The sequence below is a fragment of the Streptomyces sp. CG 926 genome (genome assembly GCF_003148825.1).
Classification (GTDB): Bacteria; Actinomycetota; Actinomycetes; order Streptomycetales; family Streptomycetaceae; genus Streptomyces.
In genome coordinates, this window is the sequence record NZ_QGGZ01000004.1 from 223635 (window position 1) to 276692 (window position 53058).

Below are 53058 nucleotides of genomic sequence, written 5' to 3' on the forward strand. Positions count from 1 at the left end.
GTGAGCTGCGGGACGAGATCGAGGGCATCAGCCACAAGATGCTCACGCAGAACCTGCGCATGCTCGAGCGCAACGGCCTCGTCGAGCGGACCGTGCACCCCGTCGTGCCACCGCGGGTCGAGTACACCCTCACCGCACCGGGCCAGGCCTTGCGCGTGACGATCGACGGACTGTGCGACTGGACCCACCGGCACCTCGGTCACATCGAGGCCTCCCGCCATCGCTTCGACGGCTGACGCCACGAGAACAGGAAGCCTCGACGGACGGGGGAAGCCCGGGCGGCGGTGGCTCAGGAGAACAGTTCGCCGAGCAACTCAGGCCGCTCGGCCCCGGGCATGATGAGGAGTTCGAAGTCCTTGTAGGCGGCGATGAACCGGTCGGCCAGGCGCAGTGTGTCGTCGGGGTGCACCTGGTCGTCCATCGCGCCGTGGACGAGCAGCAGTTTGTCCGCGGCCGAGATGCGCGGTCCTGTCAGCCGAACAGGGGGAAGGATGCGGCGTCCGGTCCCAGTGCTCGTGCTTCGGCGGCCGTGAGGGGCAGACGGCCCGTGCCGGCGCGTGCGTAGTGCTCGTCGCTCCAGTCGAGCGGGACCGGGCGGCCCAGCAGGCCGTCCAGGGTGGTCCGTACGCATGCCAGTCCGGGCGTCGAGGCCACGGGAGCGTGTGGGAGTGCGGCGACGAGGTCGAGGTGGTGGACGGTCGCCTCGACGGTGAGGGTGCTCATCAGGTCGCCGGCGGTCAGGGTGTGGCCCTGGGTCGACACGAGGAGGCCGGGGTCGGTCGCGGATGCGGCGTGCAGGGTGGCTGCCGCGGTCTCCAGGTACAGCCCACGCAGTTGGTCGAAGTGCAGGAACATGCCGGCGCTGACCCGCGCCCAACGTCGACCGTTGGCCGCGCCTTCGGTATCGGGACGCCAGTCGCTCCAGTAGGTGACGGCGTCCCGGTCCACCGGTCCGGGCGCCGGAGTGTGCAGGGCCACGAGCCCGCGCCGGCAGTCCATGAGGCAGTGGAAGAGCAGGTCGCGAACGGCCCATCCCGTACAGCCGGTGGGCTGCCATGAGTCCTCGTCCTCCAGCGGGTCGACAACGGCCGCGAGGGCCTGGTAGGCCGCGTGCAGGGCGCGTACGGGTGCGGTTCGGACGGCTTCCGAGGGCGGGGCCTGGCCCTGGGGCGGCTCGGCTTCGATCATCCTCGGCGGATACCCGTCGGCCGGGACCGTATGCGTGCTGCGGGCACGGCCGAGGGCTCATCCGGCGCGGCCGTGGCCAACTGCCGCAGCGTGCGGGAAGACGAGGTCAGCACGCGCCGGAGCTCACGGGCCGACCCACGACGGGATGCACCACAGGTTCTCGACCAGGCGGTGGGCTGGTTGGGATGTCGCGGGGGCGGGAACTGATGGACAGCAGTAGCGGATCTTGGAATGGAGGAAGTACGTGGTTTGGACATGGCGATTCGAGAAGGCGGACGGCTCGGAGACCGCGCCGGCGGTCGAGCCGGAGGAGTTCGGCTTGCAGGCGGATGCCGAGTCGTGGATCGGCGAGGTCTGGAAAGAGCTTCTCGACGGTGGCGCTGAGCGAGTGACGCTGTTCGAGGACGACACCGAGATCTACAGGATGAGTCTGAGTGCGGCGGCCGAAGCGTAGGTGACACCCTGCGTCCCTCGCCGCCCCTGAATCCGGACCGCGTCATCCTGGCGGGCGGCGAGGGAGCCCACCCGACCACTCCGGTGCTGGAGGCACACGCACGCCGAAGAGGCCGCTGACCACCACCGGCGGACGACCGGTGTGTTCGTCCCTCTCCACCGCATGCTCTCGATCGGACACTTGGCTCGACGCGCCGTACGTCACGGCATCCAGGAACTCCCACGCGTCGTAGGGCTTGCCGCAGCATCCCCACTCACCGCAGCCGCCGTCCTCGAACTCGTTCCAGATAGTGCGGTACCGGTCCCGCACCAAGCTCCGCCAGGTCCTGACGGACTCGGCCGTGACGCCACGCCACAGATAGGTGCGGCTCCTCTCGACCCTGGCAACTCGGGCACGAGCGGGCGCGGACAGGCCCGCGTCAAGCGGGTGACAGGTGAGCCGATGCCGCGGCCACTGCTCGGCACGGACACGCCCGGGCCGTCTACGCGGCATGGGCCTTTCTGCAGATCGTCATGGGGTGATCCTGACAGAGACGATCGCGCCGCGGCACCTGACTTACGGCTCGGCCCGGGTCGCGCCCGGTCGGGACTGTCCGTCAGTCCCGGTCGGTCGCCGTGCGGGCCCGTACCTCCTCCGGGGTGAGGTAGTGGTCGGTGTACTCGAAGTCGCGCAGCGTTCCCGGCTTGTACGTCTGGAAGCCGGTCCGGACGAAATCGTCGCCGGCCACGGCGTTCAGGAGCCAGTTCGTCATCACCCGGGTCTTCGCGGCCCCGGTGCGCAGCGCCGCCCAGTGGTAGCCGCGGGCCACGGCCTGGGCGGGCATACCGCGCAGGTCGATGCCGAGCGGCCGGGAGACGCCGTCGCGGCCTCCGAGGTCCACGACGAGCCCGAGGTCCTTGTGGACGTAGGACCGCAGCGGTGTGCCCCGCAGCGTGGCGACGACGTTGTCGGCGGCGACCCTGCCCTGGCGGGCGGCGTGCTGCGCGGTGGGTGGGCACACCGCACCGTCTCCGCCGCCGGCGAGGTCGGGCACGGCGGCCGCGTCACCGAGCGCGAACGCGCCGTCCGCCCCCGGCACCCGTAGGTCCGGGGCGACGACGAGCCGGCCGCTCTTCGCGGTCTCGGCGCCCAGCGTCGCGATGAGCGGGCTCGCGGCGACGCCGGCCGTCCAGATCAGGGTGCGGCAGGGCAGCACGCGCCCGTCGGTGAGGGTGACGTCTTCGGGGCCCGCTTTCGCGACGGAGGCGCCGAGGGAGACCTCGATGCCTCGGCGGCGCAGCACGTCGAGGGCTGCCTGGCCCAACCGATCGCCGAGCTCGGGCATCAGCTTCGGGGCCACGTCCACGAGGTGCCAGCTGATCTCGCTCCGGTCCAGCCGGGGGTAACGGCTGACGGCGTTCGTGGTGAGTCGCTGCAGGGAGGCGGCCGTCTCGGTGCCCGCGTAGCCGCCGCCCACCACGACGAAGCCGAGCCGTGAGGCCCGTTCCGCCGAGCCCGGTGCGGCGGCGTCGGCCAGGTCGAGCTGGGCGATCACGTGGTCGCGCAGGTGTGCCGCCTCGGCCAGCGTCTTCATGCCGCGGCCGTGTTCGACCAGGCCCGGGATGTCGAAGGTGCGGGTCACGCTGCCCGGCGCGAGCACGAGGTGGTCGTAGGGCTGGTCCACCAGGTCGCCGGTGATCTTGCGGATGACGCAGACCTTGGCCCGGGTGTCGACCCCTACGGCCCCGCCGGGAACGATCCGGGTCCGGTGGCGGCGGCTGCGGCGCAGCGACACCGCCACGGATTGGGGGGTGAGTACGCCGGAGGCCACTTGGGGCAGCAGGGGCAGGTAGAGCTGGTAGGAGAACGGAGTGACCAGAAGGATCTCCGCCTCCCCGGGTGACAGCGTCCGCTCCAGGCGGCGTACGCAGGAGACGCCGGCGAAGCCCGCGCCGACGACCACGATCCTCGGTCGTGCCATGGTGTCCGTCCCTTCTCGGGTGTACGGGTCCTCGGTACGCCTTCCCCGGGAGGACGTTCCATGCACGCGAAAAGGCGATCGGGTGCACCCGGACATGGGTGGTGGCACCGCCGGTCGACGAGGTGACGAGGCGGTTCTGCCCACCCGCTCCCCCTCTGTGCGCTTCATGCACGGCGCCTGGTGGCAGCGGATCGGCGGCGCTCGCGACGGCCACCACGCGGTGGACGTCCGAGCTCGTCGCGCATCAGCGCCCGTTGCCCGGCCTCCGACTCTGGGTGGCCATCGTCGACCGCCTCGCCGGCGCCCCCTACCGGCCCACGACCTGCTTCATCGTCCGAGTGCGAACGATGCTCGTTCTCGCCACTTCACTCCGTCGTGCACCATCAGTTCAACCGACGCGACGTGAGACGTGAAGGGGAGTTTGTCTCCGAGGTCGGCCTCGATCTCCTCCATCACGGCATCTTCCTGACCTTGAGCGATGGTCAGGTGCGGCACGACCTCGGAGAATCGGCCGCCGTACGGAGGAGCCTCGGGCCAACGATCGGCGATCGCCTCCGTGAGCTGACGCAGCTGCGTGTCGGGCTCGGGGGCGAGGTACAGCACTTCCGGGAGTCGCCCACACCTCTCGAACCGCAGATCGAAGGGCTGGTGGCTGCCAGTACATCCGCGAGAGCGGAGTGGACATGCTCATCCATTCGGCTCTCGTCGAGGAACGGGAAGAGCACGGTGATGTGAGCCGGAACCCCGGCCTGGGCTGAGGGGTCGAGCCGTTCACGCCACCCACGGACGAACGGTTCCGCCTCCGGGATCCGAACGATGAGCCCCGTCCGGCCCGCTTGAAACGCACTCGTGCTGTCATCTGCCATGACACCGCATGGTGCCACCCCTCCCAGAGACGACAGGGCTCGATTTTCGCTGAACGATCGCGTCCCCCGTGAAGCAGGTCGACGGGCGGGGGGAACCAAGACGCTGTCGCCGTCTCCCGTGAAGCGAGTCCTTCGCCGACGCTCGCGTTCCGGGGCAGGGGCGGGCCGACGATGACGGCGTCACGGTCGCGTACGAGTCCGGTGGCGCCGTACGTGCTCTTCCCCAACCCGTGGCGCCGTCCTAACGTCGTGTCATGGACAGCGTGCGGATCGATGGTTCGGACCCCGACGTGGTCGACGTGGTGCTGCGCGAGGAGGTCGGGCCGCTCGCGTTCCTCGCCGGGCGTTGGCCCGGGGAGGTCATCGGGTCACTCGCGGCCGGCGCGCTCTACGGCACCCCGGTCTATGCGGTCATGGCGATGGTCTTCGAGCAGAGTCCCGGCCGGATCTGGGCCGCGGTCGGGATCGCCGCCGCGGTAGGACTCGTCGTCAACACCTTCGTGATCTTGTACTGGGCCTTCCGGAGCGTGACCCGGCTACGGTTCTCGCCCGCGGCCGCCCCGGACACCATGACCCTCGTCCGGGGGCCCCGCACGGACCGGCCGCGGTCGCTCAGCGGCGTACAGCAGATCTGGATCGACCACTCCATCGTCGAGTCGTACAAGGGGGACCGGAAGCCGGTGTCCGCCAAGATCACCCTGCACGTGCTCCTGAAGAACGGCCGCCCGATCCGGCCCATACCGATCCTCCCGTGGACGACCGACTCCACGCCCCTCCATCAGCAACTGGAACAAGCCCTCGCACCCACCACCGTCCAGGTGGACCTGGTCGTCGAACGCCGCGTGGAGTCCCCGCCGTGGATGGCCATCGGACACGGCGGCTCGACCGGCGGCGGGGGCTGACGAGGTCCTGCGCTCCCCTGCCGCACCCGGGGTACGTTCGCGGGTCGGTGCGAACACCTTGCGCACGACCCTCCCGGGCCGGCCCGGCGCAGGGCCTCCTCCCCGCCCCGTAGGACCCGGGAGGAGGCTGCGCCCGACGGGTCCTACGGGGCGGGGAGTTCCGCGAAGTCCGCCACCAGGCCGCGGTGGTGGCCCGCCGTGCCGAGGGCCAGGGAGTCGGCCTTGGCCCGCTTGAGGTAGAGGTGGGCCGGGTGTTCCCAGGTCATGCCGATACCGCCGTGCAGTTGTACGCACTCCTCGGCGGCCCGGACGGCCACGCCCGAGCAGTAGGCCTGGGCCACGGCGACCGTCAGCGGGGCGTCGGGGGCCGAAGTGGCGAGGGCGTCGGCCGCGGCCCGCGCCGCCGCGCGCGCGGAGGCCACGTCGAGCCAGAGCCGGGCGAGGCGGTGCTTGAGGGCCTGGAAGGAGCCGACGGGGCGGTTGAACTGGTGGCGGCCCCGGACGTGGCCGACGGTTTCCGTCAGGCACCATTCGGCGAGCCCGAGCTGTTCGGAGGCGAGGAGTCCGGCTCCGGAGAGCAGGGCTCCGGCGACGGCCGCCCGGGCCGTTCCGAGGTCGGCGAGGCGGGTGCCCGCGGCCGCTTCCAGCGTGACGGTGGCGAGCGGGCGGGTCAGGTCCAGGGCGACGCTCGGGGTCAGCCGGGCTGCGGCGACCTGGACGGCGTACAGCCCGCTGTCGGCCAGGACCAGCAGGACGTCGGCGGCCACCGCGTCCGCCACGGAGGTGATCGTGCCGGTCAGGATGCCGTCCCCGAGGTCCCGGACGGGGGCCGGGAGCGGCGCGCCGGGAGCCAGGGTCAGCGGCACCGCCGGGACGCAGACCGTGCTGCCCGAGGCCAGCTCCCGTAGCAGCGCGGTGGCTTCCGTGGTGTCGCAGCCGAGCAGGATCTCCGTGGCGAGCACGGCGCTCGTCAGGTAGGGCACGGGCGCCACGGCGCGGCCCAGCTCCTCCAGGACCACGGCCGCCTCGCGGTGGCTCGCGCCCTGCCCGCCGAGCTTCTCGGGTACGAGGAGCCCGGCCGCGCCGATCCCGGCGGCGAGCGTGTGCCAGAGCGCCGGGTCGTGCGGCCGGCCGGTCTCGGCCCGGTCGAGGACGCTCTTCGCGTCGCAGCGGTCGGCGAGGAGGGCGCGTACGGTGGAGCGGAGCTCCTCCTCGGCCTCGGAGTAGAGCAGGTCGGTCGGTGCCGCCGCGGTGGTCATCGGCTCAGGTCCTTCCAGGCGAGGTCCTTGTCGTCGCGCGGCTCGGGGGGCAGGCCGAGGACGCGTTCGGCGACGATATTGAGGAGGATTTCGCTGGTGCCGCCCTCGATGCTGTTGCCCTTGGCGCGCAGGTAGCGGTAGCCGGCCTCGCGGCCGGTGAAGTCGACGCCTTCGGGCCGGCGCATGGTCCAGTCGTCGTACAGGAGTCCTTCCTCCGCGAGGAGTTCGACCTCCAGTCCGCTGATCTCCTGGTTGAGTCGGGCGAAGGTGAGCTTCATGCCGGATCCCTCGGGGCCGGGCTGTCCGGCGACGAGCTGCTGGCGCAGCCGTTCTCCGGTGAGGCGGGCGACCTCGGCCTCGACCCACAGTTCCAGCAGCCGCTGGTGGAGGGCGTGGGTACGCAGTTCGGGGCGTTCGCGCCAGGCGGCGGCGACGGGGGCGATCATGCCGCCCTCGCGCGGGATGCGCATGCCGCCGATGGAGACCCGTTCGTTCATCAGGGTGGTGCGGGCGACCGCCCAGCCTTGGCCGACGGCGCCGAGGCGGTGGGAGTCGGGGATGCGGACGCCGGTGAGGAAGACCTCGTTGAACTCGGCCTCGCCGGTGATCTGGCGCAGCGGCCGGACCTCGACGCCCGGGGCGTGCATGTCGCAGAGGAAGTAGGTGATGCCCTGGTGCTTGGGCAGCGCGGGGTCGCTGCGGGCGATCAGGATGGCCCAGCGGGCGGTGTGCGCGCTGGAGGTCCATACCTTCTGTCCGTCGACGATCCAGTCGCCGGAGCCGTTCTCGCGGACCGCGCGGGTGCCGAGCGCGGCGAGGTCGGAGCCGGCGCCGGGCTCGCTGAAGAGCTGGCACCAGACCTCTTCGCCGGTCCACAGGGGGCGCAGGAAGCGCTGCTTCTGCTCGTCGGTGCCGTACGCGAGGATCGTGGGGGCGGCCATGCCGAGGCCGATGCCGATGCGGCGCGGGTCGTTGTCGGGGGCGCCGGCGGCCTCCAGTTCGGCGTCGACGACGACCTGCAGGGAGCGGGGCGCGCCGAGGCCACCGAGGCCCTCGGGGTAGTGGACCCAGGCGAGTCCGGCGTCGAAGCGGGCGCGCAGGAAGTCGCCGCGGTCGGTGTCGGCGGGCGGGTGCGCGGCGAGCAGGTCCCGGACGCGTGCGCGCAGGTGCTCGGCGGTGATCGCGGTCATCGGGGCCCACCCGACTGCCGGGGCATGGCCAGGACGACCCGGCCGGTGGTGGTGCCGTCGGCGAGGCGCTGTACGGCGTCGGCGACGGCGGGGAGTGCGACGACTTCGCTGATCAGGGGTTTGATCGCGCCTTCCGCGGCGAGGCGGGTGAGCTCGGTGTGGCAGGCGAGGATCGCGGCCGGGTCCTTGGCCGCGTACAGGCCCCAGTGGAGGCCGAGGATCGAGTAGTTCTTGACGAGGGCGTGGTTGAGGGCGGGGGTGGGGATGGCGCCGCTCGCGAAACCGACGACGACGATGCGGCCCTCGAAGGCCACGCACTTGGCGGAGGCGGTGTACGAATCTCCGCCGACGGGGTCGTAGACCACGTCGGCCCCGCGCCCGCCGGTGAACTCCTTCACGCGGGAGACGACGTCCTCGGTCGTCCGGTCGATCACCAGGTCGCAGCCGAGTTCCTCCGCTGTGGACACCTTGGCCTTGCCTCCGACGACCCCGATGACGGTGGCGCCCGCGGCCTTGCCGAGCTGGACGGCGGCGCTGCCGACCCCGCCGGCGGCGGCGTGCACGAGGAGGGTCTCGCCGGGCTGGAGGCGCGCCCTGCGGTGCAGGCCGAACCAGCCGGTCTGGTAGCCGATGTGCAGGGCGGCGGCCTCGGCGTCGTTCAGGCTCTCGGGGGCCGGCAGCAGGGCGCGCTCGGACGCGATCACGTACTCGGCGAAGCCGCCGTGGGGCAGGCTCGGGTTGGCGATGACGCGGCGGCCGTCGTCGGTGAGGCCGCAGATCTCGACGCCGGGGGTGAAGGGCAGCGGCGGGCGGATCTGGTACTGGCCGCGGACGAGCAGCGCGTCGGGGAAGTTGAGGTTCGCCGCGAGCACCCGCAGCCGTACCTCACCCTCGCCCGGGACCGGTTCGGGAATCTCTTCGAGGCGCAGGGCCTCTCGGGGTTCGCCGGGGGTATGTACTCGCCATGCCTGCATCCGGGGCCTCCAGCCGCCGTCGATGAACCACGCTCCGCGCGCATACTAAGCGGTCGCTTGCCCATCTGTGAACCGCTCGCCAGGGTGGAGAACCGTACGGTCCGGATCAACACGCGTCATTCAGGCCACATCCGCTTCAAGATCAGGCAACATGTGGCGTGCACGTGTCATGACTCAACGGGGAACAGCACCTGTCCAGGGGGGACCACCACATGAGAAGAAGCATGTCCGCGGCCGGAGCCGCCATCGTCGTGGCCGGCCTGATCACCGCGGCCGGCCCGGCCGCGGCGGCCGACGCGAAGTGCACACCGAAGATCCAGGTACTGGGCTCGATCGGCGACGAGTCGTACGCGCGCGACATGCCGCCCAGCCAAGGGGTCTTCGACCTCGGGACGGGCGACCTCGCCGTCGGCGTCTCGGGCTACAAGCCCGTCTACTGGACCGGCGCCACCGTGCACCGGGTCCCGCTGACCGACCCGAGCCGCACGGGGCAGGTGCTCGCCGTCAACGCGCACGGCCTGATGGTGGGCGTCCTGCACGCCTTCGGGGGCGCCTCGCCCCTGTTCACGTACCAGGCGGGTGCCGCGTCGATCACCCTGCTGCCGGACAGTGACGGCTCCTACCTGGAGGCCGACATCAACGACGCCGGATTCGTGGTCTCCCGCGCCGACGGCGGCACCGGCGCCGTCTGGAAGGACGGGCAGAAGGTCCGCGAGCTGCCCGTCCCGGCCGACGCCGGTCCGCAGACCTGGATCACGATGGTCACCGGCATCAACAACCAGGGCGACATCCTCGGCATGGCGACGCAGGACTACGAGGTCCCCGAGACCGGCGAGCACCTTGAGGGCACCCACCCGGTGCTGTGGCCGGGGGACGGCACGCCCGCCCGGCTGCTGGCTCCCGCCGGGAACGACAGCTACGTCCAGGACATCGACGAGAGCCGTCGGGTCGTCGGCTACGACTGGGCCGGACCGTGGCACGAGTACACCCCCGTGATCTGGGAGCCCCCGCTCACCGGCCCCGTCACCTCTCCCGGGGGCCTGAGCACGCACCCGTACGCCACGTTCGAGGCGATCAGCGCGCACACGAACCTCACCGTCGGCACGGCCAAGTTCCACCCGGAGCAGATGACCCTGCCGGACCAGGCGCTGCTGCGGTCCGGTTCCGGCCCGGTCAAGGCCCTGCCGCGGCTGGCCGCGGGCGGGGCGAGCACGGCGGACGCGGTCTCGGACACCGGCCGGGTCGGTGGGTCGGCCGTGAACGCGAAGGGCAAGCTCAAGCCGGTGATCTGGACCTGCGCGACCAAGCAGGCCTACAACCCGGGGAGCTGACCCCGTAGCGGCCGGGCACGCGCCGGGGATGGCGATCTGAGCGCCGACACGCTATCGATGCCCCATGACGGACGAGATCCGGCGCGGGCTGCCCGTGCCACCGGCGCTCGGCGCCGCCGCCCTGCCTCCCGGGACCTACGCGGGGCAGGTGGTCCTGGTGACCGGCGGCGGCACCGGGCTGGGCAAGGCCATCGCCACCGAGTTCGCCCGGCTCGGCGCCGATCTGGTGATCGCGAGCCGGCGCGCCGAGCAGCTCAAGGCGGCTCGGGAGGAGTTGGCGGCCGTCCCCGGCGCGGGCCGGGTGACGGCCGCCGTCTGCGACATCCGGGATCCGGAGCGGGTCGCCGATGTGTTCGACGCGGCGCAGGCGGCCTTCGGCCTGCCGGACGTGCTGATCAACAACGCGGCCGCGAACTTCCCCTCCCCCGCGGAGGACCTCTCGCCCAACGCCTGGCGGGCGGTGGTCGACATCACGCTGACGGGCACCTGGTTCATGACCCGTGAGTTCGGCCGCCGCCACCTTGCCGCGGGTACCGGCGGCTCGATCGTGAACATCGGCGCCTCGTACGCCTGGACGGGCGGACCGGGCTTCGCCCACAGCGCCGCGGCCAAGGCCGGGGTGAAGAGCCTGGTGGAGACGCTCGCCGTCGAGTGGGGCCCGTACGGCATCCAGATCAACGGGCTCGTCCCCGGACTGTTCCCGCACGCCGACATGACCGAGGACGTCCGGGGCGGCCTGGATCGTGCCGCGCCCGACGCGAAGGACGCCCGGCAGCCCGCCCTGCGGGTCGGCGCGCCGCGTGAACTGGGCTGGGCCGCCACCTTCCTGGCCTCGCCGTACGCCCGGTTCGTGACCGGGCACACCCTGGTGGTGGACGGGGCGAACTGGCAGCGACGGTCGGTGGTCAACCCTGAGGTGGTCCCGGTCCGCACCCAGCTGGGCCGCGGCCCGTTCGACCCGTCCCCCTGAACACCGGTTGTCGGTGGTCGGTGCGAGGATCGGGGCATGTCTCTCGCCGAACTGACTCTTGACCGCTGGCGTTCGCTCGACCTGGCCGCCGCCGGGGGCCTCGCCCACGAGGCCGCCGCGCAGGTGGGCGGTCGGGTGGTGCTGCTCGACGTCGTCGAGCACCTCGGCGGGCCGCTGCACCGCGTGCGCATCGAGCGCGAGGGGCGGGAGTTCGCCCTCGTACCCGGCGGGAGCGTGCGGCTGGGGTTCGACCTGGACGCCTGGGAGCCGACGGCCGCGCAGAGCGCCGACTACGCGCAGAGCGCCGAGGAGGAGTACGGGTACGGGCATCCCGACCTGAAGTCCTATCTCGCCGAGGTGCTCAGCCCGCCGCGCACCGCGACGCTCGCGACCGTGCTCATGGCCGTGGAGGACGAGGCCCTGACCGAGCCCGCGGCCGACATGCCGGCCGCCCTCGCGGCCCACGGGCTGCGGATACCCGGCGCCGACGAGTGGGAGCATGCGTGCGGGGCCGGGGCCGGCACCCTCTTCCGATGGGGGAACGACTGCCCCTTGGACGAGCCGTCCTACGGCAGCGGCGGCGTGCGCCACCGACCGAACGCCTTCGGCCTGCACATCGCCTACGACAGCTACAGCACGGAGTTGAGCGGCGACCCGAGCGCGGTGCACGGTGGTGACGGCGGCGAGGCCGTCTGCGGCGGATACGGGGACCTGCTCGGGTGGCTGCCGCTGGCCACCGCCAACCGCAACCCGTACGCGGCCGAGTTCACCTACGGCCCGACCGGCGAGGGCATGTACGCGGAGTTCTCGACCCGGCCCGTGCTCAGCCTCCGCTGAAGTTCGGGGGCCTGCGGGCCGCCTTGGCGGTGTAGCCCTCGCGGCAGTCCTCCGAGGTGAGGGTGAGGGCCGCGGTCATCGCCACGCGGTCGAGGGCCGCCGGAAGGGCGGCATCGGCGTAGCCGTCGATCGCGCGCTTGATGCCCTGGACGGCGAGCGGCGCGTTGGCGGCGATCTCCCGCGCCACGGCGCGGGAGGTGGCCTCCAGGTCCTCGCCGGGGACGAGCAGCTGGACCAGGTGGAGTCGGTGCGCCGTAGCGGCGTCGATGCGCCGGCCCGTCAAGGCCAGGTACTTGGCCCAGCCCGCACCCGCCTCGCGGGCGATGCGCAGGTCGCCGCCCGCGTCCACCGCCACGCCCAGCCCGGCTTCCGGCAGGGCGAAGACGGTGTCCTCGGCCGCCACCCGTATGTCGGCCATCAGCGCCAGCTCGAAGCCGAAGCCGAGGCAGTAGCCCTGGACGGCGGCCACCACCGGTTGCGGGAGCCGCGCGAACACCGCGAACCGCTCGTGCACCCAGCGGATGCCCTCGTAGTAGTTGCGGGTGCGCTCGGCCGGGGAGCCGCCCGTGACGGCGCCGCCCGGTGCGGTCACGTCGATGCCCGCGCAGAAGGCCCGGCCCTCGGCCCGCAGCAGCACCGCCCGGACGGACGCGTCGAAGCGGATCCGGTCCGCGAGCAGGCCGAGCTGGCGGGTGGACTCCCAGCTCCAGCCGTTGAGCTTGTCCGGGCGGCACAGGGTGAGGACGGCGAGGCCGTCCTCGACCTCCAGCCGGATCCGTTCCTCGTCCTCCGCGATCTCCGTGGAGATGGTGTCGATCACCGTGTCCCGCACCTCCGCCCCGATGCCTGACGACCCGTCGAACTGACGGATCGTCAGACTAGGGGCGGCCGGTCAGCGGGGGAAGACCTCGAACGCCACGGCGGGACGCCCGCCGAACCGGGCCGCGGCCTGCTGGGCGTTGCCGGTGAGGAAGGTACGCACGTACTCCTGCGGGTCCTGGTCCGTGAGCACCTCGATGTACGCCTTGTGCTCCAGCAGGGACTTGATCGAACGCTCCAGCCCGGGACCGGCGTCGACCGCGTGCGTCGGGGTCGCGGACCCGGCCACCGCGACCCAGCGCACGCCGTTCCAGGGCTCCAGGCCCTGCTCGATCAGCTCGGGGAAGATCCAGCGGTTGCCGGCGTCACCCGCCGCGTCCAGCACGGCCCGGCCGACGGCCTTGTGGTCGGGGGTGTTCCAGTAGCCGCCGCCCTGCGCGCCGCCCCACGTGTCACGGTGGTTGAGGGTGACGATCAGCTCGGGCCGGTGTCGCCTGATGGCGGCGGCGATGTCCCGGCGCAGGTCGAGGCCGTACTCGACGACGCCGTCGCGGTAGTCCAGGAACTCCACCTCGGACACCCCGACGACCGCGGCACTCGCCCGCTGCTCCGCTTCGCGCAGCGGGCCGCAGGTGGTGGGGGCGATGCTGTCGATGCCCGCCTCGCCGCGTGTGGCGAGGAGGTAGACGAACTCCCGGCCCCCGTCCGTCCAGTGCGCGATGGCCGCGGCGCACCCGTACTCCAGGTCGTCGGGGTGCGCGACGACCGCGAGGGCACGTGTCCAGTCGGTGGGCATGGGCTGCAAGGCGGGCTGCTGATCAGGCTGTTCGGTCATGTCTCGCACAATAGGCGAATGGACCGACGTGGACAGGTGGTGGCGCTGCTCGACGCCACGGGGATCTTCTTCGAGCCGGCCCGCACGGCCTTTCCGGGGGCGAGCGAGGCCGCCTGGGAGCGGGCCGGGCGGCTGGACCCCGGCGCGATCGGGCCCGACGGCACCTGGGCGCTCGACTTCCGGTGCTTCGCGATCGCCCGGCCCGGCGGGCGCTGGGTCCTGGTGGACGCGGGGGTCGGGCCGGCGCAGTCCCCCGCCGCCTCCTGGGCGCCGGTGCCGGGACGGCTGCCGGACGCCCTGGCGGAGGCCGGCATCGCCCCGGCCGATGTGGAGGCGGTGGTCCTGACCCACCTTCACGAGGACCACGCGGGTTGGTCGTCGGGGGCCGACGGGCGGCCGTACTTCCCGGCGGCCCGGTAGGTCGTACAGCGCGCGGAGGTGGCCGCGCTCGACCGGGCGGACCCGGTGTGGGACTGGACGGTGGCGCCGCTGCGGGCGAGCGGGCAGCTGCACGAGGTGGACGGGACCCACCTCCTGGCCCCCGGCATCACCCTGCTGCCGACCCCCGGCCACACCCCGGGGCACCAGTCGGTGCTGGTGGAGCAGGGCGCCGGGGCCCGGGACGTGATGGTCACCGGGGACGTGCTGGTGCACGCGATCCAGCTGGGCGATCCGGCGGTGCCGTACTCCCACGAGCGCGACCGGGAGACCGCCCGGGCCTCCCGGGAAGGCCTGCTGGCACGGGCGGGTCGGCGCGGCGCCCTGCTGGCGACCGCGCACCTGACCCGCGCGTTCGTGGAGCCGCCCGCGGAAACGACGCCGGGCCGACGCCCCTGAAGGGAGGCGCCGGCCCGGCGGAGGTGAACGTGCCCGGCGTAGGGGCCTTTCCGGGTCCCTGCGGGAACCCCGTTCGAGGCGTCGGGGAACTCGGGGGACGTGTGATCAACTCCGACGGGAGCGATGATTCGGTGCCCTGGTCACATCCCTGACCTGCACTGACACCGGTCAGGCCGCATCGCGGACCAGGGACAGCAGGCGGTCCAGGACGCGCGTGCCGCCGGCGCGGACGCCGTCGTGCTCGAACTCGTCCGTCACCCAGGTGCGCAGGCCCCGGACGGAGCGGGCCGTCTCCAGCGAGTGCGCGGTGTCCACGTACATGTCGTCGTGGTAGACGGCGGCGGCCACCGGCACCTCGTTGGCGGCCAGTCGTGCCGGATCGTAGAGCGGCTGCCAGCCGGTACGGGCGGCCAGGAGTTCCGCGGTCTCGCGCAGCGGGGCGAGGGCCGGGTCGGTGGTGAAGTGCCAGGGGTGGATGGTCTCGCCGCCGAAGAGCAACGGCTCGTCGCCTGCGAGGGCCTTGCCCGCGTCGAAGCGGGGGTGGTCCGCGCGTACCCGTTCGGCGGCCCAGGCGGTGGGCGCGGTGGGGTCCTGGGCGTAGATCGCCTCGTGGACCAGCGCGTAGAGGGGGTGTCCGGCGAAGGAGAGCTGGGAGCGGACGCCCTCCAGGAAGGCGTCCGAGAGGGCGGGTCCCGCAGGGGTCGGCACGAAGGCGTCCTCCAGCAGGTAGTGGAGCTGGTGGCTGCCGTCGCCCCCGCCGAGGAGGATGCCGAGGGACTGGAAGCCCTCGACGGTGAGGCGGTGGCCACCGGGGAGTTCGGTCGGGTGCTCCGCGAGGTGGGCGGCGATCCGGCGGGCGCGCTCGACGTCCATCGGGTACCGGGCGTAGTGGGCCCGGTTCTTGCGCTCGATGCGCGGGTACGCGGCCTGGTACACCTCGTCGGCGGTGGCGGTCAGCGACGGGAGGCCGCCGGTGATCAGGGCGGCGGTCAGGCCCTCGGGCGCGGTGCAGAGGTAGTGGGTCGTGCAGAAGCCGCCGAAGCTCTGGCCGAGCACGGTCCAGGGCGCGCCGCCGGTGAGCCCGGGGCGGATGGCTTCGGCGTCGCGCACGATGGAGTCGGCGCGGAAATGGGCGAGGTACTCCGCCTGCTGGTCGGGCGTGCCGCGCAGCGGCAGGGTCTGCCGGTTCACCGGGGTGGAGCGGCCGGTTCCGCGCTGGTCGAGGAGCAGCACCCGGTACTCGGTCAGCGCCCGCTCCAGCCAGGCCTGGCGGCCGACGAAACGGCGGGCTCCGAAGCCGGGACCGCCTTCCAGGTAGAGCAGCCAGGGCAGCGTCCCGGGGTCCTTGCCGGCGGCCACGACCTCGCGGGCGTACAGCTCGATCCGCTCCCCGTCCGGGCGTGCGTGGTCCAGGGGGACGGAGAACCGGTGGTCGGTGAGGACCGTGCCGGGCTGGCGGTAGCTGTGTGCGATGGTCACGGACGGCCCCCAGGGGTACGAGGAGATGAAGGACCGCGCCCCGGCCGGGTGGCGGCGGGGGCGCGGAGTGGTGGCCCCGAGTCTACGGAGGGCCGGGTCCGACCGGGGTGGGCCGGACCGGGTGGGCCGGACGGGGTGTCAGAATTCGACGACCGAGCGCAGGACCTCGCCGCGCTCCATCCGGGCGAAGGCGTCCTCGACGCCGTCGAGCGGGATGGTCTCGGAGACGAAGGCGTCCAGGTCGAGGCGGCCTTGCAGGTAGAGGTCGATGAGCAACGGGAAGTCACGCTCGGGCAGGCAGTCCCCGTACCAGGAGGACTTCAGGGCGCCACCGCGGCCGAAGACGTCGAGGAGCGGGAGTTCGAGCTTCATCTCCGGGGTCGGCACGCCCACGAGGACCACCGTCCCGGCGAGGTCGCGCGCATAGAAGGCCTGCTGGTACGTCTCGGGGCGGCCCACGGCGTCGATGACCACGTCCGCGCCGTTGCCACCGGTCAGCGCCTGGACGGCCTTGACCACGTCGTCCGTGCGCCCGTTGACGGTGTGGGTGGCGCCCAGGCCCCGGGCCCACTCCAGCTTCCGGTCGTCCAGGTCCACCGCGATGATCTTCGAAGCGCCCGCGAGGCAGGCTCCGGCCACGGCCGCGTTGCCCACTCCCCCGCAGCCGATGACGGCGACGGAGTCCCCGCGCCCGACGTTGCCGGTGTTCAGGGCGGCGCCGAGGCCGGCCATCACCCCGCAACCCAACAGGCCGGCGGCGGCCGGGGCGGCCGCCGGGTCCACCTTGGTGCACTGGCCGGCCGCGACCAGGGTCTTCTCGGCGAAGGCGCCGATGCCGAGGGCCGGGGAGAGCGGGGTGCCGTCCTCCAGGGTCATGGGCTGGGTGGCGTTGTGCGTGGCGAAGCAGTACCAGGGGCGTCCACGCTTGCAGGCGCGACAGGTGCCGCACACGGCACGCCAGTTCAGGATCACGAAGTCGCCGGGGGCCACGGACGTGACGTCCGGGCCGACGGACTCCACGACTCCGGCGGCCTCGTGGCCCAGCAGGAAGGGGAATTCGTCGTTGATCCCGCCCTCGCGGTAGTGCAGGTCGGTGTGGCAGACCCCGCAGGCCTGTACCCGGACGAGGGCTTCGCCCGGTCCCGGGTCGGGCACGAGGATCGTCGTCGTCTCCACCGGTGCGCCCTTGCTCCGGGCGATGACCCCTCGTACGCGATGTGTCACGTCGTACCCCGCTCTGATCGAATCCGTCTGGATCAACGAACGTACACGGACGGCACCCGGTACGGGAGTTGTGTCACGTTTCGGCGCGCGACCCGGCCAGATCCGGCGGTACGGCGGCCCGAAGTGCCGCGCCGAAGGCCGCCACGGCCGGATGCGTGCCGGCTCCGCTGCGGAAGGCTAGCTCGGTACGCCGTTCCATGAGCAGGCGGGTGAGTCGGACGGCCGGGTCGGCCGGGCCCGTGACCCCGAGCTGCGGTACGACAGCCACGCCCTGGCCCGCGGCGACGAGCGCGAGCACGGTGGCGAACTCGTCGACCTGGTGGCGGACCCGTGGGGTGAAACCGGCGGCCTGGCAGGCCCGGACGGTCATGGCGTGGCAGAGGGTGCCGGGCGTGGCGGTGATCCAGGGCGCCCGGGCGTACGTACGCAACACCGCGCCCTGGTCGGATCCGCCGGACGGGACGGGGGCCTCGGACCCGGCGGGGGCTGCCGACGGGGCGGGGGCCTCGGACGGGTCAGGGGCTTCGGCGGCGGGCGCGGCCAGGTACATCGCCTCGCCGAAGAGCGGTTCGGTGGCCAGTCCCGGCTCGGGCTCGGCGGGTACGAAGTCGTACTCGTGCACCAGGGCCACGTCCAGGTCCCCGGCCCGCAGGGCGTGCGCCACGGCCGCCGGGTCGATCTCCGAGACCATCGGCTCCAGCCCCGGGTGCAGCCGGGCGAGGGCGACCAGCGCCGCCGGGACGATGGCCCGGGTGGCGGTGGGGAAGGCGCCGATCCGCAGGGCGCCGGCCAGGCCCCCGCGCGCCTCGGCGAGGTCGGCGTCGGCCCGCTCCAGCCGTTCGAGGACGGCCTCGGCGTGTCGGACCAGGTTCTGGCCGGCCGGCGTGAGGCGGACCCCGCGGCCGGTGCGCTCCAGCAAGGGCAGGCCGGCCTCCCGTTCGAGGACCCCGAGCTGCTGGGAGACGGCCGAAGGGCTGAAGGTGAGGGCCTCGGCGACGGCGGCGATGGTGCCGCGGCGGGCGAGTTCGCGCAGCAGGCGTAGGCGTCGTACATCGAGCATCGGCTCAGCTTACGGGTCGGGTAAGAAAAGCGAACTGGATTTGATCCTTCGGGCGGGCGAGGCTCTTGGGCATGGCACAGGACATCGCGCAGCACACCGCACAGGACGCCGCACACGACATCGCGCAGGACATCGCGGGGACCCACCCGTGGCACGGGATCCACGTACCGCTCGTCACTCCCTTCACCCGCGGCGGGGAGGTAGCCGTCGAGGCGCTGGAGGCGCTGGCCCACGAGGTGCTCGACGCGGGCGCCACCGGCGTCGTCGCGCTCGGCACGACCGCGGAGACGGCCGGCCTCGACGAGGCGGAGCGTGACCTCGTCACCGAGGTGTGCGCCCGGGTCTGCGGGGAGCGGGGCGCACCGCTGGCCGTCGGCGCGGGAGCGGGCGGCACCCGGGCGGCCGAGGCCTCGCTGGCCCGGCTGACCCGGTGGCCCGAGGTGCGGGCGGCGCTGGTGACCGTGCCGCCGTTCGTCCGACCCGCGGCCGCCGGGGTACTGGCGCACTTCGCGCGGCTCGCCGAGGTGAGCCCGGTGCCGCTGATCGTCTATCACATCCCCTACCGCACCGGGCAGGCGCTGGACGCGGCCGACTTGCGGGCGATCGGGGCGCTGCCGGGGGTCGCCGGGATGAAGTACGCGGGCGGCGGCATCGGCGAGGAGACGGTGGCACTGCTCGGCGACCTGCCGTCCGGGTTCGAGGTACTGGCCGGCGACGACGTGTACCTGTCGCCGCTGCTGGCGCTGGGTGCGGTGGGCGGGATCCTGGCCTCGGCGCATCTGGCGACGGACCGCTTCGTGGAGCTCGCCGCGGCCTGGCGGGCGGGCGACGTGGCGCGGGCCCGGCCGCTGGGGCACGCGCTGGCCCGCATGTCGACGGCGGCCTTCGCCGAGCCCAATCCGGCGGTGCTCAAGGGCGTCCTGCACGCCCAGGGGCGGATCCCGACCCCCGACGTCCGACTGCCCCTGCTCCCGGCCTCACCGGGGGCGGTGACGGCCGCGACCGCCGCGCTGGGGCGGCTGGGGTGACTCCGGGGCGGCCGACGACGCCCCTGGGACGCACAGCGGCCGGCGATACGCCGGAAAGAGTCCCTGATGGGCGATTTACCACCTACGGGCCGGTCGCCCGAATGAAGGCCCCGGAGAGGGGACTTGTCCGTATTGGCCACCGGGCCGGCGACCCGTGATGTGAGCCACACCGAACACCTCAACATCATTTCCCCGGAACAGCCGATTCCCTTTCACCGGAAAGGGAATCGGCTTTTGCATCGATACCCCTTCAAGGTCATTTACCCGACCGATAGCGAGATGTCGATCTATCGGTGGAATTCGGGTCTTGTTCCCGCGCGGCGCGCTCGCCTACGGTCACCTCGTTCCTGGTGGTCAGCTGCCTCATACGGCCGCCGCCCGGGATCTCCCGTCCCCCCACGTGAGGAATTCCGCCATGCCTGCAAAGGGTAAGCACCGTCGTCCGAAGCACTACCGGATCACCCGCAAGCTGGCTCTCGCCGGCACCGGTGGCGCGGCCCTCACTCTCCCGCTGATCAGCGCCACCACCGCCGGGGCGGCGGAGACGGCCGCCGCCCCCACGACGTATTCCGTGGTCGCGGGCGACACCCTTTCGGAGATCGCGGCGAAGCATTCCGTGAGCGGCGGCTGGCAGCAGCTCTACGCGGCGAACCGGAGCGTCGTCGGTGCCGACCCGTCGATCATCCGGCCCGGCATCAAACTGCAGCTCGGAACCGCTCAGGCGGAGCCCGAGCGTGCGAGCAGATCCGCCGCCCGGACCACCCTCGCGCCCGCGGCCAAGCCCGCCGCCAAGCCCGCCGCCAAGCCCGCCGTCAAGGCCGCGGCCAAGGCCGTCACCGCCTACCCGAACAATCTCGACGGGTGGATCCGCGAGTCGCTCGCCGTCATGGCCCAGCACGGTATTCCCGGCTCCTACAACGGAATTCACCGCAATGTGATGCGCGAGTCCTCGGGCAACCCGCTGGCGATCAACAACTGGGACATCAACGCCATCAACGGAATCCCGTCGAAGGGCCTGCTCCAGGTCATCGATCCGACCTTCCGGGCCTACCACGTGCCCGGCACCTCGCAGAACTCCTACGACCCGGTCGCCAACATCACCGCCGCCTGCAATTACGCGGCAGCACGCTACGGCTCCATCGACAACGTCAACGGGGCCTACTAGAAATCTCCCCGCGCCGGTTCACACCGGACGACGCCGGGCGGCGCGGACGAGGATCCGCAGGGGCGCCGCCAGGCCGTATCCGATGTCCCGGCGCAGGGCGGCAACTCCCGCCCGCTCCACGGCGGTCAGCTGGTGCGCCATCAGCTCGGCCATGGTCGCGACGACCGGACGCAGTCCGGCTTCGGCGAGGTCGAGGATGCCGTGGGTGGCGTCCAGGGCGGTACGGGCGCGCCGGCACTCGGCGGCCAGCAGGGCGCGTACGGCCGGGGTCTCGCGGGCCTGTTCCAGGTCGGCCCGGGTCACGGAGTGCTCGTCGAGCCTGTCGCGCGGGATGCAGAGCCGGCCCTCCGCGAGGTCGCCGCAGAGGTCGGCGAGGAAGTCCACGCGCTGGGCGGCGTCGACGAACCGCCGCCATCCCGCGGCCTGTTCCGGGTCGGGGCCGCCCCGGTACTGCAGTCCGGTGAAGACCAGCACCCCGGGCCACGCGTAGGCGTCGAGGTAGGCCTGGAAGTCCTCCTCCGCGGCGAAGCCGTCGAAGGCGGCCTCGGCGGTGGCGGCGCCCTCCAGGAACCGGGAGATCCACTGCGCGGGCAGGCCGCGGGAGTCCACCGCGTGCGCGTAGGCCCGCAGGAGGGGGTCGGGGCTGTCCCCCGACTTCAGGGCCGCCTCCACCCGCTCGGACAACGCGGCGAGACCGGCGGCCCGTTGCCGCGGGGTACCGGTCTCGGCGACGTCGTCGACCAGGTTCATGAAGGCGAGGCCCGCGGCGAGGGCGGGCACCAGCGGCGGCGCGGCCAGCAGCCGCAGCGCCAGGTACGGGGCGGACTCCCGGCGGAGCACCCGGCGCGCGGCGTACGTGTAGTCCTCCCGCAGCCGGGTGCCGGGGATACCGGCCGCCGTGAGGGTGGTGCGCCAGCTGGGCATCGTGGTCGTGCTCCTGAACCTGTCGGACCCACGTGCGCCACCTGCGACACGTGCGCCACGCGTACGGACGAACGATGTCAGAACTTGGTGACCTTCTTGACCTTGCCGTCGATCCCGGCGAGAACGTAGCCGCCGCGACCGTATTCATCGGTGATGTAAGGCCGCATGCACGGGACCTGGTCCATCATCCAGGGTTCGACGATCACATAGGTCGAGGCCGGCTTCTCGATGCCCACCTCCTTCTTGGACTGCTCCAACAGGCCGGGCAGCGCGTCCCAGTTGACGGTCGCCATGTCGATGAGCGGCTCACCCTCCTCCACCGTGCCGTCCGGGCCCGTGCGCTTGGCGGCGCCGTCGCGGTACTGCCAGGCGTCCACGGTGTCGGCACCGGGTGCGGTGGGGATCGAGGCGAGGACGTAGCCCTCGTAGACCGTGAGGTCCACGAAGGTGGTGGTGCCGGTCTTCTCCTTGAGCGCGTCCAGGGCGGTCCGGATGTTCTGCGGGGTGAGCATGCTGCCGCGGGCCGCGACGTTCTTGGACGTACTCGCCTTCGCGCTCGGGGTGGAGGCCGGGGTGGCGACGGCGGGCCGGCTCGCGCGGGAATCGACCGTGCCGTCATCACCGGATTTCCCGTCCGGCATCCACTGCACGATCCCGACGACGGCGGCCGCCAGCACCACCGTGAGGGCCGCGCCGATCAGGGCCGGGCGCCTGCGCGGTGCGTTCCTCAGCGGGACGGGCCTGGTGGGGGCCCCGTACGGGGAGCCGCCCTGGCCGAACGGCGGCGGGGTCGGCGGGCCGTACGGGCCGCCGTACGGGCCGTACTGACCCGGGACGGCAGCCGCGGCCGGGGTGGCCGGTGCAGCGGGAGCGGAGACGGACGGCGTGGCGGCGACGGGCCCGGCGCCCGCCCCGGGGGCGGATCCGAGAGCGGCGCTCGCGTCCCGGAGCAGCTGTTCCAGCTGCGCCCCGTCGGGCCGCGCGGCCGGGTCCCGTACGAGCAGCCGTTCCAGTACGGGTGCCAGCGGGCCGGAACGCACGGGCGCCGGGATCGGCTCGTCGAGCACGGCGACGACCGTGGCCAGGCTGGTGGCCCGGCGCAGCGGATGGACGCCCTCCGCGGCCACGTAGAGCAGCATGCCCAGCGACCAGAGGTCGGAGGCGGCCAGCCCCTCCTCCCCCCGCACACGTTCGGGCGCGATGTACTCGGGTGATCCGATCAGCACACCGGTCGACGTGAGGGCGGTCGAGTCGCTCAGGGCCGCGATGCCGAAGTCGGTGAGCACCGCCGACCCGCTGGGCCGCAGCAGCACGTTGGCCGGCTTCACGTCACGGTGGAGCACGCCCTCGGCGTGCGCGGCGCGCAGCGCGGAGAGCACGTCGAGGCCGAGCCGCAGCACGTCGGCGGGCGCCATGGGTCCGGACGACAGCCGGTCGTGCAGGGAGCCGCCCTGGACCAGCTCCATGACGATCCACGGGTGGCCGTCCGCGCCCTCGGGGGGTTCGACGATGTGGTGGATCGTCACCACGTGCGGGTGGGCGAGGCGGGCGAGGGCGCGGGCCTCGCGGACGGCCCGTTCGCGCATCTGGTCGGCGAGGCCCGGTTGGGCCGCGGCGGTCGCCGGGTCCGGCGGGCGCACCTCCTTGAGCGCGACCTCGCGGTGCAGGGCGATGTCACGGGCGCGCCACACCGTACCCATACCCCCGCTGCCCAGGGGTGTGACCAGCTCGAAACGGCCGTCGATCAGCTGTCTGCCGGCCTCACTCGTATCCATGGCCGCTCATCGTAAGGGGCGGCCGGCTCAGCAGCGTCGGCGGTCCACCGTGAGCGTGCCCTGGGCGGTGGCCACCGTCCGGTCGTAACAGCCGCCAGGTGCCGCGGACCCGTACAACCGGTAGCGGGCGGAGGTGGTGGCGACCGCGTGCCGCTGGTCGCGCGGGACGTTCGCGGTGTAGGTGGCGTCGCCGGTGTACCGGTCGTCGAGCCGGGAGTTGTCGACGGTCCGGCCGCCGCGCCGGGTGACGCTGTCGGCGCGGTCGCCGAGCGACAGGACGGTGCGCAGCCGGTCGCCGGCGCCGAGGGTGGTCTCGCCGTCCATCGTGTAGGTGCGCGAGGTCCGGGTGGTGGTCGGTCCGTGCGTCACGCTCTCCTCGTCGGTCCAGGTGGCGGTGAGCGCGTCCTGGTTCTCGCCGTCGGTCCAGCGGTGCGCGGAGGTGTTCGCCACCGCGCGCGTGACGGTGGTGGCCACACGGCCGTGGGAGGTGTTCAGGTGGCCGGCGACGGTCAGCCGGTGGCTTCCCTCGGTGTCCAGGCGGTGTTGTCCGCCGGGGGCGGCGGGGGTCCACCGGGAGTGGCCGGTCGGTTCACCTGGCTCGTACCGGGTCAGGGCGCCGGTGACGACCTCGCGGGCCTCGTCCTGCCAGAGCAGCAGGTTGGTGGGGGTGCTCCAGCCGCTCTGTCCGGCGGGGACGCCGGCGACGGAGACCTCGATCCGGTGCGGACGGCCGTCGTTGAGGAGGGCGGCGTAGGGGGTGAGGTCGTAGCGGATCGGCTGGACGTCGAAGGCACGCGGGCCGGGGGTGACGTACCAGAGGAAGGGGTTGGACCAGCCCCCGGTCCAGACGGTGGGGAAGGGCGCGGCGATGCCGGCGAGTTGCCCGTCGACGGATACCCGGACCTCGCGGTACGGGCCGTCGGCGGCCTTGCAGGAGTACGGGGCCGCGTCCGGGGTGGTCATGTACCAGTACTCCTCGCAGCCGCCGCCCGAGCCGGTGGCGTACACCTCGGCGAGGAGGCGCTCCGTGTTGCGCGGGGTGGTGACCGACGGGGTGGTGAGGGGCAGGACGCGATCGGGGGTGTCCGGAACCGGATTGCGGCCGTCCGCGGCGTAGAAGGTCAGGGTCACCTTGACGTCGATGACACCGGTGTAGGTGTCGTCGACGACGTTGCCGATGAGCATCTCGACGGATTGTGGGCGGGCGAGGGTGTCGCGATAGCGGGTGACGTCCTTCTCGACCGACCAGGTGATGCCGTCGGGCGAGGGCTGCGGGGTGGAGGTGCGCAGGATCTCGACCCCGCCGAGGGAGAGGTGGCCGAGGCGGTCGTACTGGCGGCCCTTGACCTTGCCGTCGAGGCGCAGGACCGCCTTGGCCCAGCCGGCCGCGCCGCAGGCCGCGGGTGGTGTGTAGCTGCCCTGGTAGGGCGTGAAGTCGCGGAACTGCGCCTCCGCGAGGGTCACCTGGCAGGACCGGGTGGCGGGCCGGGCGACGGGCGGAGCCGCGGTGAGCGGATCGTGCCAGTCGGTGCCGAACTCGGCGGGCGGCGGGTCCGCGACCGGGGTCCCGGCCGCGTACGCGGGTCCCGCGGCGGCCAGGGTGGCGGCGGTCAGCGCGATCGCGCCGAGCAGGCCGGTGATCCTGTGTCGTCGTCTCATGGGCCCGCAGTGAAACCCGGCCCGCCGGGCCGGGCCAGGGCCGGTGCTCCGGCCCTGGCCGGTTCTGAACCGCCCGCTTGCTCCCGCTCGGGTGTCAGCGGGGCAGGACGACCACACCGTCGTCGTCCGCGTGGACGGTGTCCCCGGCGCGGAAGGTGATGTCGCCGATGGTGACGGGCTCGTCGACCGCGCCGTCGCCGGTCTTGCCGCTCTTGCGGGGAACCGTGCCGAGGGCCTTGATGCCGAGGTCGAGCCCGCCGAGGGCGACGCTGTCGCGGACCGAACCGTTGATGATCAGGCCGGCCCAGCCGTTGGCCTCGGCCGCGCCCGCGATCAGGTCGCCGACGAGGGCGGTACGCGGCGAACCGCCGCCGTCCACGACGAGGACCGCGCCCTCGCCCGGCGTGTGGAGGAGGGTGCGCAGCAGCGCGTTGTCCTCGTGGCAGCGCACGGTCCGTACGGGGCCGGCGAAGAGCCGGCGGCCGCCGAACTGGCGGAAGCCGGTGGCGCAGATGGCCAGGGACTCGCCGTACTCGTCGTACAGGTCGGCTGTGGGGACGGGGGTGACACTCATCTGACTACCGGTTTCCTCGCTGCTCGTGCTCGTACGTCGCGGTGGTGCGGCCAGCGTAAGCGGCGGGTCGTGCGGCGCCGCGGGGCGGTGTGCGCGGGCGGCTCGTCCCGTGCGGCGCGGGGCGGGGCGGCGGCCCGGGCCGGGTACGTGTCGCCGGTGGCGGTCGGGAAGCCCCGGCCGGACATCGGCCGGAATCCGACGGGCGCCCGGGCGCAAGTGGGCCCGTTTCGAGGCGGCGCACCACAGGGCCCGGGCCGGGGCGCGGCCGGCCCGGATCGGATGCCCGGGACCTGGGCCGGGCCCGTCGCGTGGACCGGGCCCGGAACGCGTGGACCGGGTCCGGTCGCGTGGGGCCGGGTCAGTCCCGGGAGTTGCCGAAGAGGATGCGGTAGCCGATCAGCAGGACCAGCGAGCCCGCGATCGCGGAGCCCCAGGTGGCGAGGTCGAAGAACTCGGTCTGGATGGGCTTGTCCAGGACCTTCGCCGACAGCCAGCCGCCGATGAAGGCTCCGGCGACGCCGATGAGGGTGGTACCGATCAGGCCGCCGGGGTCCCGGCCGGGCAGCAGGACCTTGGCGATGCCCCCGGCCAGCAGTCCCAGGATGATCCAGCTGACGATCCCCATGTCCACTCACTCCGCTTCGGTCGTCCGGTTGTCCGGTCGTTCAGGTGTTCTTCCGGGAGGACGCGTCCGGGCCGGGATCGGTTCTCCGACGCTCAGACCGCCATGCGGCCGACCTGCACGGGGAGCTCCGGGCCCGGGACGGGGCCGGCGCCCGGACCCGGCCCGGCGGAGGGCTTCGTCCGGGTGAGCAGGAGCACTCCGCGCGCCGCCAGGAAGGCTCCGGCCCCGGCCAGCAGCAGACCCGGCACTCCGCCCTGCAGCCGTTCGCCGAGCAGGACCATGCCGATGACGGCCGCGGCCAGCGGGTTGGCCAGGTTCACCACGGCCAGCGGGGCGCCGAGTCCGCCGCGGTAGGCCCGCTGCGACAGCAGCATCCCGCCGACCGCGAACACCACGACGAGCAGGGCCACCGCGACGACACGGACGCTGAGCAGGGCTCCGCCCCGACCGGCCGCGACGGCCACCGTCTGGGTCAGGGCCGAGGCCGCCGCGGAGGCCAGCCCGGAGGCGGTCGCGTGGCGCAGGCCCGAGCGCGGGTCCTTGTCGGCGGTCAGCATCAGGATCACGGCGATGGTCGCGCCGGAGACGGCCAGCGCCTCGATCAGCGTGAGGGTGTCGTCGGGGGCCGGCCCGGAGGCCGGGAGCAGCAGCAGGCCGAGCCCGGCGACGGTGGCCAGGGTGCCCCGCCATTCGGTGGCCGCCACCCGACGGCCGGACCTGCGCGCCCCCAGCGGGACGGCGGCCACCAGGGTGAGCGCCCCGAGGGGTTGCACCAGGGTGAGGGGGCCGTACCGCAGGGCCGCCGCGTGCAGGAGCGCGGCGGCGGCGTTCAGCCCGGCCGACCACCACCAGGGGCCGGAGCCCAGCAGGGCCTTGGCGGTGCGCGCGACGGCGGCCCGGGCGAGCCGTTCCTGGGCGACGGCGGCGGCCGCGTAGGCCACGGCCGACGCGAGGCAGAGCCCGACGGCGAGGGTGGTGTCGTTCATTGTCCGGCTCCTACGGCCGTGTCCGCGCTCCGCGGGCGCGGCAGGCCTCGTACGGGGATGTCCTGGATCGGTTCCGAGGTCGATCCCGGGTCCGGGCCGGCGCCCGGGTCCGGATCCGCGTCGCTCGGGCGCGGTTTCGGGATGAGCAGCAGGGCCGCCCAGAGGAGGACGGCGGCCACGACGGCGTCGAGCCAGTAGTGGTTGGCGGTGCCGACTATCACCAGCAGGGTCAGCAGTGGGTGCAGCAGCCACAGGAAGCGCCACCGTGAGGTGGTGGCGGCGATCATGCCGAGCGCGAGCATCAGCGCCCAGCCGAAGTGCAGCGAGGGCATGGCGGCGAACTGGTTCGCCAGGGTGTCCTCGGCCGGTGCGGCCTTGTAGACGCTGGGCCCGTAGACCTGGGCGGTGTCGATCAGCTGCGCGGCGTCCAGCAGGCGCGGGGGCGCGAGCGGGAAGGCCAGGTGCAGGGCGAGGGCGGCTCCGGTGAGTCCGGCGAGTACCCGGCGCGTCCACAGGTAGTGGGCGGGTCGGCGGACGTAGAGCCAGATCAGGAAGAGCGCGGTGGCGGGGAAGTGGACGCCCGCGTAGTAGACGTTCGCGCTGGTGACCAGGGTGTCGCCGTGCAGCAGCAGCCGCTGTACGAAGCCTTCGCCGGGCAGGTGCAGGACCCGCTCGGCGTCCCATATTCGGCCCGCGTTGCGGAAGGCGTCCTCGGTGCGGTCGGTCGAGAGCAGCCGGCCCGCCTTGTAGACGGTGAAGAATCCCGCGACGAGCAGCAGCTCGCGTACGAGGCGGCGGCGCGCGGCCCTCGGTCCGGCTGCCGGCTCGGCAGGTGTGGTGTGGGAGGTCATCCCCCGGTCTCTCTTCCTGTTTACGCGCACAGCGACACGCCAGTGTATCGATACATTGGCGTATCGATACGCTGGTGTACCGATACGGTCGCGTTCCCGTACACTTCCGTAGTGGAACCTGCCGCCGAGGCGCCCCAGAGGAGATCCGCATCCATGACGACGACGCCGTCCCCCGCGCGCCGCTCCAAGATCACCCCGGAGCGTGAGCAGGAGTTCTACGACGCCGTCCTGGAGCAGCTGCGCGAGCACGGCTACGAGGCCCTGACCATGGAGGGCGTCGCCGCCCGGGCCAGTTGCGGCAAATCGACGCTCTACCGCCAGTGGAAGACCAAGCCCCAGCTCGTCGCCGCCGCGCTGCGCGCGGGCCGCCGCGGCACGCTCGCCGGCGTGGACACCGGGTCACTGGCGGGCGATCTGCGCGAAGCCGCCCGGATCGCGGCCGGCACCTCCGGCCGGGACACCCGGCTGACGCAGGCACTCGGGCACGCCGTGCTCAGTGACGAGGAACTCCAGGCCGCCCTGCGCGAGGCGCTGGTCGAGCCGGAGCTGGCCGCGTTCGACGCGATGGTCGGGCGGGCCGTGGCGCGCGGCGAGATCGACGCGAACCATCCGGCCGTGGAGTTCCTGCCCGCCCAGCTGATGGGTGTGCTCCGCATCCGGCCGGTGCTGGAAGGACGGTACGCGGACGCCGACTACCTGGTCCGGTTCGTCGACGCCGCACTACTGCCGTCCCTGGGTCTCGCCCCGCCCCGTCCCGGCGGACCCCCGGCCGACCAGGCCCCCTGAACCGGCGGGCCGCCGTCCTGATGACCTGACGGCGACCTGCCCGCGCTGCCTCGTGGGGACGGCGGCAGCGCGTCACCCGGATCGGGCGGCGACCACTCACCCCAGGAGTGGTCGCCGCCCGATCCGTGCGGCTCCGCACCGGCCCGGACGGCCGGCCTCAGCGGAGCGCGCCCATGGTCCGGGCGAACACCTCCGGGTCGCCCTCGAAGCCGTGCAGCCGCAGGTCGAAGGACCACGCGCCCGAGGCGTCGCGGGTGAACTCGGCGACGGTGGCCGCGGTGGCGGAGGGCACGACCGCGAAGTCCCCCTCGGCGAGGTCGGTGTGGCCCTCTCGGATCCGGAATCCGGTGCCGTCGATGTCGGCGAAGGTCTTCGCACGACCCTCGGCCCCGCCTTCGGCGTTCTGGATGACGACGCCGACCACCACCCGGCTCGACCCCGACGCGATCCGGTCCAGCTCGATGGTCATCACCTCGTCGAAGCCGAAGCCCTGGCCGGTGTGGCTGTCCCGGTTCAAGGTGATGGTTCCGTCCGGCGAGCGGCTGCCGAAGTGCACCAGCTGGACCGGCGTCCCGTGGAGGTCCGCGGCGCCGAAGACGGCGGCGACGATGTCGAGGTCGTTCGCGGGCGTTCCCGTCGGACTGGGATCCCACCGCAGCGCGAACTCCACCTTGGCCAGCCCCTTGCGTACACCGCTCACCGAACTCCCCCTTCGTTCACAGGCATTGCCCGCCCATGATCCCATGAGCCTCCCGGTCCACCCCGAACGGTCGTACGCTTCCGGCCATTTCGGCCGGATCGGGCGGAGGTGAAAATGCGGATAAAAGTGATTTGCACCCCTTCGCCCAATTGCGCCGCATTCCCGTTCCGACGCATCGCGGACGCGCCCGGCCCGGCCCTTTCTCCCGCCCCGACCTGGGGTCACCGCACGATCTGCGGCTGAACCGGATCGTTATCCTCAAGTTTTCCTCAAATCTAGTGACGGTGGGCCCGTCCGCTTCCTAGCTTCCTCGTACACGCGTCCCCACGTCCCCACATTCGCGCGGTTTCACACGCCCCCGGCGATCCCGGTGAGGCGTCCCGCGTACCCCAGGAAAGAGTGCAGCATGAAGGTTCCCCAGGCCGGTGCGGTCGCCGCAGTGATCGCGATCGCCCTGACCGCCTCCGGGTGCGTCTTCGACGACGGGGACCAGGGGGACGCGACCCTCGCCATCGGCATCAAGTTCGACCAGCCCGGCATAGGCATGCGGGAGACCGACGGCACCTTCTCCGGATTCGACGTCGACGTCGCCACCTACGTGGCCAAGGAACTCGGCTACAAGCCGAACAAGATCGAATTCAAGCAGGTCTACAGCAACGACCGCGAACTGCTCATCCAGTACAACGAGGTCAAGTTCGTCGTCGCGAGCTATTCGATCAACGAGAAGCGCAAGGAGAAGGTCGACTTCGCCGGCCCGTATTTCGTCGCGCACCAGGACCTGATGACCCGCGCCAACGACGCCTCGATCACCAAGGCCGAGGACCTCAATTCCAAGAGCCTGTGTTCGGTCAGCGGCTCGACCTCGGCCGAGAACCTCCGCAAGAACCTCGCCCCCAAGGCGGGCCTGCTGGAGATGAGCGGCTACGCCGACTGCGTCGTCGCGCTCCAGGAGAGCCGGGTCGACGCCATGACCACCGACAACTCCATCCTGGCCGGGTACGCCGCCCGGAAGGGCAACGAGGGCAAGTTCAAGCTCCTCGGCCAGACGCTGAGCAACGAGAACTACGGCATCGGCGTCAAGAAGGGCGACAAGGACCTCCAGCGCAAGATCAACGACGCCCTGAAGAAGATGGTCGCGGACGGCTCCTGGGAGGCGGCCGTGAAGAAGAACTTCGGCGCGAACTACAAGTACGAGCCGGCTCCGGCGATCACCCCCGTGAGCTGACGCCCGTAGAGGCGGTGGCCGCTCCCGGCCCTCGGGGCGCGCCGCGCTCCCGACCGGCCGGACATCCGCTCCGCCGACGCGACACGACCCCACGGCCGTGACCCCCTCGCACCGGGGTCACGGCCGGCCGTGCGATCCGCCCTCCCGCTCAGGCCACCGGGGCCTTGCCGCGCAGCACGGTCAGGAACTCCCGCATCCAGCGCGAGTGGTCCGGCCAGGCCCGGGCCGAGACCAGGGTGCCGTCGACCACGGTCTCGGAGTCCTCGAACTCGGCCCCGGCGGCCTTCATGTCCAGCTCCAGCGCCGGGTACGCGGTCACCCGCCGGCCGGTCAGCCCGCCGGCCGCGGCGGTGATCAGCGGACCGTGGCAGATCTGGGCGATCGGCTTGTCGGCTTCCGCGAAGGCGGCCAGGATCCGGCGTACCTCGGGGTCGTTGCGCAGGTATTCGGGCGCCCGGCCGCCCGGGACGACCAAGGCCGCGTAGTCCTCGGTGACCACGTCCACGAAGGCCAGGTCGGCGGGCCAGGTGTAGCCGGGCTTCTCGGTGTAGGTGTCGAAGCCCTCCTCGAAGTCGTGCACCACGAACCGCAGTTTCTTCACCTGCGGCGCCGCGATGTGGACCTCGTACCCCTCCTCGCGCAGGCGCTGGTACGGATACAGGACCTCCAGCGATTCGGCCGCGTCGCCGGTCACGATGAGGATCTTCACTGCCATGGGCTGCTCCCGAGAGGGCTGTTCAGGACGGTGCGGCCCCGCCCGGGGCCACCGCTACCCTGCCCGCGCCGGACGTCCGGCACACACCAAGGTCCCCCACTACCGACACGCGGTTTTCACCTGTTGGGCACATGACAATGTGACCCTCGCTGTGCCACTGACACTCCGCCAATTCCCCGGGCGGGGACGGTGCGTATGGAGAGGTACCCCCCACCTGATGAAGATCTCGCGCATGACCCCCTGGGCGGCCGCCCTCGCCGCCGCCGCCCTGATCGGCGTACCGGCGGCCGCGTCCGCCGGCCAGCAGGGCACGAGCGTTCCCGCCGCGGCGCCGGCCGCCGCGGCGGATCCCTACGCCGACTACTACGCGAACGCGCAGGGCAAGACCGGGGCCGCGCTGAAGGCGGCCCTGCACGACATCATCAAGACCCAGTCGAAGGTGACCTACGACGGCGTGTGGAACGCCCTGAAGGTGACCGACCAGGACCCTGCCAACTCCGCCAACGTCATCCTGCTGTACTCCGGCCGCTCCCAGTCCAAGGCGACGAACGGCGGTGGGGTCAACGACTGGAACCGCGAGCACGTCTGGGCCAAGAGCCACGGCGACTTCGGCACCGCCACCGGCCCGGGCACCGACCTGCACCACCTGCGCCCCGAGGACGTCACCGTCAACAGCACCCGGGGCAACAAGGACTTCGACAAGGGCGGCAGCCCCGTCAGCGAGGCGCCGGGCAGCCTGACCGACGCCGACTCCTTCGAGCCGCGTGACGCGGTCAAGGGCGACGTGGCACGGATGCTGCTGTACATGGCCGTCCGCTACGAGGGCGAGGACGGCTTCGCGAACCTGGAGCTGAACGACAAGGTCAACAACGGTTCGGCTCCCGCGATGGGCCGGATCAGCCTGCTGAAGCAGTGGAGCCAGATGGACCCGCCGGACGCCTTCGAGCAGCGCCGGAACCAGGTCATATTCGACCAGTACCAGCACAACCGCAACCCGTTCATCGACCACCCGGAGTGGGTCGCCTCCATCTGGTGACCGGGGTCCGCAGTCACGGCGCCCTCCGGGGGTTGGGCCGCCTCAGGCAGGGTATTCCCAGGCCAGAGGCTGCGACCCGCGCCCGACGGCAGCAGCCGGCGGAGGTACGTCGTGATGGACGGAGCCGGACTCTCCGATCGCGAGCAGCGCGCCCTCTCCGCGATCGAGGCCGAACTCAAGGGTGATCGTTCCCTCGACCGGATCCTGCGGTCCACGTCGCACCGGCGTCTTCGCACCGTGGCAGCCTGGCTGCTCGGCGCGGGGGCGGCGGTGCTGTTCGTGGCGGCCTCGATCAGCGTCTCCCGGCTCCTGATCTGGGTCTTCGCCGCCGTCTGGACGGCGGCGGTGATCCTGGCGCTGCCGCTGGTCGGCCAGTGGCTCCGGCGCCCCCGGCAGCGCGTCGACCGTACGGAGCGGATGTAGCCGGAGCCCGGCGCGGACCCCGGACCGCACGCCGGGGAGGCCGCGGTGGCCGGTGCCCGCGACCGGTGAGGCCGCGGCGGCGGGAGGGGCGGATCGGCCGGGTCAGAGCCGGTCGGCGAGGGCCTTGAAGTCGGCCCAGGGCATCTGGGGCGTGCGCGCGTCCCACACCTTCTGCGAGAGCGCGGCCAGCGGAGCCTGGATGCCGGCGGCCACCTGGGCCTGCGTCTGGGCGCCTGCCAGGTCGCTCCAGACGGCGAGGCGCCCGCCCAGGATCTGCGGCCCGTACGAGGCCGGGACGGGGGTCGTGCCGCGCAGTACGAGCGGGGTCCACTGTTCGTAGATCCGCTGCCCGGTGGGGTAGGTGAACTGGTTGGGCTGACCCAGCACGTAGTAGAGGAACTCGTCGTTGAGATTGACGAGCTTGCGGCCCTCGCGCAGGTACTCCAGGGGCGGCCGGGCGCCGTTCTCCTTGCCCGTCCAGTACTCGACCTGGATGTCCTTCGCCGCGCTGGTCACCCCGCCCGCGAAGAATCCGTCGTTCCACGCCTTGAGAGCCTTCCCCGACGGCCGGACCACGGCGGCGCGGTCGTTCAGCCAGCCCGTCGCCAGGTCCTGGACCCGCGCCGAGGGCCCGTACCGCTGCTGGGCGGCGCGGGCGAGCTGGGGGAAGGAGGCCTGCGGGTCGCGGTAGACCAGCGCCTGGTACTCGTCGGCGCCCAGGTGCCAGGCCTTGCCGGGGAAGAGCGGTATGTACTCGCGCAGCAGCTCGTCCACGAGCTTGGCGGACGCCGGGTTCGATATGTCCACGGCGCCCTTGACCGCACGCCCCTGGGTGTCGCGCAGCTGCAGGTCGGGGTGGGCCTTGAGGACCGCGCCGAGGTGGCCGGGCGAGTCGATCTCGGGGACCACGGTGATGTGCAGCCGGGCGGCGAGCGCGTTGATCTCGCGGACCTGGGCCTTGGTGAGGTGCGGGGTGGAGACGATCTCGGGGTGCGTGTCGGACTGGATCCGGAAGGCCTGGTCGTCGGAGAAGTGCAGGCCGAGCTGGTTGAGCTTGAGGTCGGCCATCTCGCGCAGCCGGTCCTCGATCCAGTCCGGGGTGTAGAACTTGCGGGCGATGTCGAGGTTGAGGCCGCGCTGCGGTTTGGCGGGAGCGTCGCGCACCGTGCCCTCGGGGGCCGAACCCGCACTCTTGACCGCCTGCTTGAGGGTTCGGGTGCCGTAGAAGACCCCGGCCTGGTCGGGGCCGTTGATGCGGACGCGGCCGTCCTTGACGTCGAGGGTGTACGACTCGGGCCCGCCCGCGGCCGCGGCGTCCAGGGAGAGTTCCACGTCCCCGGCGCGCGGAGCGGCCGACTTGCCGTATCCGATGTTCAGTTCACCGGCCAGCAGTTGGGCCTCGTCGGACAGGGCGGCGGTGTCGTCCGGGGCGACGACCACCCGGGCGTCGGGGGTGGGCTTCCACCCGGGGCCGCGGGCGGGTACGTGCTCCCGCACCGCCGGGATGGTGCGTGGGGCGGTGGACAGCGGGTAGGACGGGGTCGGCGTGGGGGTGGGGGCGGCCTCGGCCGGGCGCGCCGCCGTCGTCGAGGACCCCGGGGCGCTGGGGGCGGGCGCCTCGTCGGACGCGGCCGTGCAGCCCGGGAGGGCAAGGGTGACCAGCGCGGCGACCGTGGCCGTCGCGATCGTGTGGACCCTCTTGTGTCGCCTCTGTGTGCTCATGATGGATGCGTGTCCCCCGTACCAACCTGGCACGGGGGACACGCGCGCGCGACCCGGCGGGTTCGGATCAGGGCGCTCAGATCAGCGCGTCCCGCGCGACGACGGCGAAACCGTGGTCCTGGTCGGGGGCGCCGCCGCCGACGCCGATGGCGCCGATGAGTCGGCCGTCGCGGTGGACGGGCAGCCCGCCCGCGATGAACAGCAGCGGCCGGTCGAGGGCCGTGGGCAGGGTGTGGAAGGGGCCGCCGGGCCGGACGGCTTCGACGAGGTCGGCGGTGGGCGCGTTCAGCTGGAGCGCGGTGTAGGCCTTGCGGGTGCTGGTCTCGCCGGAGATCAGTACGGCGCGGTCGTCGCGGCGGAAGGCCAGCAGGTGCCCGCCGGCGTCGAGGACGGTCACGCTGACCGTGACCCCGGCCGCTTCGGCGGCGGCCGAGGCGGTGGCGACGAGCAGCTCGGCGTCCTCGGTGGTGAGCGGGGCGACGGCGGTGCGGGTGGGGGTGGGGGTGGACATGCGGGATCTCTCCTTGCGGGCGGGGGGTGTGTGCGTTGCGTACGTGGGGGGGAAGGCGGATCAATGGTGGGCGGGGACGGCCGCGGTCGGCGCGGGGGCGCCGGCCGCCACGACCGTGCCCCGGTCGCCGCGGTCCGAGCGGCGCGTCGTACGCCGTTCCAGCGCGCCGGAGACGAGGGCGAGCACCAGGGCGGAGGCGGCCAGGGCGGCGCCGACCCAGTTGGGGGCGGTCCAGCCGAGGCCGGCGGCGATCACCAGGCCGCCGAGCCAGGCGGCGAGCGCGTTGCCGAGGTTGAAGGCGCCGATGTTGACGGCCGAGGCCAGGGTGGGCGCCCCGGCGGCCTGGTCCAGGACGCGCTTTTGGAGCGGGGGCACGGTGGCGAAGCCGAGGGCGCCGATCAGGACGAGGGTGACGGCCGCGCCGACCTTGGTGTGGGCGGTCAGGGTGAAGACGGCGAGGGTGACGGCCAGGGCGCCCAGGGCCACGTACAGCATCGGCATCAGCGCGCGGTCGGCGTACCGGCCGCCGATGAGGTTGCCGGCGACCATGCCCAGGCCGAAGAGGACGAGGAGCCAGGTGACGGAGGTGTCGGCGAAGCCCGCGACGTTCGTCATCATCGGGGTGACGTAGGTGATCGCGGCGAAGACGCCGCCGAAGCCGAGGACGGTCATCGCCATCGCGAGCAGTACCTGGACGTTGCGGAAGGCCGCGAGCTCGCGGCGGATCCGTACACCGCCCTCGGGCCGGGGCAGGTCGGGTACGAGCCGGGCGATGCCGAGCAGACCGACGACGCCGAGGGCGGCGACGATCAGGAAGGTGACGCGCCAGCCGAGGGTCTGACCGACGAAGGTGCCGAGCGGGACGCCGACGACGTTGGCCACCGTCAGTCCGGTGAACATCATGGCGATCGCGCCGGCCTTCTTCTCGGGGGCGACGAGTTCGGCGGCGACGACCGCGCCGATGCCGAAGAAGGCGCCGTGGGCGAGCGAGGCGACGACGCGGCCGGCGAGCATGACGCCGAAGGCGGGGGCGAGGGCGGAGAGCACGTTGCCCGCGATGAAGAGGCCCATGAGCAGCATCAGCATGCGCTTGCGGGGAATGCGGGTGCCGAGCACGGTCATCAGGGGCGCGCCGAGGACGACGCCGAGGGCGTAGCCGGTGACCAGGAAGCCCGCGGTGGGGATGGAGACCCCGTACGTGCCGGCGACCTCGGGGAGCAGACCCATGATCACGAATTCGGTGGTGCCGATCCCGAAGGCCCCGACGGCGAGGGCGAGGAGTGCGAGAGGCATGGGGGAGGTGTCCTTCAGGGGAGGGGGTGGTGCGCGGTGCGAACGGCGGCGACCGCGGCAACGGCCGCGAGTGGCTCGACGGCCGCGAGGGTCGCGAGGGTCGCGACGGCGAAATCCCGTCGATCCCGACCGGGTGCCGCTGATTGCGGACGCCGATTGCATGCGTCCACATTAATTGCAGACGCGGGATATTTGCAAGCGCGGGCTATTGCGCGTGTCGACTATCCTGGGACACAGACCCAGCCAGGGACGCTTCGATGGAGGAGCCCATGACGGCCACGGACAGCGCGCTCACCGCCCTCTCCCAGGGTTGGTGCGCCCTCTCCCTCCTGCACGGGCGGATCGAGGCCCACATCGAACGGGCCCTGCAGGCGGGCCACGGGCTCAGCGTGCGCGAGTACTCGCTGCTGGACGTGCTCAGCCGCCAGCACAACGGCCCGGGCGGACACCTGCGGATGCACCAGGTCGCCGACTCGGTGGTGCTCAGCCAGAGCGCGACGACCCGGCTGGTGAGCAGGCTGGAGGACCGCGGTCTGCTGAACCGCTACATCTGCGACACCGACCGGCGCGGCATCTACACCGACGTCAGTGAGGCGGGCCTGGCCCTCCTGGCCGCAGCCCGCCCCACCAACGACACCGCGCTGCGCGAGGCGCTCGACGAGGCTTCGCTCGATCCGGAACTCACCCCGCTGGTCGCGGCGGTGGAGAACCTCCGGCGCTGACCGCGTGCCCTCCCTGCCCTGCCCCGGGGCCGGACCGCCTCAGCGCGGGGCCGGGCTCGGCGGTGGCGAGGACGTCGCGACCGCTCCGCGCGCCGCGGACGGGCTCGCCGAGGGCGGCGACGCCGACGGCCTGGGCGAGACCGGGACCGACGGGCTCACCGACCGGCCGGAGGGCAAGGAGGCGGACGGGCTCCCCGAAGGCTCCACACCCGGGCTCCGTTCCGCGGAACCCGACGGCCGCGGCGCCGGTGACGAGGGATGCTCCGAGGACGGTCCGGGGGCCGTGATCCTCGGCGGGGTGGCCGGCAGCACCGGGCCGGGCGCCGGGCCCGGGGCCAGTACCAGGTAGCCGATCCCCACGACCGCCGCTGCCGCCACCAGGCCCGCCAGCGGCAGCGCGAACCGCCGCAGCCCGGCCATCGGCAGCCGTCCCAGGTGCGCCCCCGGCGGCTCGGCGGGCCGCAGCTGCCGGACGTCGATGCCTTCCGCACGCGCGTCGAGGGCCTCCCGCAGCCGCCGCTCGACGGGGCGCTCGGCGAGACGTTCGCCGTCACGCGTCATATCCGTCCCTCCAGAATCCGTTCCAGGGCGTCCAGACCGCGGCTGGCGTTGGACTTCACCGCTCCCCGGCTGATCCCGAGGGTGGTCGCGATCTCCGCCTCGCTGAGATCGGCCCAGTACCGCAGCACCAGCACCTGGCGGCGGCGCGGGGTGAGCCGGCCGAGCGCGGCGAGCACCTCGCGGTGTGCCTCGTCGAGGACCACATGGTCCTCGGCCGACGGTATGTCGGCCGCCGTCGGCGGGGTCCAGGCCCGGACGGTCCGCCTGCGGCGCAGCACCGAGCGCGAGGTGTTGACCACCGCGGTGCGCAGGTAGCCCAGGGCGTTGTCGACCTCGGTGATCTGCTCCCCGTGCCGCCGGTACAGCGCGGTGAAGGCGTCCTGGACCACGTCCTCGGCGGTGGCCAGGTCGTCGACGAGCAGCACCGCGAGCCGGACCATCCGCAGCCGGTGTGCGTGGTAGAGCTCGGTGACGGTGGGCGGCCGGGATGCGCCGAGGCCTGTGTGGTCGTAGGTGTACGAGGGCCCGTACGAGGTTCCGTGCGGGTCCGGGCGCGACCGCGGGGAGGTGGCCGGGGCCGAGCGCTCACGGCGCAGCAACGACCAAAGGCCCCGCCACGCCCGGCCGAAGCCGGGCGTGAGGGGGCCGACGGGTGATGCCAGTTGGAGCACGGGATCCCTCAGCTGTTCGCGCGGCGCCGCACGGCGTACAGGGCTCCCGCGCCGGCCAGGACCAGACCGGTGGCCCCCGCGCCCATGGCGACGGTGGTCGCCGAGGAGCCAGTATGCGCGAGCTCCGGGGCGCCGGAGGCGGCGGGGGCGGCGGCCGGCTCCGAGGGCGACGCGCTGGGCCGGACGCCCGTGCCCGGGGTCGACGGAACGGCACTGGGCGCGGCACTGGGGGCCGCGCTCCGCGTGTCCGATCCCGCGCTCGGCGGGGTGCTCACCGACGGGGAGGGCTTGACCACGCCCGCGCTCGGGGAGGCGCTCGCAGGCGCGCTGACCGACGGGGAGGGCGCGGCCGAGCCGCCGCTCGCGGCGAAGGCCGGACCGGCGAGGGCGACGGCCACCCCGGCGGCGGCAGCGGTGACGGCCGTCCGACGGAAGGCCGAGGGGACACGCAACAGGTTCTTCACGGTGGTTCTCCACGGTCGGGTCGAGGACGCGGAACTGCGCCCTTCACCCCCGCACGACGCGCGACCCCCCGGGAGGTTGCCGCCGCTCCGGAAAAACTTTCCGACCGATTTCCCGCGCCCCGGCCACCCCGGCCACCCCTGCCACCTCGGCCAGTGCTGTGGCCAGGGTGGCGATGCCGTCCTCGATCTCTCCCGTCGAGCCCGCCGCGTAGCCGAGGATCAGTCCCGGCGGGCCGGGCCGGATCCGGTGCCAGGACAGCGGATGGGCTTTCACACCCAGGGCCAGGGCCGCCGAGGCCAGGTCCGTGTCCTCGAAGCCCGCGCCGTCGAAGGTGACCATCAGGTGCAGCCCGGCCGCCGCGCCGTGCACCCGGGCACCGGGCAGCAGCTCGGCGACGGCCCCGAGCATGGCGTCGCGGCGGCGGCGATGGCGGCGCCGGACGTGGCGCAGGTGCCGTTCCAGCTCGCCGGAGTCCATCAGTCGGGCGAGGACCAGCTGGGCGAGGACCGGATTGCCGAGGTCGGCGTAGCGCTTGGCCGCGGTCACGGCGTCGCGCAGGCGCGGCGGAACCAGCAGCCAGCCCAGGCGCAGGGCGGGGGCCAGGAGTTTGGACACGCTTCCGGCGTAACAGACCCCCTCGGGCAGCAGGGCGCGCAGGGCGGGCACGGGCGCCCGGTCGTAGCGGTGCTCCGCGTCGTAGTCGTCCTCGATGACCAGTCCCCCGGCGGCCGCCCAGCCGAGCAGGTCCCGGCGGCGCTCGCCGTCGAGGACGACCCCGGTCGGGAACTGGTGCGCCGGGGTGAGCAGGACGGCCCCGGCCCCGCTCGCCCGGAGCGCGGCCACATCGAGCCCGGCCTCGTCCACCGGTACGGGGACCGTCTCCAGTTGCCCGTACTCCAGCTGCTGCCGGGCGCCCAACGAGCCCGGGTCCTCCACGGCGATCCGGTGCACGCCGTGCTCCCGCAGGACGGGCGCGAGCAGCGCCAGCGCCTGGGCCACACCCGCGACGACGACCACCTCGTCGGGGTCGGCCCGGATCCCTCGGTTCCGGGCCAGCCAGCCCACGACCGCCTCGCGCAGTGCGGGTGCGCCCTGGGGATTGCCGTAGCCGAAGTCGGCCGGGGTGAGCGAGGCGAGGACCCGGCGTTCGGCCTGGAGCCAGGCGGTTCGAGGGAAGGCGGTGAGGTCGGGCACCCCGGGCGAGAGGTCGATCCGGCACGGCACGGCGCGCAGGGCGTCCACGAGCCCGCCGCGCTCCGGTGCGCGGGAGGGGGCGGCCACCGGGGGTGGCGCGGCGACGACCACGGTGCCGCCCCGGCCTCGGCCGCTGACCTGGCCGGTCTCGGCGAGGCGCTGGTAGGCCTCGGTGACGAGCCCCCGGGATACGCGCAGGTCGGCGGCGAGGATCCGGCTGGCCGGAAGCCGGCTGCCGACCGGGAGGGTGCCGTCGGCGATGGCGGCGCGGAGCCGGCCGGCCAGCCATTCGGTGCGGCCGCCCGGTGGGGCCTGGCGTATGTCGAGCTGAAGGAAGTCCGAGCCGCTGAGGCTTTTGGACCCCTCGGTATCACCTTCATTGGACCTGCTCATGGGGCCATTGTGCGACCACGCTGGAGCACATGCAGACACCGCCCGCTTCCCCCTCCGACGCCATGTCCATTCCCGCCTCCGCCGCCGCTGCCGACTCCCCCGCCTCCGCCGCCTCCGCTCCCGACTCCCCCGGCGGCTCGACCGCATTCCGTGACCTGGTTCCGGGGATCGCGGGGATGGCGCTGGTCGGCAGCAGCGTCACGGTCTCGCGGGCCCTCGTCGACGCCCCGCTGTTCGCCACCCAGGCCGTCCGGTACGCCGCCGCCGCGTTGCTGCTGTTCGCCCTGGCCCGGGCGGCCCGGGTACCGGTGCACAGGCCGCGCGGTCGGGAATGGCTGTGGCTGGCGGGGATCGCGGCGACCGGGCTGGTGCTGTTCAACGTGGCCGTGGTCCGCGGGGTCGCCCATGCCGAACCTGCCGTCATCGCCGTCGCGGTGGCCTCCGTACCGATCCTGTTGGGTCTGCTCGGCCCCGTCCTGGAAGGGCGGCGGCCGAGCCGGCGGGTGCTGCTGGCGGCTCCGGTGGTGGTGGCGGGGGCCGTCCTGGTCGAGGGGACGGGCCGGACGGACGCCGCCGGGGTGGCCTGGGCGGCCCTCGCACTGGGCTGCGAGGCCGCTTTCACCCTGCTCGCGGTGCCGGTGTTGCGCTGGCACGGGGCGTGGGGGGTATCCGTGCACGCAGTGTGGCTGGGTGCGCTGATGCTGGCCGGGCTCACGGTCGCCTTCGAAAGCCCGGCCGAACTGACGTCGCTGGGCCGGGTCCAGTGGGCGGCCGCCGGTTACCTCGCCGTGATGGTGACGGCGGTTGCCTTCCTGCTCTGGTACCGCACGGTGGCCGCGGTGGGCGCCGGCCGCGCCGGTCTGCTGACCGGGGTCGCGCCCCTGGCGGCGGCGGGTGCGGGGGTCCTCACAGGCAGCGGGGTCCCGGGCCCGGCGGTGTGGCTGGGCCTGCTCGTGGTGATCGCGGGACTGGCCTCGGGTCTGCGGCCGGACCGGGCGGCCGGTCACCCGCTCCGGCGCGCGTAGCAGAAGAGGTGCTCCTCGGGGACCGCCCGGTCGTCGGCGGGCAGGAAGCGCGCGGTGTGGTGATGCAGCACCTCCAGGCCCAGATCGGCCAGCCGGGCCAGGTGGTCCGCCGTGGAGAGGCTGCTGACGGTGACCTCGTGGCCCATCCACTCGATGTCCAGGCCCCGGATGTCCCCCGGCACCGTGGCCAGCACGAAGTACCCGCCCGGCGCGACCCAGGACGCCATGCGGTCCAGCGCCTCCGCCACCTCCGGTTGGTCCATCACCAGCAGCGGGAAGAAGGAGCACACCGCGTCGAAGTCGGCCCGCTCGGGTGTGTAGGTCCGTACGTCGGCCTGCTCGAAGTGGGCCTGCGGGACTCTGGCGCGGGCCAGTTCGACCATGGCCGCCGAGACGTCGATGCCGGTGACGGCGCAGCCGGCCCGGACCAGAGCCTGGGCGGTGGGCCGTCCGGTGCCGCTGCCCACGTCCAACACCCTTGCTCCGGCAGACAGTCGCCCGGTGAGCCAGTCAAGGGCGGCCAGTTGGCCCGGGACCCGACCGAACACCTCCTCGTAGCGCTCTCCCAGATCGTCGAACACCTCTGCCGCGGACTTGCGTCGACTCATCGGGCCGCCCCTTCGTCTCCGGAGCACCACCGTACCGGCGCGGCGCCTCGGCGGTCCGCTCCCCCGTCAGGATCTGATGCCAGTGATCATCAAGGGGGAGCCCATGACCGACACCGACGACGCCGTACCGACACCGCCGGATACCGGCTGCTCGCGAAGATCGGCGAAGGCGGTATGGGTTCCGTCCACCTCTCCCGGACCCGTGGGAACCAGCCGGTCGCTCTCAAGGTCATCCGCCGCGAACTCGCCCAGGAGCAGGACTTCCGGGTCCGCTTCGAACGCGAGGTGCAGGCCGCCCGCAGCGTGCAGGGCTACCACATCGTGCCGGTGCTCGACCATGACACCAGCGGCGAACAGCCGTGGCCGGCCACCGCGTTCGTGCCGGGCCTGGCGCTCGACGACACCCTCGCCACCTACGGCCCCCTACCGCTGCCCGCGATGTTCCAGTTGATCGGCTGCACGGCGCAGGCCCTGCACTCCATCCACGCCGCCTCGGTGGTGCACCGCGACCTCAAGCCGAGCAACATGCTGCTCGGTTCCAACGGCCCGCAGGCTCCGGCCCCGCCCTCGTACGCGCCCACGCAGGCGCCCGCCCAGACACCGGGCCGGTCCCCGCGGCGTACGCGCCCACCCAGGGCCCCGGCCCGGTGGGCACCGTCACGAGCAAGGGCCCCCTGGCCATGGTGAAGATCGTCATCCTCGAGCCCTCGACCGACAAGAGCTACACGCCCCCGACGTACCTCACCGAAGTGACCCTCTGGAAGCGGTAGTCGCAGCCCGCGGGTGATGCGGTGCCCGGCACTGCGAAGGTCGTCCCGGCCCGTGCATCCGCGATCTCCGCCCGGTAGCGGTCCGGCAGACCGTCCTGGACGGAGAGGGTCCGACCGGACCTGCGGACGACAACCTCGCATCGATCGGTCAGGGGGTGAGCGTCACCTCAGGTGCCGGACTGCGGTCGGGCGGGTCAGGTGCGGGTCAGGTGGAGGCGGGGACGAGGACGACGGCCGTGCCGTACGCGCACACCTCGGTCCCGACGTCCTGCGCGTCGGTGACGTCGAAGCGCATCATCAGCACGGCGTTGCCGCCGCGCGCCTTCGCCTGTTCGATGAGTCGGTCCATGGCCTGGTTCCGGGTCTCCACCAGGGTCTTGGTGAGCCCCTTGAGCTCGCCGCCGATCATCGACTTCAAGCCTGCGCCGATCTGGCTGCCCAGATGGCGGGAGCGGACGGTGAGGCCGAAGACCTCGCCGATGACGCGCTCGACCCGGTAGCCGGGGACGTCGTTGGTCGTCACGACGAGGACGCCGCTCTCGTGTGCGCCGGCGCCGCCGCCGTAGTCATCGATTCCCATGGCACCCACTCTCGCGCGGGCCGCCGGCGCGCGCACCCCGGGCCGCGCGATCAGGGCATGCGGGCGCATACCGGCGTGCATCGGGTCGCCACCGGACGGGTGCTCGGCAGGCCTCAATCTCCTTGAGTACCACTCAGGTTGTACGGCGTCGCCCCCCTTGGCGGTAGACCGGCCTCATCCCCTGGATGGGCGCGGTTCAGGTGGTCGGGCCGTAGATTCTCTTCCGCCGGCCCATCGGTCGGCGTCGGCCCAGTCCCCCCGGGGCCCCGCTGCGCGGCCGTGCCCGTTCGGGGGCGGGCACGGCCACGCACCCCCATGGGGCAAATTGGTCATATCGGGTTAAAGGGCGGTGAGCCACCGGGGCTACGCGCCTCGGCCTCGTCATAGTCGTCCCTGGCAGCCGCCTGGTTGTCGCCCCGCGCCGCGCGTCGCGGCCGGGTGGATGTCTTCGTAGAGGAGCCGGCTCATGCTGAAGCCCACCAGAACCACCCTCGCTCTCGCCACCGGCAGCCTGGTTCTCGGTCTGGTCGGAGCGGGCGCCGCCGTCGCCGACGACGGTCCGGAGAACCAGCCGCCGCGGGAGATCGTCGTCGGCGGAGGGTCCGCGGAGCCCGGTGTCTACCCCGAGCGGTACGTCACCGGCAAGGTCGTGTCCAAGGGCCCGCTGACGGTCCGCAGCAAGCCGAGCACCCGCTCGCAGTCCCTGGGCCACGTGTACCCGAACAGCAAGGTCGACATCGAGTGCAAGAAGTACGGTGACAACGTCGACGGCAACCGCATCTGGTACCGCCTGGCCGACCGGAACAGCAGCTGGGAGCCCGCAACCTCGATGTCCAAGCGCGCTTACGACAAGGAGCGCTGGGTCTCCGCCCGCTACGTCAAGAACCTCTCCGAGGTGAAGTACTGCCGCTGACCCGGTCCGACCGGCAGTCAGTCCACCGGGCGTACGGCACGCGGCCCCACGCACTCCACGCCGTACGCCCGGACCCGTGCCCGTAGTTCACGGTCGGCCGTGACGACGACACAGCCACGCTCCGCGTACGTGGCGGCCAGTTCCACGATCCGGTCGTCACCGCTCCCGGGCGCCGAGTCCACCCGTACGCCGGGAACGGACTCGACGCCCCGGGCGGCGCCTTCGACGACGAGGACGATCTCCTCGTCCCCGCCCCGGCCGGCCAGCAGATCACGCAGCCGCACGGCCGCGCCCCGCCGGTCCCGCCACCAGCCGTCCGGCACCGAGCCGACAACGTTCGCGCCGTCCACGATCAGCACGTGCCGCTCGGCGTCGGTGGCGTCGCCGGCATCGGTGGCGTCCGCCGTGTCCATGGTGGCCCGGTCCTCAGAAGTCGCCGTAGTTGACCTGCCAGGTGGGCAGGCCCATCCGGCGCCAGATCGCGACCACCCGGTCCCGGTCGTCGAGCGAGACCCGGACCGCGTACCGGTGGCGCACATGCGTGTCGAACAGCTCCGCCTTCACCACGTCGTCGCGGCGTGTGTCGCCCGCCGCGCGCATCCACAGCTCGTCGTAGGGCACCTCGTGGCGCCGCAGCCACGACTCGGTCTGCGGGCGGTGCTCCTCGCCACGCCCCGACAGCAGCACGATGACGTCGCCGTCGGCGCGCCGGAAGGCGTCGAGAGCGTGCCGTACCGACTCGTTGAGCAGGTCGAGCTCGCAGCGCGAGAAGTCGTACGGGCCCCGGTCGCCGGTCAGCGCGAGCGTGCCGTCGATGTCGCACATCACCGCCGCCGGCAGGGCCGGGTCGGGGATGTACTCCGTCACGGGTGGCGCGGCCATCCCGCCCGATCCGCCGTTCATCCACTGCGACGTCAGCCGCCAGCCTCCCCGTCGCGCCTTCTCGTGCTTCTCGGCCAGGACGCGGATGATCTCCTCGCCGACCTGGCGCTCGCGCGCGGCGTCCCGGCGCAGGCACTCCTCCAGCGGGACGTCGGTGAAGTCGTGCACGACGAAGGTCGCGAGACCGCCGACGGCCGCCTTGAGACGCTTGGGGATGTTCTTGGTCAGGTGGGTGTTGTCGACGACCACGTCGAACCCGCCGTCGACCGCGGCGCGGACCGCCGCGTCCTGCACGGCCAGTACGGTCTGCTCGTGCCTGAAGCTGCGGCCCCGCGCGGGGTCCGGGAGGTCGAGCATGAGGCGCAGGTCGTCGAGGTTGACGCGGCGCATGCGGCCACCGGCCTCGGCCTGCAGGGCGCGCGCGGCGGTCGTCTTGCCGGAGGCCGGCAGTCCCGTCATGACATGCACGACGGGCAGCCGGGGCTCCTCGACGGCGACCGGGGTCGCGGTCTCGTCCGACGTGGCCTCGGCGGTCGGGGTCGCGCCGGGGTTCGCGTCCGTGTTCGTGAGTGTCTCTTCGGACACGGGTCAGTTCTCCTCGTCGTTCGTGTAGGGGTCGGACGTCTCGGGCCGCACGTTGCGCCAGACGGCCAGTTCCGTGGATCGGCCGTCCAGACGCAGGAACATCGCCGCCCGGATCTCGCGTTCGGGCAGGGCCTTCACGGCACGGGCGAAGGCTCCCCGGTCGGCCGCCAGGTGCGCGAGTCCCGCGTACGCCTCGCCGATGGCACGCTCCCGCAGCGCCGCTTCGGACTCCAACCGCTCGATCACCTCGCGCACCCACGCGTCGAACTCGTCGGGCACCTGGTCGAGCAGCGCGTCGAGCGGCTTGCCGCCCGAGGCCTCGATCTCGGACGCCGTGGTGCCGAGGCCCTGGGCGAGCTGCTTGAGGGGCAGGCCGGCGAACCGCTGGATGCCGTGGGCGCGCCAGATGTCCCGCTCGGTGGCCTTGGTGAGCACCCGGTGGAGCCGTACGTACTCGGCCAGCTTGGCCTTCGCGCGCACACCCGAGGCGAACCGCAGCACGAAGCCCTCCGCCTGGGTACCGGTCGCCGAGGCGCCGCCGGGCAGGGTGTTGGACTCGGCCAGCGCGATCAGCTCGTCGAGGGGCATGGCGGGCCACACCGTGACGACGGAGCCGATCCCCTCCCAGTGTGGCGCGGCCTCGGTGAGCGGAACCTCCGTGCCGTCCGGCCCGAAGGCCGCGAGGAGGACGAGGTCCCGGCGGTCGCCGTAGTCGACGACGATGCGGTTCTGCGGGTACAGGATCTCGGCGAGGTAGGTGGTGCCGGGGCGCAGGGCCCCGGTGTCCCGGCCGTCGAGCGTGCGCTGCGCCCAGGTCGCCTGGGCGCTGATGAAGGAGCCCTTGGAGGCGACCCGCCAGCGGCCCGCGTAGTGGAAGACGACGGCGAGGCTGCCGTCGACCTTGTCGTAGACCGCGAACGGCTCGTCCGGGAGGGCGGGGGCGTACGGCTGACCCGACTCGTGCTCGCCGACGTTGAAGAACTTCGGCAGCGGCAGTGCGACGACGGCGCCGGTGGCGTCGTCGGCGACGAGTCCGCGACAGCGGGTCGTGACGTCGTTCCAGACGCGTTCGTACTGGGCCGTCCGTGTGTAGGTGTAGATGGACAGCGGCAGTTCGGGGTGCGACTTGCGGGTCACGTACCCGGCTTCGATCGACTCCGCCAGCGCCTGTGCGGGCATCAGGTCATGCAGAGTCAGGGTCTCCTGGCTCATGGGGTCCTCCCGGTTCGAGATGGTTCATTCTCACGTGCGGGAGGGTGTGCCCGGTAGTCAATTATGCCTGGTCGGCGCACCGCCCAGGCGGTTGATGTCGGCCGGCCGCAGGATGTGGCCGGGTACCTCGGTGCCGGGGGTGGCGACCGCGATCATGGCACGGCCGAAGGTCTCGGAGGTGATGACGAGGTTCGGCGCGACCCGCCGCACGAGGGGGACCAGTGGTCCGAGCACGGCGTAGAACATCCGGGAGATGCGGGCCTTGGAGGGCACGCCGCGCACCGGCTGGACGATCCCGGGGCGGAACATGTAGGCGCGGAACGGGAGTTCCAGCAGGTCGTTCTCGGTCCTGCCCTTGACCCGGGCCCACATGGAGCGACCCTGCTCGGTGCTGTCGGTGCCCTCCCCGGAGACGTAGACGAAGGTCATGCCCGGATTGGCCGCGGCCAGCGGCCGGGCCACGGCCAGCGTCAGGTCGTAGGTGACGTGCCGGTACGCCTCCTCCTTCATGCCCACGGAGGAGACCCCGAGGCAGAAGAAGCAGGCGTCGTACGCGGTCGGGTCGATCCCGGCGGCGGCCAGGTCGGACGGATCGCCCTGGACGGACTCGCGCAGCTTGGGGTGGCTGACGCCGAGCGGCGTGCGTCCGACGGCGAGGACGCTCTCGACCGCGTCGTCCCGCAGGCATTCACGCAGGACGCCCCGGCCGAGCATGCCGGTCGCGCCGAAGAGGATCACTTTCACGGACACCCCTGGGTCGTCTCTTTCGGATCTGTCGGCTGCGCCCACACTGTCCGGAACGCCTAATGGGAGACGCAGAGCTCATTGCCCTCGGGGTCGGCGAGGGTCGTCCACACGCTGGGGCCCTGGTTGCCCTCGTGGAGGTGCGTGGCGCCCTTGGCGATGAGGCGTTCGACCACCGCCTTCGGGTCGTCGGAGCCGGTCCGGACGTCGAAGTGGGCCCGGTTCTTGACCGTTTTGGGCTCGGGGACGAATTGGAACAGGACGCGCGGCGCGCGCTCCAGCCCCTCCGGGTGGCGGATCGCGGCGCCCGCCTTCCAGACGAGGGTGCCCCGGTGGGTCTTGGTGTCGTCCTCGCTCGCGTGGCCCGCCTCGATCAGGCCCCGGATGAACTGCTCGTCGCTCGGCTCCACTTCCCAGCCGAGGGCCTCGGCCCACCAGTCGGCGAGCCTGTGCGGGTCGGTCGAGTCGATGGTCACCTGGAATGTGTACGCCATGTCCGGACCCTACTGATGAGCCGGCGCCGTCGCCACACGGCCGGAAGGGCGTGCGGGGCTTGGGCTGTGGGACGGGGACGTGGGCCTCATCGGCGGCGAGCCCCGCTGCCGGCGGTGAGGTGCGAGGCGACCAGCGCGGCGAAGGTCAGCAGCCAGGCCCCCACGGCGATCCAGAGCAGTACCTCGCCCAGCGGGCGCAGCCAGGCGATACCGGCCGGTTCCGCCACGGACAGGCAGGCGGTGGCCGTCATGCCGAGCGGGAAGACGGTGGCCCAGCGCCGGATGTCGTAGCGCGGCCGCGGGTGACGCAGTTCCGCGGCGAGGAGCACGACGTACCAGACGAGGGACAGGGCGAGCAGGACCAGGGTGACGGTACGCAGGGTGCTGTGCGCGGAACCGGTCCATACGGGTGATGCCGTGAGTTTGGATCCGGCCAGGGCGCAGAGGGAGAGCGCGCCGCCCGCCACCCAGTGGTCACCCGCCCCGCCCACCACCTCGCGCAGGTCGAAGCGGAAGAGGGCGGCAACGTAGAGCAGCAGGCCGAGGCAGAAGCCGGCCATCGCCGCCCGGGCGAGCGGGGTCAGGTGTTCGGCGTCGGCGAGGGACGCGGCGAGGAGGGAGAGTCCCTGGGTCGCCACGCAGCCGAGGAAAGCCGCTCCCGGCATGCGCCGCCGCCAGTGTCGTAGGACGTTGAACAGCAGCCAGGGCCAGAGCACCGTCGCCAGTACGAGCAGCACGGCGGCCGCCGTCTGCCACCCCTGCTGCGAGAACCGGGCCCCGATGACGGTGGTGGCGGCGACGGCCGTCAGCGCGGCCGGGGTGTCCGCCTCGGCGCGGAAGCGCCCGCGGTCGCCGAGCAGCCGGGCGGTGAAGTCTGCGGCGAGTACGAGCCACAGCGCCCCGGCGACGACCAGTGCGACCAGCGACACCGCCTCGTGCCCGGTCAGGTGCAGGCCGACGGAGATGATGCCGGTGGCCATGACGGCGGCGCCCGCCGCGGGCGGGAGCCCGGTCCACCAGTCACGCCCGGGGAGGATGCTCACGCGTCCAGCGGACCCCACGGGTCGGCCGATCGCCGGCGGACGGGGCCGACCCGCCGCCGGAACCACACGGCCGGACGCCGAACCCCCTCGCGCGCGGGACATGTGGACCTAGGCACGGTCGGCCGCGGCCGGGGAGGGGACGTACGTGCGCGCCACCGAGGCGGCCTTCCGGGCGCGGGGTAGCGTCGAACCGCCTCGGTGGGGCCACGGGCGGGTGGCCGGAACTCGCGCTTGCCAGCCTGGTTAGGCCTACCTAACCTATGGCTCGCCCACGCTCGAGAACGTCGGCACGACTTCGGGACCCGTCCCCGACCGAAGGAGTCTCCCCCCATGAACGCACGGCTCGACCATGCCCGGCCCTACGCCGTCGGCCTCTTCCGGATCGTCACCGGACTGCTCTTCGCCTCGCACGGCGCCGCCTCCCTCTTCGGGGTCCTCGGCGGCGCGCACGGCGGCGGAACCGTCGCCGCCGGCACGTGGCCCGGTTGGTACGCCGCCGCCATCCAGCTCGTCGCGGGCGCCCTGATCCTGCTGGGCCTCGGTACCAGAGCGGCGGCGTTCGTCGCCTCCGGCTCGATGGCGTACGCGTACTTCACCGTGCACCAGCCCGGCGCGCTGTGGCCGCTGCAGAACGGTGGCGAGGCCTCGGCGATGTTCTGCTGGGCCTTCCTCCTGCTGGTGTTCACCGGTCCCGGCGCCCTGGCGTTGGACGGGCTGTTCACCTCGCGGTCGACGGCATCCGCCGGACGGCGGGACGAGAACCGCCCCGAGGCCGTGACCGCCTGAGGAATCGATTCCGCACGACACCGGCAGCACGCCGGCGGCCGGTTGAAGCGCGTGCCCGGCGCCCGGGCCCCCTCAGCGGAACAGCGAGACTGGCTCCAACTCGTATGCCACGATGACGAGTTGGAGCCGGTCCCGGGCGCCGAGCTCCCGGCAGTCCGGGACGGGTGGCGGAGCCCACCGGCAGGCGGCGGCGCCCTGGCCGTCGAGCACGGGATCCCGGTCCGCGAACACGACACCCGAAGGCCCACGTCGGAAGAGATGGCCCGGACGGTCGGCGATAGCCTGGGCGTATGGAGGAATTGGGCGGGGTGGAGATCATCGGCTTCGCGGACGCCGAGGCGTTCGAGAGCTGGCTCGCCGAGCACCACTCGCGCCACGAGGGCGTGTGGATCAAGCTGGCGAAGAAGAAGTCCGGGATCGCGTCGGTCACCGATGACGAGCTGGTCGACATCGGGTTGTGCTACGGCTGGATCTCCGGGCAGCGACGCGCCCTCGACGAGCGGTACTACCTGCAGAAGTACGTGCCGCGCCGGGCCAAGAGCCTGTGGTCGCAGGTGAACGTGGACAAGGTCGCGGAGCTGATCGCCGCGGGGCGGATGCGGGAACCCGGGCTCGCCGAGGTGCGCAGGGCGCAGGCGGACGGCCGGTGGACGCACGCCTACGCGTCACAGCGGACGGCGACGGTGCCACCGGATCTCGCGGCGGCCTTCGTGGCGGACCCGGCTGCCGGAGCGGCGTTCGAGGCGCTCGATCGCACCGGGCGCTACCAGGTCGTCCTGCCGTTGCTGCAGGCGCTCACCCCGGAGACCCGGCGGGCCCGGCTGGAGCGGGCCGTGCGATCGCTGGGGGGCGACGGGGCCGCCTGCTGATCCGGCCGGCCCCCGTGGCGGCGTAGCGGAGGCGGCGTAGCGGAGGCATGGAGGCGGCTTAGCCGGCCGGGGAAGGCGTCAGGCCTGGCCTCCCCGGAGGAGGCCAGGCCTGGCGGACCGGCGGAGCTGCAGGTCAGGACTGCTGGTCTTGGGCCTTGGCGGCCTTCTCCGCGTTCTTCTCCTTGATGCGGACCGTCTCCTTGCGGACCTCGGCCTGGGTGGTGCGCTCACGCTGGAGCCACTCGGGGCCTTCCTGCTTCAGCGCTTCGATCTGCTCCGTGGTGAGGGGCTCGGTGACCCCGCCGCGGGCGAGGCCGGCGATGGACACGCCGAGCTTGGCCGCCACCACCGGGCGGGGGTGCGGACCGTTGGCGCGCAGGTCCTGCAGCCACTGGGGCGGATCGGCCTGGAGCGCACTCAATTCGCTGCGCGAGACGACACCCTCCTGGAACTCTGCGGGGGTGGCCTCGAGGTACACGCCCAGCTTCTTCGCCGCGGTCGCGGGCTTCATCGTCTGGGTGTTCTGGTGCGACGTCATGGTGTCAAGAGTATCGAGCGTGTGCGCTACCTCCGACCACGACCGGTAACCTTGCGGGGTGACAGGCTCGGAAGTACCCCATTCGTTCCGGCTCGCTTATGTCCCGGGGGTCACACCCAGCAAGTGGGTGCGTATCTGGAACGAGCGGCTGCCCGATGTCCCGCTGACCCTGGTCCCGGTGTCCCCGATCGAGGCGTTCGGTGTGCTGCGGGCGGGCGGCGCCGACGCCGGGTTCGTGCGGCTGCCGGTCGACCGTGACGATCTGGCCGCGATCCCCCTCTACACCGAGACCACGGTGGTCGTGGTCCCCAAGGATCACCTCGTGGCCGCGGCGGAAGAGGTGTCCACCGAGGACCTCGCCGACGAGATCGTGTTCCACCCGCTCGACGACACCCTGGCCTGGGAGCAGCTGCCGGGCAAGCCTGCGATCGAGCGCCCCGAGACGACGGCCGACGCGATCGAGCTGGTCGCCGCGGGTGTGGGCGTGCTCGTCGTCCCGCAGTCGCTCGCCCGCCTGCACCACCGCAAGGACCTGACCTACCGGCCGGTCTCGGACGCGCCCGCCTCGCGGGTCGCGCTGTCGTGGCCGCAGGAGGAGACCACCGACCTGGTGGAGGAGTTCATCGGGATCGTCCGCGGCCGGACCGTGAACAGCACGCGGGGGCGCGCACCGACCCCGCCGCAGCCCAAGGAGAAGCGCAAGCGCCCGGAAACGGGTACGGGTGGCGGCGCGCAGCGGAAGTCCGGCGGCGCGAAGTCGTCGTCCGGCAAGCCGACGGGCAAGAACCCCCGCGGCGCCGCCGGCGGTGCCAAGGGTGCGAAGGGCGCGAAGGGCGGCAAGCCCCGCCGTCGCCCGTAGGACCGGGAGGACCCGGGAGACCGCGAAGGCGGCGGGGCCGACGGGACCCGTGGGCGCGGCGGGAGCGGCGGGATCGCCTGCGACGGCCTGGCTTCGGGGATCCGGCTCGCCTGGCGGTGTATGCAGGAGGGATGGATCTCCGGCCACCGTCCCACCCCCCTCACCACCGGTCCCCCGCTGTGAGCCGTGCGCAGTTGGCGGTCCCGTTCGCGCTGATCGCCCTGGTGACGACGGTCGACGTGCTCGCTCCGCCCGATGTGCACCTCGGACCGTTCCTGGCCGCCGCGCCGGCCGTGACCGCGTCGTTCGCGGGGCCCCGGATGACGGCCTTCGTCGGTCTGATCGCCGTACTGGCCCAGGTGGTCGTCGCGACGACGCGTACGAGCCTGACCGATCTGAACCACACCTTCCAGATCATCGCGCTCGTGATGATCTCGGTGTTCGCGACCTTCTTCGCCCACCTGCGAGAGGTGCACGAGAAGGAGGTGACCCAGCTGCGCTCGGTGGCCGAGACCGCCCAGGAGGTGGTCCTGCGACCGCTGCCCGACCGGATCGGCCCGCTGGGTGTCGCCTCCGTGTACCTGGCCGCCGCGGCCGAGGCCCAGATCGGCGGCGATCTGTACGCCGCTGCCCGGACGGCCACCGGCACGCGGCTGATCATCGGCGATGTGCGGGGCAAGGGGCTGGAGGCGGTCGGGGACGCCGCGCTCGTCCTGGGTGCCTTCCGGGCCTCCGCCCACCAGGAGGCCGGGCTGCCGGGCCTGGTGGACTACCTGGAGGCGGCGGTCTCCACGGACCTGGACGGCGCCGGTGACGAGGGCGAGAGCTTCGTGACCGCGGCCGTTCTGGAGATTCCCGACGGCGAGCCGGTGGTGCACCTCGTCAGCTGCGGCCATCCGCCACCGCTGCTCGTCCTGCGCGCCGGCGGCGCCGTGCAGCTGGAGGTGGACCGGCCCGCGCC

General features: G+C 72.8%; 60 protein-coding genes (2 of these 60 running past the window's edge). 23 read left to right on the forward strand and 37 right to left on the reverse strand.

The annotated features are described in order from the left end of the window. Positions 1 to 236: the 3' portion of a winged helix-turn-helix transcriptional regulator gene (locus BCL76_RS13125; protein ID WP_109779655.1), read on the forward strand. It extends 145 nt beyond the left edge of the window; only the last 236 of its 381 coding nucleotides appear in the window; its start codon lies beyond the left edge, outside the window; the stop codon is at positions 234 to 236. 53 nt (positions 237 to 289) lie between these two features. Here BCL76_RS13125 and BCL76_RS40490 read toward each other — a convergent pair whose 3' ends face one another. Further along, positions 290 to 421 carry a hypothetical protein gene (locus BCL76_RS40490; RefSeq protein WP_375137910.1) on the reverse strand — a complete coding sequence of 44 codons (132 nt, stop codon included), beginning with the start codon at positions 419 to 421 and terminating at the stop codon, positions 290 to 292. 50 nt (positions 422 to 471) lie between these two features. Beyond that, positions 472 to 1188, reverse strand: a complete 717-nt coding sequence (locus tag BCL76_RS13135; protein ID WP_109779656.1) for a maleylpyruvate isomerase N-terminal domain-containing protein — start codon at positions 1186 to 1188, stop codon at positions 472 to 474. A 244-nt stretch (positions 1189 to 1432) separates the two neighbouring features. Here BCL76_RS13135 and BCL76_RS13140 point away from each other — a divergent pair, with 244 nt between their 5' ends. Further along, positions 1433 to 1642, forward strand: coding sequence for a hypothetical protein (locus BCL76_RS13140; protein ID WP_109779657.1), 210 nt, complete (start codon positions 1433 to 1435; stop codon positions 1640 to 1642). 595 nt (positions 1643 to 2237) lie between these two features. Here the strand turns inward: BCL76_RS13140 and BCL76_RS13150 are convergent. Further along, positions 2238 to 3602, reverse strand: a complete 1365-nt coding sequence (locus tag BCL76_RS13150; RefSeq protein WP_109779659.1) for an NAD(P)/FAD-dependent oxidoreductase — start codon at positions 3600 to 3602, stop codon at positions 2238 to 2240. A 327-nt stretch (positions 3603 to 3929) separates the two neighbouring features. Beyond that, positions 3930 to 4205 carry a 2'-5' RNA ligase family protein gene (locus tag BCL76_RS39735; protein WP_258309601.1) on the reverse strand — a complete coding sequence of 92 codons (276 nt, stop codon included), beginning with the start codon at positions 4203 to 4205 and terminating at the stop codon, positions 3930 to 3932. A 517-nt stretch (positions 4206 to 4722) separates the two neighbouring features. Between BCL76_RS39735 and BCL76_RS13160 the strand changes: the two genes are divergently transcribed. Continuing rightward, positions 4723 to 5370: a hypothetical protein gene (locus tag BCL76_RS13160; protein ID WP_109779660.1), complete on the forward strand. Its 648-nt coding sequence runs from the start codon at positions 4723 to 4725 to the stop codon at positions 5368 to 5370. Between the two features lie 143 nt (positions 5371 to 5513). On the opposite strand, the gene BCL76_RS13165 is transcribed toward BCL76_RS13160, so the two are convergent. From BCL76_RS13165 to BCL76_RS13175, 3 genes are read right to left on the reverse strand one after another with little or no spacing between them, the layout of a single operon-like run. Next, positions 5514 to 6629 carry an acyl-CoA dehydrogenase family protein gene (locus tag BCL76_RS13165; protein WP_109779661.1) on the reverse strand — a complete coding sequence of 372 codons (1116 nt, stop codon included), beginning with the start codon at positions 6627 to 6629 and terminating at the stop codon, positions 5514 to 5516. Next, on the reverse strand, positions 6626 to 7819 hold the full coding sequence (locus BCL76_RS13170; RefSeq protein ID WP_109779662.1) for an acyl-CoA dehydrogenase family protein: 1194 nt from the start codon (positions 7817 to 7819) through the stop codon (positions 6626 to 6628). The genes BCL76_RS13165 and BCL76_RS13170 overlap by 4 nt, the downstream gene beginning before the upstream one ends. Next, positions 7816 to 8793, reverse strand: coding sequence for an NADPH:quinone oxidoreductase family protein (locus BCL76_RS13175; RefSeq protein WP_109779663.1), 978 nt, complete (start codon positions 8791 to 8793; stop codon positions 7816 to 7818). The genes BCL76_RS13170 and BCL76_RS13175 overlap by 4 nt, the downstream gene beginning before the upstream one ends. 224 nt (positions 8794 to 9017) lie before the next feature. Here BCL76_RS13175 and BCL76_RS13180 point away from each other — a divergent pair, with 224 nt between their 5' ends. The 3 genes from BCL76_RS13180 (at position 9018) to BCL76_RS13190 (ending at position 11931) form a co-directional block, all read left to right on the forward strand. Further along, a complete protein-coding gene (locus BCL76_RS13180) occupies positions 9018 to 10124 on the forward strand; it encodes a hypothetical protein (RefSeq protein WP_109779664.1) in 1107 nt (368 codons plus the stop codon). A 64-nt stretch (positions 10125 to 10188) separates the two neighbouring features. Next, positions 10189 to 11094, forward strand: a complete 906-nt coding sequence (locus BCL76_RS13185) for an SDR family oxidoreductase (RefSeq protein ID WP_109779665.1) — start codon at positions 10189 to 10191, stop codon at positions 11092 to 11094. A 36-nt stretch (positions 11095 to 11130) separates the two neighbouring features. After that, entirely contained in the window at positions 11131 to 11931 is an 801-nt protein-coding gene (locus BCL76_RS13190; RefSeq protein WP_109779666.1) for a hypothetical protein, read from the forward strand. Here the strand turns inward: BCL76_RS13190 and BCL76_RS13195 are convergent. Both BCL76_RS13195 and BCL76_RS13200 read right to left on the reverse strand, forming a co-directional pair. After that, positions 11918 to 12751 (reverse strand): enoyl-CoA hydratase/isomerase family protein, encoded by an 834-nt coding sequence (locus tag BCL76_RS13195; protein WP_109779922.1) that lies wholly within the window; start codon positions 12749 to 12751, stop codon positions 11918 to 11920. The two genes, BCL76_RS13190 and BCL76_RS13195, sit on opposite strands and share 14 nt — an antisense overlap. Before the next feature lie 72 nt (positions 12752 to 12823). Further along, positions 12824 to 13585: a PIG-L deacetylase family protein gene (locus tag BCL76_RS13200; protein WP_109779667.1), complete on the reverse strand. Its 762-nt coding sequence runs from the start codon at positions 13583 to 13585 to the stop codon at positions 12824 to 12826. 18 nt (positions 13586 to 13603) lie between these two features. Between BCL76_RS13200 and BCL76_RS39740 the strand changes: the two genes are divergently transcribed. Next, positions 13604 to 14005 (forward strand): MBL fold metallo-hydrolase, encoded by a 402-nt coding sequence (locus tag BCL76_RS39740; protein ID WP_258309603.1) that lies wholly within the window; start codon positions 13604 to 13606, stop codon positions 14003 to 14005. Positions 14006 to 14023: 18 nt separating this feature from the next. Beyond that, positions 14024 to 14422: a hypothetical protein gene (locus BCL76_RS39745; RefSeq protein WP_258309604.1), complete on the forward strand. Its 399-nt coding sequence runs from the start codon at positions 14024 to 14026 to the stop codon at positions 14420 to 14422. Between the two features lie 168 nt (positions 14423 to 14590). Here BCL76_RS39745 and BCL76_RS13210 read toward each other — a convergent pair whose 3' ends face one another. The 3 genes from BCL76_RS13210 to BCL76_RS13220 form a co-directional block, all read right to left on the reverse strand. Further along, complete coding sequence (locus BCL76_RS13210) at positions 14591 to 15895, reverse strand: alpha/beta fold hydrolase (RefSeq protein ID WP_109779923.1); 1305 nt, start codon at positions 15893 to 15895, stop codon at positions 14591 to 14593. Positions 15896 to 16039: 144 nt separating this feature from the next. Then, on the reverse strand, positions 16040 to 17125 hold the full coding sequence (locus tag BCL76_RS13215; protein WP_109779668.1) for an S-(hydroxymethyl)mycothiol dehydrogenase: 1086 nt from the start codon (positions 17123 to 17125) through the stop codon (positions 16040 to 16042). Between the two features lie 73 nt (positions 17126 to 17198). Beyond that, the gene (locus tag BCL76_RS13220) at positions 17199 to 18185 is read right to left on the reverse strand and encodes a LysR substrate-binding domain-containing protein (RefSeq protein WP_109779669.1); all 987 of its coding nucleotides are present in this window, start codon (positions 18183 to 18185) and stop codon (positions 17199 to 17201) included. A 71-nt stretch (positions 18186 to 18256) separates the two neighbouring features. Here BCL76_RS13220 and BCL76_RS13225 point away from each other — a divergent pair, with 71 nt between their 5' ends. Continuing rightward, the gene (locus BCL76_RS13225; protein WP_109779670.1) at positions 18257 to 19213 is read left to right on the forward strand and encodes a dihydrodipicolinate synthase family protein; all 957 of its coding nucleotides are present in this window, start codon (positions 18257 to 18259) and stop codon (positions 19211 to 19213) included. A gap of 415 nt (positions 19214 to 19628) precedes the next feature. Then, positions 19629 to 20378 (forward strand): transglycosylase SLT domain-containing protein, encoded by a 750-nt coding sequence (locus BCL76_RS13230; protein ID WP_109779671.1) that lies wholly within the window; start codon positions 19629 to 19631, stop codon positions 20376 to 20378. Between the two features lie 18 nt (positions 20379 to 20396). Here BCL76_RS13230 and BCL76_RS13235 read toward each other — a convergent pair whose 3' ends face one another. The 7 genes from BCL76_RS13235 to BCL76_RS13265 all read right to left on the reverse strand — a co-directional run bounded on the left by BCL76_RS13235 (position 20397) and on the right by BCL76_RS13265 (position 27772). Continuing rightward, positions 20397 to 21302: a phytoene/squalene synthase family protein gene (locus BCL76_RS13235; RefSeq protein WP_109779672.1), complete on the reverse strand. Its 906-nt coding sequence runs from the start codon at positions 21300 to 21302 to the stop codon at positions 20397 to 20399. Positions 21303 to 21379: 77 nt separating this feature from the next. Then, positions 21380 to 23077, reverse strand: coding sequence for a serine/threonine-protein kinase (locus BCL76_RS13240; protein WP_258309605.1), 1698 nt, complete (start codon positions 23075 to 23077; stop codon positions 21380 to 21382). A 27-nt stretch (positions 23078 to 23104) separates the two neighbouring features. Further along, a complete protein-coding gene (locus BCL76_RS13245; RefSeq protein WP_109779673.1) occupies positions 23105 to 24736 on the reverse strand; it encodes a peptide-N4-asparagine amidase in 1632 nt (543 codons plus the stop codon). 94 nt (positions 24737 to 24830) lie between these two features. Further along, a complete protein-coding gene (gene rraA, locus BCL76_RS13250; RefSeq protein ID WP_030761274.1) occupies positions 24831 to 25310 on the reverse strand; it encodes a ribonuclease E activity regulator RraA in 480 nt (159 codons plus the stop codon). 358 nt (positions 25311 to 25668) lie between these two features. Continuing rightward, the gene (locus tag BCL76_RS13255; protein ID WP_030390536.1) at positions 25669 to 25935 is read right to left on the reverse strand and encodes a GlsB/YeaQ/YmgE family stress response membrane protein; all 267 of its coding nucleotides are present in this window, start codon (positions 25933 to 25935) and stop codon (positions 25669 to 25671) included. Between the two features lie 92 nt (positions 25936 to 26027). Next, positions 26028 to 26921 carry a DMT family transporter gene (locus BCL76_RS13260; RefSeq protein ID WP_181382536.1) on the reverse strand — a complete coding sequence of 298 codons (894 nt, stop codon included), beginning with the start codon at positions 26919 to 26921 and terminating at the stop codon, positions 26028 to 26030. After that, positions 26918 to 27772, reverse strand: coding sequence for a phosphatase PAP2 family protein (locus BCL76_RS13265; protein WP_109779674.1), 855 nt, complete (start codon positions 27770 to 27772; stop codon positions 26918 to 26920). Before BCL76_RS13265 ends, BCL76_RS13260 begins: the two co-directional genes overlap by 4 nt. 153 nt (positions 27773 to 27925) lie before the next feature. On the opposite strand from BCL76_RS13265, the gene BCL76_RS13270 reads away from it, so the two are divergent. Further along, positions 27926 to 28558, forward strand: coding sequence for a TetR/AcrR family transcriptional regulator (locus BCL76_RS13270; protein ID WP_109779675.1), 633 nt, complete (start codon positions 27926 to 27928; stop codon positions 28556 to 28558). A 157-nt stretch (positions 28559 to 28715) separates the two neighbouring features. Here BCL76_RS13270 and BCL76_RS13275 read toward each other — a convergent pair whose 3' ends face one another. Next, complete coding sequence (locus tag BCL76_RS13275; RefSeq protein ID WP_258309606.1) at positions 28716 to 29258, reverse strand: TerD family protein; 543 nt, start codon at positions 29256 to 29258, stop codon at positions 28716 to 28718. A 406-nt stretch (positions 29259 to 29664) separates the two neighbouring features. On the opposite strand from BCL76_RS13275, the gene BCL76_RS13280 reads away from it, so the two are divergent. Continuing rightward, positions 29665 to 30483 (forward strand): glutamate ABC transporter substrate-binding protein, encoded by an 819-nt coding sequence (locus BCL76_RS13280; RefSeq protein ID WP_109779677.1) that lies wholly within the window; start codon positions 29665 to 29667, stop codon positions 30481 to 30483. Between the two features lie 148 nt (positions 30484 to 30631). Here BCL76_RS13280 and BCL76_RS13285 read toward each other — a convergent pair whose 3' ends face one another. Then, positions 30632 to 31198: a DJ-1/PfpI family protein gene (locus BCL76_RS13285; RefSeq protein WP_109779678.1), complete on the reverse strand. Its 567-nt coding sequence runs from the start codon at positions 31196 to 31198 to the stop codon at positions 30632 to 30634. 217 nt (positions 31199 to 31415) lie between these two features. Here BCL76_RS13285 and BCL76_RS13290 point away from each other — a divergent pair, with 217 nt between their 5' ends. Together BCL76_RS13290 and BCL76_RS13295 are read left to right on the forward strand one after the other, a co-directional pair. Then, entirely contained in the window at positions 31416 to 32234 is an 819-nt protein-coding gene (locus tag BCL76_RS13290) for an endonuclease I family protein (protein ID WP_109779679.1), read from the forward strand. Positions 32235 to 32348: 114 nt separating this feature from the next. Beyond that, positions 32349 to 32657: a DUF3040 domain-containing protein gene (locus tag BCL76_RS13295; protein ID WP_109779680.1), complete on the forward strand. Its 309-nt coding sequence runs from the start codon at positions 32349 to 32351 to the stop codon at positions 32655 to 32657. Between the two features lie 102 nt (positions 32658 to 32759). Here BCL76_RS13295 and BCL76_RS13300 read toward each other — a convergent pair whose 3' ends face one another. From BCL76_RS13300 to BCL76_RS13310, 3 genes are all read right to left on the reverse strand, one after another. Further along, positions 32760 to 34379, reverse strand: a complete 1620-nt coding sequence (locus BCL76_RS13300; RefSeq protein WP_109779681.1) for a beta-N-acetylhexosaminidase — start codon at positions 34377 to 34379, stop codon at positions 32760 to 32762. Between the two features lie 76 nt (positions 34380 to 34455). Then, positions 34456 to 34890: a GlcG/HbpS family heme-binding protein gene (locus BCL76_RS13305; RefSeq protein ID WP_109779682.1), complete on the reverse strand. Its 435-nt coding sequence runs from the start codon at positions 34888 to 34890 to the stop codon at positions 34456 to 34458. 60 nt (positions 34891 to 34950) lie between these two features. Beyond that, the gene (locus BCL76_RS13310) at positions 34951 to 36183 is read right to left on the reverse strand and encodes an MFS transporter (RefSeq protein WP_109779683.1); all 1233 of its coding nucleotides are present in this window, start codon (positions 36181 to 36183) and stop codon (positions 34951 to 34953) included. A 269-nt stretch (positions 36184 to 36452) separates the two neighbouring features. Between BCL76_RS13310 and BCL76_RS13315 the strand changes: the two genes are divergently transcribed. Continuing rightward, complete coding sequence (locus BCL76_RS13315; RefSeq protein ID WP_030717693.1) at positions 36453 to 36905, forward strand: MarR family winged helix-turn-helix transcriptional regulator; 453 nt, start codon at positions 36453 to 36455, stop codon at positions 36903 to 36905. A gap of 4 nt (positions 36906 to 36909) precedes the next feature. Further along, complete coding sequence (locus tag BCL76_RS38925) at positions 36910 to 37254, forward strand: hypothetical protein (protein ID WP_109779684.1); 345 nt, start codon at positions 36910 to 36912, stop codon at positions 37252 to 37254. A 208-nt stretch (positions 37255 to 37462) separates the two neighbouring features. On the opposite strand, the gene BCL76_RS13325 is transcribed toward BCL76_RS38925, so the two are convergent. The 3 genes from BCL76_RS13325 to pdxR are packed head-to-tail and all read right to left on the reverse strand — an operon-like array spanning position 37463 to position 40189. Next, positions 37463 to 38137, reverse strand: a complete 675-nt coding sequence (locus BCL76_RS13325) for an RNA polymerase sigma factor (protein ID WP_258309608.1) — start codon at positions 38135 to 38137, stop codon at positions 37463 to 37465. Positions 38138 to 38145: 8 nt separating this feature from the next. Continuing rightward, positions 38146 to 38601, reverse strand: coding sequence for an LPXTG cell wall anchor domain-containing protein (locus tag BCL76_RS13330; RefSeq protein WP_109779685.1), 456 nt, complete (start codon positions 38599 to 38601; stop codon positions 38146 to 38148). A 43-nt stretch (positions 38602 to 38644) separates the two neighbouring features. Further along, a complete protein-coding gene (pdxR, locus tag BCL76_RS13335; protein WP_109779686.1) occupies positions 38645 to 40189 on the reverse strand; it encodes a MocR-like pyridoxine biosynthesis transcription factor PdxR in 1545 nt (514 codons plus the stop codon). 29 nt (positions 40190 to 40218) lie between these two features. Here pdxR and BCL76_RS13340 point away from each other — a divergent pair, with 29 nt between their 5' ends. Next, entirely contained in the window at positions 40219 to 41214 is a 996-nt protein-coding gene (locus tag BCL76_RS13340; protein ID WP_258309609.1) for a DMT family transporter, read from the forward strand. Here the strand turns inward: BCL76_RS13340 and BCL76_RS13345 are convergent. Then, positions 41193 to 41822, reverse strand: a complete 630-nt coding sequence (locus tag BCL76_RS13345; protein WP_109779687.1) for a class I SAM-dependent methyltransferase — start codon at positions 41820 to 41822, stop codon at positions 41193 to 41195. The two genes, BCL76_RS13340 and BCL76_RS13345, sit on opposite strands and share 22 nt — an antisense overlap. On the opposite strand from BCL76_RS13345, the gene BCL76_RS40315 reads away from it, so the two are divergent. Next, positions 41739 to 42509 carry a protein kinase domain-containing protein gene (locus BCL76_RS40315; RefSeq protein WP_309136833.1) on the forward strand — a complete coding sequence of 257 codons (771 nt, stop codon included), beginning with the start codon at positions 41739 to 41741 and terminating at the stop codon, positions 42507 to 42509. The two genes, BCL76_RS13345 and BCL76_RS40315, sit on opposite strands and share 84 nt — an antisense overlap. A 288-nt stretch (positions 42510 to 42797) precedes the next feature. Here BCL76_RS40315 and BCL76_RS13355 read toward each other — a convergent pair whose 3' ends face one another. Continuing rightward, positions 42798 to 43172 carry a YbjQ family protein gene (locus BCL76_RS13355; RefSeq protein WP_030717675.1) on the reverse strand — a complete coding sequence of 125 codons (375 nt, stop codon included), beginning with the start codon at positions 43170 to 43172 and terminating at the stop codon, positions 42798 to 42800. Positions 43173 to 43638: 466 nt separating this feature from the next. Between BCL76_RS13355 and BCL76_RS13360 the strand changes: the two genes are divergently transcribed. Beyond that, positions 43639 to 44085, forward strand: a complete 447-nt coding sequence (locus tag BCL76_RS13360; protein WP_109779689.1) for an SH3 domain-containing protein — start codon at positions 43639 to 43641, stop codon at positions 44083 to 44085. Between the two features lie 17 nt (positions 44086 to 44102). Here the strand turns inward: BCL76_RS13360 and BCL76_RS13365 are convergent, their stop codons facing one another. From BCL76_RS13365 to BCL76_RS13390, 6 genes are all read right to left on the reverse strand, one after another. Further along, a complete protein-coding gene (locus BCL76_RS13365; RefSeq protein WP_109779690.1) occupies positions 44103 to 44498 on the reverse strand; it encodes an NTP pyrophosphohydrolase in 396 nt (131 codons plus the stop codon). 13 nt (positions 44499 to 44511) lie between these two features. Beyond that, positions 44512 to 45552 carry a phosphatase domain-containing protein gene (locus tag BCL76_RS13370; RefSeq protein ID WP_258309610.1) on the reverse strand — a complete coding sequence of 347 codons (1041 nt, stop codon included), beginning with the start codon at positions 45550 to 45552 and terminating at the stop codon, positions 44512 to 44514. 3 nt (positions 45553 to 45555) lie between these two features. Further along, positions 45556 to 46764, reverse strand: coding sequence for an RNA ligase (locus BCL76_RS13375; protein WP_109779691.1), 1209 nt, complete (start codon positions 46762 to 46764; stop codon positions 45556 to 45558). A gap of 57 nt (positions 46765 to 46821) precedes the next feature. Beyond that, positions 46822 to 47514 (reverse strand): epimerase, encoded by a 693-nt coding sequence (locus BCL76_RS13380; protein WP_258309611.1) that lies wholly within the window; start codon positions 47512 to 47514, stop codon positions 46822 to 46824. A gap of 53 nt (positions 47515 to 47567) precedes the next feature. After that, on the reverse strand, positions 47568 to 48002 hold the full coding sequence (locus tag BCL76_RS13385) for a VOC family protein (RefSeq protein WP_109779692.1): 435 nt from the start codon (positions 48000 to 48002) through the stop codon (positions 47568 to 47570). Between the two features lie 86 nt (positions 48003 to 48088). Beyond that, entirely contained in the window at positions 48089 to 49045 is a 957-nt protein-coding gene (locus tag BCL76_RS13390) for a tellurite resistance/C4-dicarboxylate transporter family protein (protein ID WP_258309613.1), read from the reverse strand. A 330-nt stretch (positions 49046 to 49375) separates the two neighbouring features. Between BCL76_RS13390 and BCL76_RS13395 the strand changes: the two genes are divergently transcribed. Further along, on the forward strand, positions 49376 to 49831 hold the full coding sequence (locus tag BCL76_RS13395; protein WP_109779694.1) for a DoxX family protein: 456 nt from the start codon (positions 49376 to 49378) through the stop codon (positions 49829 to 49831). A gap of 72 nt (positions 49832 to 49903) precedes the next feature. Here the strand turns inward: BCL76_RS13395 and BCL76_RS38930 are convergent, their stop codons facing one another. After that, positions 49904 to 50062 carry a hypothetical protein gene (locus tag BCL76_RS38930; protein ID WP_181382537.1) on the reverse strand — a complete coding sequence of 53 codons (159 nt, stop codon included), beginning with the start codon at positions 50060 to 50062 and terminating at the stop codon, positions 49904 to 49906. Between the two features lie 59 nt (positions 50063 to 50121). On the opposite strand from BCL76_RS38930, the gene BCL76_RS13400 reads away from it, so the two are divergent. Then, positions 50122 to 50700 (forward strand): YdeI/OmpD-associated family protein, encoded by a 579-nt coding sequence (locus BCL76_RS13400; protein ID WP_109779695.1) that lies wholly within the window; start codon positions 50122 to 50124, stop codon positions 50698 to 50700. Positions 50701 to 50833: 133 nt separating this feature from the next. Here the strand turns inward: BCL76_RS13400 and BCL76_RS13405 are convergent, their stop codons facing one another. Then, positions 50834 to 51238 carry a DUF5997 family protein gene (locus tag BCL76_RS13405; protein ID WP_109779696.1) on the reverse strand — a complete coding sequence of 135 codons (405 nt, stop codon included), beginning with the start codon at positions 51236 to 51238 and terminating at the stop codon, positions 50834 to 50836. 58 nt (positions 51239 to 51296) lie between these two features. Here BCL76_RS13405 and BCL76_RS13410 point away from each other — a divergent pair, with 58 nt between their 5' ends. Both BCL76_RS13410 and BCL76_RS13415 read left to right on the forward strand, forming a co-directional pair. Next, complete coding sequence (locus BCL76_RS13410) at positions 51297 to 52097, forward strand: LysR substrate-binding domain-containing protein (protein WP_109779697.1); 801 nt, start codon at positions 51297 to 51299, stop codon at positions 52095 to 52097. 131 nt (positions 52098 to 52228) lie between these two features. Next, positions 52229 to 53058: the 5' portion of a PP2C family protein-serine/threonine phosphatase gene (locus BCL76_RS13415; RefSeq protein WP_109779698.1), read on the forward strand. 280 nt of this gene lie beyond the right edge of the window; 830 of the gene's 1110 nt are visible here — the first part of the coding sequence; the start codon lies at positions 52229 to 52231; its stop codon lies off the right edge, out of view.

Excerpts from the sequence above, each read along its gene's own strand:
- BCL76_RS13220 (WP_109779669.1), bottom strand. The coding sequence starts at position 18,185 with ATGCTCGATGTACGACGCCTACGCCTGCTGCGCGAACTCGCCCGCCGC.
- BCL76_RS13360 (WP_109779689.1), top strand. The coding sequence starts at position 43,639 with ATGCTGAAGCCCACCAGAACCACCCTCGCTCTCGCCACCGGCAGCCTG.
- BCL76_RS13365 (WP_109779690.1), bottom strand. The coding sequence starts at position 44,498 with ATGGACACGGCGGACGCCACCGATGCCGGCGACGCCACCGACGCCGAG.
- BCL76_RS13375 (WP_109779691.1), bottom strand. The coding sequence starts at position 46,764 with ATGAGCCAGGAGACCCTGACTCTGCATGACCTGATGCCCGCACAGGCG.
- BCL76_RS13280 (WP_109779677.1), top strand. The coding sequence starts at position 29,665 with ATGAAGGTTCCCCAGGCCGGTGCGGTCGCCGCAGTGATCGCGATCGCC.
- BCL76_RS13255 (WP_030390536.1), bottom strand. The coding sequence starts at position 25,935 with ATGGGGATCGTCAGCTGGATCATCCTGGGACTGCTGGCCGGGGGCATC.
- BCL76_RS13405 (WP_109779696.1), bottom strand. The coding sequence starts at position 51,238 with ATGACGTCGCACCAGAACACCCAGACGATGAAGCCCGCGACCGCGGCG.
- BCL76_RS13340 (WP_258309609.1), top strand. The coding sequence starts at position 40,219 with ATGCAGACACCGCCCGCTTCCCCCTCCGACGCCATGTCCATTCCCGCC.
- BCL76_RS13300 (WP_109779681.1), bottom strand. The coding sequence starts at position 34,379 with ATGAGCACACAGAGGCGACACAAGAGGGTCCACACGATCGCGACGGCC.
- BCL76_RS13290 (WP_109779679.1), top strand. The coding sequence starts at position 31,416 with ATGAAGATCTCGCGCATGACCCCCTGGGCGGCCGCCCTCGCCGCCGCC.
- BCL76_RS13135 (WP_109779656.1), bottom strand. The coding sequence starts at position 1,188 with ATGATCGAAGCCGAGCCGCCCCAGGGCCAGGCCCCGCCCTCGGAAGCC.
- BCL76_RS13400 (WP_109779695.1), top strand. The coding sequence starts at position 50,122 with ATGGAGGAATTGGGCGGGGTGGAGATCATCGGCTTCGCGGACGCCGAG.
- BCL76_RS13150 (WP_109779659.1), bottom strand. The coding sequence starts at position 3,602 with ATGGCACGACCGAGGATCGTGGTCGTCGGCGCGGGCTTCGCCGGCGTC.
- BCL76_RS13165 (WP_109779661.1), bottom strand. The coding sequence starts at position 6,629 with ATGACCACCGCGGCGGCACCGACCGACCTGCTCTACTCCGAGGCCGAG.
- BCL76_RS13310 (WP_109779683.1), bottom strand. The coding sequence starts at position 36,183 with ATGCCTCTCGCACTCCTCGCCCTCGCCGTCGGGGCCTTCGGGATCGGC.
- BCL76_RS13270 (WP_109779675.1), top strand. The coding sequence starts at position 27,926 with ATGACGACGACGCCGTCCCCCGCGCGCCGCTCCAAGATCACCCCGGAG.
- BCL76_RS13160 (WP_109779660.1), top strand. The coding sequence starts at position 4,723 with ATGGACAGCGTGCGGATCGATGGTTCGGACCCCGACGTGGTCGACGTG.
- BCL76_RS13185 (WP_109779665.1), top strand. The coding sequence starts at position 10,189 with ATGACGGACGAGATCCGGCGCGGGCTGCCCGTGCCACCGGCGCTCGGC.
- BCL76_RS13345 (WP_109779687.1), bottom strand. The coding sequence starts at position 41,822 with ATGAGTCGACGCAAGTCCGCGGCAGAGGTGTTCGACGATCTGGGAGAG.
- BCL76_RS13225 (WP_109779670.1), top strand. The coding sequence starts at position 18,257 with ATGGCACAGGACATCGCGCAGCACACCGCACAGGACGCCGCACACGAC.
- BCL76_RS13260 (WP_181382536.1), bottom strand. The coding sequence starts at position 26,921 with ATGAACGACACCACCCTCGCCGTCGGGCTCTGCCTCGCGTCGGCCGTG.
- BCL76_RS13265 (WP_109779674.1), bottom strand. The coding sequence starts at position 27,772 with ATGACCTCCCACACCACACCTGCCGAGCCGGCAGCCGGACCGAGGGCC.
- BCL76_RS13395 (WP_109779694.1), top strand. The coding sequence starts at position 49,376 with ATGAACGCACGGCTCGACCATGCCCGGCCCTACGCCGTCGGCCTCTTC.
- BCL76_RS13175 (WP_109779663.1), bottom strand. The coding sequence starts at position 8,793 with ATGCAGGCATGGCGAGTACATACCCCCGGCGAACCCCGAGAGGCCCTG.
- pdxR (WP_109779686.1), bottom strand. The coding sequence starts at position 40,189 with ATGAGCAGGTCCAATGAAGGTGATACCGAGGGGTCCAAAAGCCTCAGC.
- BCL76_RS13230 (WP_109779671.1), top strand. The coding sequence starts at position 19,629 with ATGCCTGCAAAGGGTAAGCACCGTCGTCCGAAGCACTACCGGATCACC.
- BCL76_RS13385 (WP_109779692.1), bottom strand. The coding sequence starts at position 48,002 with ATGGCGTACACATTCCAGGTGACCATCGACTCGACCGACCCGCACAGG.
- BCL76_RS13190 (WP_109779666.1), top strand. The coding sequence starts at position 11,131 with ATGTCTCTCGCCGAACTGACTCTTGACCGCTGGCGTTCGCTCGACCTG.
- BCL76_RS13295 (WP_109779680.1), top strand. The coding sequence starts at position 32,349 with ATGGACGGAGCCGGACTCTCCGATCGCGAGCAGCGCGCCCTCTCCGCG.
- BCL76_RS40490 (WP_375137910.1), bottom strand. The coding sequence starts at position 421 with ATGGACGACCAGGTGCACCCCGACGACACACTGCGCCTGGCCGACCGG.
- BCL76_RS13200 (WP_109779667.1), bottom strand. The coding sequence starts at position 13,585 with ATGACCGAACAGCCTGATCAGCAGCCCGCCTTGCAGCCCATGCCCACC.
- BCL76_RS13170 (WP_109779662.1), bottom strand. The coding sequence starts at position 7,819 with ATGACCGCGATCACCGCCGAGCACCTGCGCGCACGCGTCCGGGACCTG.
- BCL76_RS13315 (WP_030717693.1), top strand. The coding sequence starts at position 36,453 with ATGACGGCCACGGACAGCGCGCTCACCGCCCTCTCCCAGGGTTGGTGC.
- BCL76_RS13235 (WP_109779672.1), bottom strand. The coding sequence starts at position 21,302 with ATGCCCAGCTGGCGCACCACCCTCACGGCGGCCGGTATCCCCGGCACC.
- BCL76_RS39740 (WP_258309603.1), top strand. The coding sequence starts at position 13,604 with ATGGACCGACGTGGACAGGTGGTGGCGCTGCTCGACGCCACGGGGATC.
- rraA (WP_030761274.1), bottom strand. The coding sequence starts at position 25,310 with ATGAGTGTCACCCCCGTCCCCACAGCCGACCTGTACGACGAGTACGGC.
- BCL76_RS13355 (WP_030717675.1), bottom strand. The coding sequence starts at position 43,172 with ATGGGAATCGATGACTACGGCGGCGGCGCCGGCGCACACGAGAGCGGC.
- BCL76_RS13245 (WP_109779673.1), bottom strand. The coding sequence starts at position 24,736 with ATGAGACGACGACACAGGATCACCGGCCTGCTCGGCGCGATCGCGCTG.
- BCL76_RS13240 (WP_258309605.1), bottom strand. The coding sequence starts at position 23,077 with ATGGATACGAGTGAGGCCGGCAGACAGCTGATCGACGGCCGTTTCGAG.
- BCL76_RS13305 (WP_109779682.1), bottom strand. The coding sequence starts at position 34,890 with ATGTCCACCCCCACCCCCACCCGCACCGCCGTCGCCCCGCTCACCACC.
- BCL76_RS13285 (WP_109779678.1), bottom strand. The coding sequence starts at position 31,198 with ATGGCAGTGAAGATCCTCATCGTGACCGGCGACGCGGCCGAATCGCTG.
- BCL76_RS13180 (WP_109779664.1), top strand. The coding sequence starts at position 9,018 with ATGTCCGCGGCCGGAGCCGCCATCGTCGTGGCCGGCCTGATCACCGCG.